Source organism: Herbaspirillum sp. WKF16 (assembly GCF_028993615.1).
GTDB lineage: Bacteria > Pseudomonadota > Gammaproteobacteria > Burkholderiales > Burkholderiaceae_D > Herbaspirillum.
Genome location: NZ_CP118632.1, coordinates 1,024,787 through 1,082,019, shown reverse-complemented (window position 1 = coordinate 1,082,019; position 57,233 = coordinate 1,024,787). Strand labels below are relative to the sequence as shown.

Here is a 57,233-nt window from a genome sequence, read left to right as displayed (position 1 = left end):
GGCGGCCTGGCCGGCCTCCTCGATGGCTTCCTTCATCACTTCGCGCGGGGCGTCGACGTTGCGCAGGCCGGCGGCCAGCACATGGCCCAGCGGCGAATTCTGTTCCAGCTTGTCGATCACGTCGTCGTTGACGCGGCCGCTCTGGTAGACCCGCACCACGTCGGCCAGCAGTTCCGGCGGCAGCACGCGGCTGCGACGCAGGTAGACCAGCCGTTCGATGATCAGCGCCAGGCCGATGATGGAAGCGATCAGCAAGGGCCAGATCGGCCAGCCGGCGGCGAGGATGATGGCGAGCAAAACGAACTCCTATATATAAAGGTGCGTGACGGGCCTGGGTGGCGATGGCCCGCCGGAATCTGGGTGCAGAATGTAGCCTGTTGCGCGCCGCGCGGCAAGCGCAACCGGCTTGGCTTTACAATGCCGGTCATTGTATCGTCCCTGGATCATCGCCGCCCCATGCCCGCAGACAAGTTTCCGCCCTTCCCCCAGGCCCGCCCGGCCCAGCCCGTTGCCGGCGGCGACGGCGGCCCGCCGGTGCTGACCGTGTCGGCGCTGAACCAGTCGGTGGCGCGCGTGCTGGAGCGCACCTTCCCGCTGATCTGGGTCAAGGGCGAGATCTCCAACTTCACCCGGGCCGCCTCGGGCCACTGGTACTTCAACCTCAAGGACGACGGCGCCCAGGTGCGCGCCGTGATGTTCAAGGGCCGCGCCCAGCATGCCGGCTTCACGCCGCGTGAGGGCGACAAGGTCGAGGTGCGCACCCTGGTCACCCTGTACGCCCCGCGCGGCGACTACCAGTTGAACGTCGAGGCGATCCGCCGCTCCGGCGTGGGCGACCTCTACGCCGCCTTCGTCCAGCTCAAGGAAAGACTGGAGCGCGAAGGCCTGTTCGACCGCGACGCCAAGCGCCCCCTGCCGGTCTTCCCGCGCCGCATCGGCATCGTCACCAGCCCGCAGGCGGCGGCGCTGCGCGATGTGCTGACCACGCTGCGCCGCCGCGCGCCGCATGTCGAAGTGATCCTCTACCCGACGCCGGTGCAGGGCGAAGGCTCGGCCCAGCGCATCGCTGCCGCCATCGAAACCGCCAGCGCGCGCGCCGAATGCGACGTGCTGCTGGTGGGTCGCGGCGGCGGCAGCATCGAAGACCTGTGGTCCTTCAACGAAGAAGTGGTGGCGCGCGCCATCGCCGGCTGCTCCATGCCGGTGATCTCGGGCGTGGGCCATGAAACCGATTTCACCATCGCCGACTTCGCCGCCGACCTGCGCGCGCCGACCCCGACCGCGGCCGCCGAAATGGCCGCCACCGCGCGCGCCGACTGGCTGGCCGGGGTGCGCGGCCATGCCGCCGACCTCACGCGCGCGCTGCGCCGCTCGCTCACGGAGAGGTCGCAGACGGTGGACTGGCTGTCGCGCCGGCTGGTCAATCCCGGCGCCTATATCCAGCACGAGCGGGTCAAGCTGCTGGCGCTGCAGACCCGGCTCTCGCACGCCACCCGCGTGCCGCTCACGCAGATGCGGCATCGCCTGCAGCAGCTCTCCACCCGCCTGGCGCACCAGTTGCCCGATACCGCCCATGCGCGACGCGATGTGTCCGACCTGGCGCGCCGGCTGCAGGGCGCGCTGGCCGCGCAGCAGCTGCGCCGGCGCCAGGCGCTGGCCGGCCTCAACAGCCAGCTCGAACTGCTCAACCCGCAGCGCACGCTGGAGCGCGGCTACGCCATCGTCACCGACCGCCACGGCCGCGTGCTGCACTCCCCGGCCGAGCTGGCCGCGCGCAGCGAGCTCACCATCCGCCTGGCGCAAGGCAGCGCCGAGGTCGGCATCGCCAGCGTCCAGCCGCGCTTGGACTGAGCGCCTTCCCAGACTTTTTTCTCATAAGCTTTTGTCGCGCCGGCGGGTACGCGCCGGCGCGCGAAAAACCGTGTGCGGCGCCAATTGTCCGGAACGTCCCGGCGCTGCGGGCGTCTACGGAATTCGCACGACACCGGCGACATCGATGAGTTAATGAGAACGATTATGATTCAATAAAAAACCAGCGCCGGCGCGGTTTCGCGGGCATTTGACCGAGTGCAAAGAATCGTCATCCGCTTTAGAATCGCAGGTTCCGAATAGAAGCTTCGTACCACACCAACAAGACTGAAAGGATTCATCATGGCACATACCCTTCCGGCACTGCCTTACGATCTGGACGCGCTGGCGCCCACCATCTCCAAGGAGACCCTGGAATATCACTACGGCAAGCACCACCAGACCTATGTGACCAACCTGAACAACCTGATCCCGGGCACCGAATTCGAAAACCTGTCCCTGGAAGAGATCATCAAGAAGTCTTCCGGCGGCATCTTCAACAACGCCGCCCAGGTGTGGAACCACACCTTCTACTGGAACGGCCTGACCCCCAAGGGCCAAGGCGCTCCGAGCGGCGCGCTGGCTGACGCCATCAACGCCAAGTGGGGCACCTTCGACGCCTTCAAGGCCGAGTTCACCAAGCAAGGCCTGGCCAACTTCGGCTCGGGCTGGACCTGGCTGGTCAAGAAGGCCGACGGTTCGCTCGACATCGTCAACACCACCGGCGCCGGCACCCCGCTGACCACCGACAGCAAGCCGCTGCTGACCGTGGACGTGTGGGAACACGCCTACTACATCGACTACCGCAACGCGCGCGCCAAGTACGTCGAGAGCTACTGGGGCATCATCAACTGGGACTTCGTCGCCAAGAACTTCGCTTGATCGACGGCCTTCCAGGCATGAAAAAGCCACGCTGATGCGTGGCTTTTTTTTTGGTCGCGCTCCGGACCTGCCCTTCGATACGCGGCATCGCCGCTACTCAGGGCGAACGGAGCCGAAGCCCAAGCGGCGGCTATGCCGCGTATCGGAAGCGCTCCCTTACTCCGACGGCCTGGTCGCGGTCAGCCCGGTCGGCGGCCCGTCGATCGCGGTCCAGCCGCCGTCCACCGAGAGCGAACTGCCGGAGATGTAGCTGGCCGCGTCGGACGCCAGGAAGGCCACCGCCGAACCGACCTCCGAAGGCTGGCCCCAGCGGTTGAGCACGGTATGGCCGGCATAGGTCTTGAAGATGTCGGCACGCTCCTTCAGAGGCGCGGTCAGGCGCGTCTCGATGATGCTGGGCATGACCGCGTTCACGCGCACGCCGTACGGTCCCATCTCGGCGGCGAAGGCCTTCACCAGCTGCGCGATGCCGGCCTTGGAGGCGGCATATACGCCCAGGCCCGGCTCGATGGTCACCGCCCGCATCGACGAGCAGGCGACGATGCTGCCGAAGCCCTGCTTCATCATCGGCCGGCCGAAGCTGCGGAAGAAATTGAACGTGCCCTTCATGTTCAGGTTCATGACGCGGTCGTACTCTTCCTCGGTGTAGTCGACGATCAGCTTGCGGATGTTCAGCGCCGGGGTGCTCACCGCGATGTCGATCCTGCCCAGCGCCTTCTGCGCATGCTGCGCCAGCGCCTCGATCTCGCCGCCGTCGGCGGCATTGATGCGGTAAGCCTCGGCCCGGCCGCCTGCGGCGACGATGCCGGCGGCGGCGGCTTCGGCGCCGGCCAGGTCGGCGTCGGCGCAGATCACCCGCGCGCCCAGGCTGCCGATGGCTTCGGCCGAGGCGCGGCCGATGCCCGAGCCGGCGCCGATCACCACGGCCGCCTTGCCGCTCAGGTCAAACAATTTTTTGTAGTCCAGCATAATCACTCCAGGGTTGAATCAGACATTCTTTACAGCATCCACGACAGCACCGGCGTCGATTGCAGGTACACCAGCACCGCCATCGCCAGCAGCAGGATCAGGCTCCAGCCCACCACTTTACGGAAGATCAGCCCTTCCTGCCCGATGATGCCCACCGCAGCCGCCCCCACCGCGAGGCTCTGCGGCGAGATCATCTTGCCCAGCACGCCGCCCGAGGCATTGGCCGCCGCCAGCAGCGCCGGCGACAGGCCGGTCTCATGCGCCGCCGCCACCTGCAGCGCGCCGAACAGCGCGTTGGCCGAGTTGTCCGAGCCGGTCACCGCCACGCCGATCCAGCCGATCACCGGCGACAGGAAGGCGAACGCCGACCCGGTGCCCGCCAGCCAGCGGCCCAGCGTGCCGGTCTGGCCCGAGTAGTTCATCACGAAGGCCAGCGCCATCACGCACAACACGGTCGGCACCGCCCAGCGCATCTGCACCAGCGTCTTGCCGTAGGTCTCGGCCGCCTGCGCCGCCGACACGCGCAGCATCATCGCCGTGATCACGCCGGCCACCAGCAGCAGCGAACCGGCCGCCGAGAGTGTATTAAGCGTAAACATGGTACCCACGGCCTTGCCGTCCTGGGCGGTGATCGCCAGGCCCGGCCAGGCGAACTTGAAGGTGCCTGCGGCCAGCCACTTCTGCACGAAGCCGAACTGCACGATGGTGAAGATCGCGATGATCAGCGCATACGGCGCATATGCCAGCATCAGCTGCTTGCGCGAATGTGTGATCGCCACATTCTCCGCCTTCCTGGTGACGTCGTTCTGGAAAGCGTCGGCCGGCAGCTTCTCCGGCTGCCAGAACTTCAGCAGCACCACCATCGCCGCGGCCGAGGCCAGCGCGCCCACCACGTCGGCCAGCACCACCGAGAAGAACCTGGCGCTGGCCCACTGCGCGATGCCGAAGGCCAGGCCGGCGGTCACCGCCGCCACCCAGGTCTGGCGCAGGCCGCGCTTGCCGTCCATGATCCACACCAGCACCAGCGGCACCAGCGCGGCGATCACCGGCGTCTGGTGGCCGACGTGATGGCCCAGCTCCTCGAAGGGAATGCCGGTCACCTGCGCCAGGGTGGTGATGGGCACCGACAGCGCGCCGAAGGCCACCGGCGCGGTATCGGCCACCAGCGCGATCACCGCCGCCTTCAACGGATGCAGGCCGATCGCCACCAGCATCGCGCCGGCGATGGCCACCGGCGTGCCGGCGCCGGCCAGCGCCTCGATCAGCGCACCGAAGCTGAACGCAATCAGGATGGCCTGGATGCGCGGGTCGTCGCTGATCAGCGCGAAGCTGTCGCGCAGCACCGCGAAGTGGCCGGACTTCACCGTCAGGTTGTACAGCCAGATCGCATTGACGATGATCCACAGCACGGTCAGCACCGAGAACACCGCGCCATAGGCGCCCACATTGAGCGCCACGCCCATGGGCATGTGATAGACGAAGGCCGCCACCAGCACGCAGATGGCCAGCGACACCAGCGCCGAGACGTGCGGCGAGATCTTCAGCCAGCCCAGCATCACGAACATCGACAGCAGCGGCAGCATCGCGAACAAGGCGGATGCGAACAGCGATCCGTTGACCGGATCGTAGATTTGTTGAAACATGGTTCTCCTCCAATGGATATGATTTTTTAAGCGTCATGCGCTGGCTTCTTGTGGCCGGTGATTGCAATCGGTGTTGGCTGCGCTTCCTGTTGCGACGTTAAAAATGGGCTTGCCGGAAGAGCCGGCAATCGTATGTGGATCGGTATTGCGGATGCGTCTTCAGGGCAGGCGCAGCGGCGCGAACTTGGCCGGCGTCATCAGCTGGTTTTCCTGCGAGACCAGGTAGCCGGCGTCGCCCGACAGCTTCAGGTAGGCGCTCCACTGCGGATCTGCCTGCAGCGCGGCGCGGCGCGCTTCGCGGTCGGCGGCGTCGCGGTATACCCAGATGTGGGTGTAGCTGTTGAGGCGGCCCGACTCGGCCACCAGGTAGGCCAGCGGTTCGCCGAGGTGACGGCGCTGGATATCGAAGCCGTTCTTCTCGTACAGCTCGAGGTGCTTCTTCAGCGTGCCCGGACGGGCGGTGTAGGTGCGGACATCCAGCAACATGTTTCGATTCCTTTTTTCAGGACGAGCGAGTCCGGCGAGCGCAGCGGCTGCGTTCGCGAATGACTTCCCGGATTGATTCAAGGGCGCCCGGAAACGCCGCATGCGGATGCGGCGGCTGGCGGCGCCCACTTCTTTTTCCGATGATGGGTTCAGCGTGGAACCGATGCTAACCATCGGCAACTGCGGCACGGTAGGACTTAATTCCGCTTCTATTGGATTTTTCCGCCGAATCGCCGATGCGCCGCAACACGACGCGCGGCGCGGCTTCCCTTTTGGCCGGGTGCTGGCTATGCTTGGCGAAAACGATTAAAACAATTTCGGCCGGCGCGTGGAAAGTTTCTTCCGCGGAATGGACAGAGACAGCCATAAAAGGACAGGGACGGCCGCCCCGACGCGGCCGCGCGAGACGATGAAATCAATCAATTTCCCGGACGACACGCCCAACTTCGAGGTATCCGACTTCGGCGGCGGCGCCGACAAGTTCGTGTTCGACCTGGTCAAGCTGGAAGGTCGCAACGAGATCCCGCGTCCCTTCCTGCATCGCCACAGCTACTACCACATCCTGTGGATGTCGCAGGCGCGCGGCAACCACGTGCTGGACTTCGACAACTACCCGATCCGCCCGCACTCGGTGTTCTTCATCTCGCCCGGGCAGATCCACGGCTGGACCTCGGAGATCGACGCCAGCGGCTACGCGATCAACTTCAGCCCCGAGTTCTTTCTGCAGGTCTTCCCGCGCATCGAGGAGCTGGCCGACTTCCCCTTTTTCCATATCGCCAACACCGACCCGGTGCTCTACCTTACGCCGGGCCAGCATGAGGAACTGTTTCCGCTGCTGATGGAAATCGAGAAGGAATACGCCGGCGACCAGCGCTGGCGCTACGACGTGGTACGCTCCTTCCTGCAGATCCTGCTGACCCGCATGCGCCGCCTGCACCGCCCGCACGGCGCCGACTCCGGCCTGCCGCGCAGCTACAGCCTGACCAAGCGATTCAAGCTGCTCATCGAGCAGCACTACCTCGAATTCGGCTCGGTACAGGACTACGCGCAGCGCCTGTTCGTCACCGACCGCAAGCTCAACGAGGCGGTCAAGAGCACCACCGGCAAGACCGCGACCCAACTGATCCACGAACGCATCCTGATGGAAGCCAAGCGCCTGCTGGCGCAGTCGGAACTGTCCATCGCCGAGATTTCCTACCGCCTCAACTTCGACGATTTCGCCTACTTCTGCCGCTTCTTCAAGAAGAACGTGCAGATGACGCCGGGCGAGTTCAAGAAGAAGTTCTCGGCGCCGCTGGCCTGAGCGCGACCGTCGCGCGCACTTTCACCGAGAAGTGCAGCAAATCCGCAGATAAGTCCTAACGAGGCGCCGCCGCCGCGGCCTATTCTTGTCCATCACCAACAACATCCGGCCCGCCCCGCGCGCGCCGGGCCACAGAGACAAGCATGTCAAAACTGAAAACCGGCGGCCAGCTCCTGGTCGACGCGCTGCTCGCCCAGGACGTGGACACCGCGTTCTGCGTGCCGGGCGAAAGCTACCTCGACGTCCTCAACGCGCTCTACGACCAGCAGCAATCGGTGCGCGTGATCTCCTGTCGCCACGAAGGCGCGGCCGCCTTCATGGCCGAAGCCTACGGCAAGCTCACCGGCCGCCCCGGCATCTGCTTCGTCACGCGCGGCCCCGGCGCCACCAACGCCAGCATCGGCGTGCATACCGCCTTCCAGGACTCGACCCCGATGGTGCTCTTCGTGGGCCAGGTCGGGCGCGACATGATGGAGCGCGAAGCCTTCCAGGAGATCGACTACCGCCGCATGTTCGGCCAGTTCACCAAGTGGGTGGCGCAGATCGACGACGTCTCGCGCGTGGGCGAATACGTCTCGCGCGCCTTCTCGGTGGCGATGTCGGGACGCCCCGGCCCGGTGGTGCTGGCGCTGCCGGAAGACATGCTGACCGAATCGACCTTCCCGCGCGAGATCGGCCGCGCCGAGGTGCCGCAGTCGCTGCCCGATCCGGACGCGCTGGAACGCATGCAGCAGCTGCTGCGCGAGGCCAGGAAGCCGCTGATGGTGCTGGGCGGTTCCGGCTGGGACCAGGACGGCGTGCGCGCCATCGCCCGCTTCGCGGTCCAGCAGAACCTGCCGGTGGCGGCCTCGTTCCGCCGCCAGGATTTGTTCGACAACCGTCATCCCAACTACGTGGGCGAGATCGGCATCGGCGCCAATCCTGCGCTGACGAAGATGGTGACGGAATCCGACCTGATCGTCTCGGTCGGATCGCGCCTGGGCGAGATGGTGACCGGCGGCTACACCCTGCTGGACATCCCGCGCCCGCGCCAGAAGCTGGTGCACGTGATGCCCGCGCCCGAGGAGCTGGGCCGCGTCTACCAGACCGACGTCAAGATCGCCGCCACGCTGAACGCCTTCGCGCGCGCCGCGGCGCAACTGGCGCCGGCCGGCGGCGAGGCCTGGCGCGAATGGCACAAGGAGGCGCGCGACAACTACCTGGCCTACATCGAGCCGGCCCCGCGCGCCACCGGCTTCGACGCCGGCATCGCCTTCAAGCAGATGCGCGGCATGCTCAACCAGGACGCCATCCTCACCAACGGCGCCGGCAACTACACCGCCTGGGCGCACCGCTACTACCAGTTCTCGCAGACCAGGAGCCAGCTCGCGCCCACCAGCGGCGCCATGGGCTACGGCGTGCCGGCCGCGATTGCGGCCAAGCTGGTATTCCCGCAGCGCCAGGTGATCTGCCTGGGCGGCGACGGCTGCTTCCTGATGACCTCGCAAGAGCTGGCGACAGCCGTGCGCCACCGCCTGGGCATCGTGTTCCTGGTGTTCAACAACGGCATGTACGCCACCATCCGCATGCACCAGGAAAAGAACTACCCCGGCCGCGTGATGGCGACCGACCTCAACAATCCCGACTTCGTCGCCTACGCCAAGTCCTTCGGCGCCGATGCCGTGGCCATCAACCGCACCGAGGACTTCGCGCCGGCGCTGGAGAAGGCCCTGGCCACCGCCGGCTCGACCTCGCTGCCCTACCTGATCGAACTGGTGCTGGACCAGGAAATGCTGACCCCGCGCGCCACCCTCTCGGGCCTGCGCAAGACCGCCCTGGCCGAGCGCGCCGAGAAGGCCTGAGGCTGCCGCTTCGCTTCGTTCCGGCAACCGCCGGGGCGAAGCGCGATGACGGCGGTCCGGCGCCGCATGTCCTGTATGATCTCTGCATCCGAGCGCTCCGCAAAAAACAAAAGCGCCGCCCCCGATCACACAGAGACAAACCCCATGAAAGACGAACGCTTGCTCGAGATGCAAGTCTTCAAGGCCGTGGCAGAGCATGGCGGCTTCACCGCCGCCGCCCATGCGCTGGACGCCAGCCAGCCCTTCGTCAGCCGCACCATGAACAGCCTGGAGAAACGCCTGGGCGTGGCGCTGCTGCGCCGCTCCACGCGCCACGTCAGCCTGACCGAGGAAGGCAAGATCTTCCTGGCCGCCTGCGGCAAGATCATCGGCGAGATCGAGCTGGCCGAAGGCCAGGTTTCCTCCACCGGCGCTTCCGCCTCGGGCGACCTGCGCATCACCGCCGCCACTTCCTTCGGCATGGACCAGGTGGTGCCGCTGCTGCCGGAGTTCATGGAGCAGTATCCCAACGTGCGCGTGCGCCTGGCGCTGTCCGATACCTTGGTCGACCTGATCGGCAGCGGCTTCGACGTCGCCATCCGCATGGGTCACCTGCAGGATTCCATGCTGCTCTCGCGCAAGCTGTGCCACCTGCAGCGCATCATCGTGGCCGCGCCGGCCTACATCGCCAGGCACGGCATGCCGCACGTCCCCGAGGACCTGCTGCGCCACAACTGCCTGCAGTGGGAACCGCCGATGGACCACCTCAACAACTGGCCCTTCATCGTCGAAGGCCGGCGCATGAGCCTGGACATCCGCGGCAACTTCCGCTTCAACAGCGGCATGTCCTCGGTGGAGATGGTGCTGGCCGGCGTGGGCATCACGCGCATGGCGGAGCACTTCGCGCTGCCGGCGATCCGCGCCGGCAAGCTGGTGCCGCTGCTGTCGGACTACCAGGCCCAGGACGAGACCGCCATCCACGCCGTCTACGCCAAGGAGCGCAACGTGCATCCGCGCGTACGCGCCTTCGTCAACTTCCTGGCCGACAAGTTCGCGACACCGCCCTGGGGCCGCTGAGCCCGGCCGGGCAAGCGCACATGAAAAAAAGGGCCGCCCGCAGGCAGCCCAAGACTTGCATGGCTTGATTGGTCCTACTTGTCCAGCCGTTTTGGCAGCATCATCGTCACGATCGCGCCGAACACCATGACCGCGCCGATGATGTACATGCCGATGTCGGTGCGGCCGGTGCTCACGTTGAGCCAGCCCACCAGGTAGGGCGAGACGAAGCCGGCGATGTTGCCGAACGAATTCACCACCGCCAGCACCGCGGCCACCGACGCGCCCACGAACATCGAGGTCGGCAGCGCCCAGAACAGGCTGATGCAGGAGTACACCCCGGCCGCCGCCAGCGAAAGGCAAGCCACCGTGACCACCGGCCCGCCGTCGATGATCATCGCCAGCGCCAGCCCGACGGCGCCGATGGTCAGCATGGAGGCGAAGTACAGGCGGCGCTTGCCGCTGATGTCGGCGCCGCGGCCCGAGAGGTACAGCGCGGCGGCGGCCACGATATTGGGCACCGCCGAGTACAGGCCGATATGGAACGGGTCGGCCACGCCGGCGCGCTTGATCAGCGAGGGCATCCAGAAGCCCACCGCGTACAGCCCCATGATCAGGCAGAAATAGATCAGCACGAACACCCACAGCTGGCGGTTGGCGAGGAATTCGCGCACGCTGCCGTGGTCGACCTTGCCGGCGTTCTCGGCGCTCAGGTCGGACGCGATCTTCTCCTTCTCCGCCGCTGACAGCCAGGAGACCTTGCGGAAATCGTCGGCCAGGAAGAAGAATACGACCGCGCCCAGCACCAGCGCCGGGATCGCCTCCACCAGGAACAGCCATTGCCAGGCCTGCAGCGGATGCACGTCGCGGAATACGTCCAGGATGTAGCCCGACAGCGGCCCGCCGACGATGAAGGCCATCGGCGCGCCCATCACGTAGATCGCCATCGCGCGGCCGCGCCGCCGCGCCGGGAACCACAGGGTCATAAGGTACATGATGCCGGGCGCGAAACCGGCCTCGGCCACGCCCAGCAGGAAGCGCGCGAGGTAGAACTGCATGGGCGTCTGCACCAGCAGCATGGCCGCCGAGATGACGCCCCAGGTGATCATGATGCGGGCGATCCACACGCGGGCGCCGACGCGGCGCAGGATCATGTTGCTGGGCACCTCGAAGATCAGGTAGCCGATGAAGAAGATGCCCGAGCCCAGCCCGTAGATGGCGTCGTCGAATTTCAGCGCGTCCAGCATCTGCAGCTTGGCGAAGCCGACGTTGACGCGGTCGAGGTAAGCCACCAGGTAGCAGGCGAGGATCAGCGGCAGCAGCCGCCAGTAAGCTTTCTTGTAGACGTCGGCGCCGTCGGCGTGCGCCAACGAGCCGCTGTTGTAGGCGGTGGTCATGTATTTGTCTCCTGGATGGCGGTTGGCTTTTTTTGCTTGTTCTTGGAACAGGTGGCAGCGGTGTCCCGGCCGCCGCCCCTGCCCGGCGAGGGCGCTCCGCCGAAACGGAAGCGCCCTGCCAATACGCTGCTTCGATTGTAGGTGAAGCCGGCGGCGTTCAGTCGAACAAGTCCGGCTGCCGGTGCGAGACCTCGGCGAACAAGGTCTGGAAATGCAGCCAGCCGATGAACTCGTTGCCCAGGTGCTCGCGCGAGTAGGCGGCGAACTTGGGATCGATTTCCTTGGGACGGATCTCCTTGACCGCTTCCATCATCAGCTGCATGCGGCAGCAATGGTCCAGCGCGATGAAGTGCCAGCAGGCGTCGTCGATGCTGTGGCGGCTGGCCACCAGCAGGCCGTGGTTCTGGTGGATGATGGCCTTGTTGGTCTCGAAGGCGCGCGCCACCGGATGGCCGGACTCCTGCGCCACCGGCACCTTGCCGGCGCCGTCGCCGAGCACCGCATGGTCGCCGTAGAACATGCAGGCGTCCTGCGTCACCGGCGAGAGCGGGCGGCCGAACGCGGCCCAGGCGCCGCCGTGCACGGTGTGCGCGTGGCAGGAAGCGATGATCTCGGGATTGTGCTCGTGGATCGCCGAGTGCAGCACGTAACCGGCCTGGTTGATGGCGTAGTCGCCCTCCACCACCTTGCCCTTGTGGTCGACCAGCACCAGCATCGAGGTCTTGACCATCGACCAGGGAACGGCCATGGGGTTGGTCCAGAACAGGTCGGGATGCTCCGGATCGCGCACCGTCAGGTGGCCGCCGAAACCGAACGAGAAGCCGTGCTTGTCGAACAGGCGGCAGGCCGCGGCCAGGCGCTCCTTGCGATGGCGGCGTTCTTCCGCGACGCTGGCAAATACCGGCTCCTGCGGGAAGATCAGGCCTTCCTGGGTGGGTTGGTAGACCGACTTGTTCCTGGTCGGGACTTGCTTGGCTTCCATCAGCATGGCTGTCTCCTGGGTAATCGAGCAGTCATTATAGGAAGCGCGTTGCACCGGATTAAGCGCTCCGGCTGCATAGGACTTATGCAGCCGCAAGCGTGAATCGGCGCGGCTTTGCGGCGGATCGACCGTGCTGCGGCGCGGCATTCCGATAATGATTTACGCATTTGCCCTTCACCGGGCGCGCCGGCGTCTGGCCGGCTGCTCCCCGCGATATGACACAATCCGTGTGACTCTTCACCATCCATCCCAACCAACCGGAGAACCCTCATGGCCCACGTCACCCTGCACAATGCCGCCGGCTACGCCCAGGAAATCAAGGCGCGCACACATCAACTGAAATCGGATGAACCGGAGAACAACGGCGGCCGCGACACCGGCCCCGCGCCCTATGAACTGCTGCTGGCGGCGCTGGCCTCATGCACCTCGCTGACGCTGCGCATGTATGCCGACCGCAAGGGCTGGGAACTGGGAAGCATCTCGGTGGATGCGCATTTCGGCCGCGACGACAGCGGCCTGGAAACCATCACGCGCAAGATCGCCTTTGGCGCCGCGCTGGCGCCGGAACAGCTGGCGCGCCTGGCGGAGATCTGCGAGAAGACCCCGGTCACCAAGACCATCCGCCAGGGCACGGCGATTCAGACGTCGATCGCGTAACCCGCTTCGCGCCAGGCGTCGATGCCGCCGGTGAGCGGGCGCACCTTCTGGTAACCGCGCCGCATCAGCTGGCGCGCCACCATGGCGGCCGAGGCCTCGTTGGGACAAGCGCAGTAGACCACCACCTCGCCTTCGACCGGGCCTTCGAAGACGAAGGTCTGGATCTCCTGGTTGGAGATCGCCACCGCGCCGGGAATGCGGCCGCCCTGTTGCGACAGCGGCGAACGCACGTCGATGATGGTGGGCGCGATGCCCTGCTCCAGCATGTTGTTCAATTCCTGCACCGAGATGCGCGCCATTTCCAGCGACTTGCGGAAACGGCGGCGCTGCCACCACTTGTTGGCGATGAAGGCCATCAGCGCCGCGCCGATGAGCAGCATGCCGTAATGGCCGAGCTGCGCCAGCACGTTGAGCAGGTCGTCCACGGCCGAGCTGAACAGCGTACCGAGGAAAATCCCCAGCCCTGCCCACAAGGCGCTGCCGGCCGCATCCCACAGCAGGAAGCTGAGCCGGCGCGTGCCCATGGTGCCCGAGAGCGCGCTGGCGATCGAGGCGAAGCCGGGGATGAACTTGGCCACCAGCAGGGAACGCGCGCCCCAGCGCAGGTAGATCGACTCGGTCTGGCGCACGCAGGAGTCGGGCGACAACGAGATGCGGCACAGCCGCGCCATGATGTGGCGCCCGTAGCGGCGGCCGGCCAGGTACCAGCTGTAGTCGGCGATCAGCGCCGCGACCACCGCCAGCAACAGCAGCACCGCCGGCGAGAACTGGCCGGACTGCGCCAGCGCGCCGGTGATGATCAGGGTCGGATAGGCCGGCACGGGCGCGCCCAGCTGCTCGACCAGCACGTTGACGAACACGAGGAGCAAGCCGTATTGCTCGATCAGGTGGTACAGAGTTTCCATTGCAAATCCGCCATCATTCTTGCCGCGTGACAATCCGGCCTTTGCCGGGGCCGGCCGACATGGCGGCCCACAGGACGCCATTATAGATTTGGCTTCAGGCCGCCGCTTGTCTGATATGAGGATGGGGCGCCAAAAATAAAATGCGCCCCGGCGCCCGTCCGGGGACGGGACGCGCGGGGCGCGAATGCGGAGTAGGCCGCGGAGAAAAACTTGCCGAGGATCAGCCCGCGTGGTTCAGCCGCGCCTTGGCGTCGCCGGCATCGGCCGGGCGCCCGCCGATGGAACCGCCGCCCTCCGGCGCCGGCCGGGTGCGCGCCAGGAACACCAGCGCGGCCGCCAGGATCGAGGCTGCCGAGAGCGCGTACAAGCCGCCCTGGATGGAGCCGGTCTTCTGCTCCAGGTAGCCGAAGGCGGCCGGCGCGAAGAAGCCGCCCAGGTTGCCCAGCGAGTTGATCAGCGCCAGCACGGCGGCGGCGATGCGCGCATCCAGGTATCCCTGGGGAATCGGCCAGAACAGCGAGGACGCCGCCTTGAATCCGATGCCGGCGAAACACACCGCCACGAAGCCCGACACCGGCCCGCTCTGCGCCGAGATGGCCATGCCCGCGGCCGAGATCACCAATGTCAGCGCCACCCAGAACTGCGGCTTCTTCCAGCGTCCGGCCAGCACCGCGAAGACGTACATCGCGACGATGGAAACGATCCATGGAATGGAGTTGAACAGGCCGACCTGGAAATCGTTGAAATGCCCCATCTTCTTGATGATGGTCGGCAGCCAGAAGGTGGCGCCGTAGATGGTCAGCTGGATGGCGAAGTAGATGAAGCAGAACAGCAGGATCTGCGGATCGCGCAGCAGCCTGAAGGCCGAGACCTGCGCCGGACGGCCGGCCGCGCGCTGCTCCTGCTCGGCGGCGATCACCGCGGCCACGGCGTCGCGCTCCTCGCCGGACAGCCACTTCGCGTCGCGCGGGGTCGAGTCCAGCAGGAACCAGACCACGAAGCACAGCGCCATCGAGAAGCCGCCCTCGATCAGGAACATCCATTGCCAGCCGTGCAGGCCGGCGCCCTCCACCATCAGCAAGGCGCCGGTGATCGGGCCGGAAAGGATGGAGGCGATCGCCGAGCCGGACAGGAACACCGCCATCGCGCGGCCGCGCTCGTGGTTGGGCAGCCATTGCGTGAAGTAGTACACCACGCCGGGGAAGAAGCCGGCCTCGGCCACGCCCAGCAGGAAGCGCATGAAGTAGAAGCTGGCCTCGTTCTGCACGAAGGCCATGCAGGCCGCCACCAGCCCCCAGGTGAACATGATGCGGGTCAGCCAGGCCTTGGCGCCGAAGCGCTGCAGCAGCATGTTGGACGGCACCTCGAACACGGCGTAGCCGACGAAGAACAGGCCCGCGCCCAGGCCGAAGGCGGCCGCGCCGATGCCCAGGTCGGCCGCCAGGTGGGTGCGCACGAAGCCGATGTTGACGCGGTCGATGTAGTTGACGATGAACATCACCACGAACAGCGGCAGGATGCGCCACTTGATCTTGCTCACCGCAGTGGTAAGCGTCATGTCTGCCGTGCCGCTGGAATTGCGCGGGGCCGGCGTTGCGGATGGATTCACGAGTTTGTCTCCTCTTCAGGACTCGGTGCTGCGCGTTGATGGAATGACCGCTGCCTCGGCGCGTGGACGCGCTCTTGTCGTTGATGTGGGTGCTCCCGCGTCCCGGCGCTCAGCGCACCAGGCAAGGCTTCTTGTTGTCGAACGTCCAGCCGGGGATCAGGTATTGCATGGCCACGGCGTCGTCGCGCGCGCCCAGGCCCATGTTGCGGTAGGTCTGGTGCGCCGCCTCGACCTGCGCCATGTCGATCTCGATGCCCAGGCCGGGCCGGGACGGCACTTTCACCTTGCCGCCCACGATCTGCAGCGGCTCGGTGGTCAGGCGCTGGCCGTCCTGCCAGATCCAATGGGTGTCGATGGCGGTGATCTTGCCGGGCGCGGCGGCGGCCACGTGGGTGAACATGGCCAGCGAGATGTCGAAGTGATTGTTGGAGTGCGAGCCCCAGGTGAGGCCCCATTCGTGGCACATCTGCGCCACCCGCACCGAACCCTGCATGGTCCAGAAATGCGGGTCGGCCAGCGGGATGTCGACCGACTGCAGCGAGATCGCGTGGCCCATCTGGCGCCAGTCGGTGGCGACCATGTTGGTGGCGGTCTGCAGGCCGGTGGCGCGGCGGAATTCGGCCATCACCTCGCGGCCGGAATAGCCGTCCTCGGCGCCGCACGGATCTTCGGCGTAGGCCAGCACGTGGCGCTGGTCGCGGCACAGGCGGATCGCATCCTTGAGCAGCCAGCCGCCATTGGGGTCGAGCGTGATGCGCGCCTGCGGGAAACGCTCGGCCAGCGCGGTGACGGCGGCGATCTCGTCCTCGCCGCGCATGACGCCGCCCTTGAGCTTGAAGTCGTTGAAGCCGTAGCGCCGATAGGCCGCCTCGGCCAGCCGGACGATCGCCTCCGGCGTGAGCGCCGCCTCGTGGCGCAGGCGCAGCCAGTCGTCGGCCTCGCCTTCGGCCGATGCGTACGGCAGGTCGGTCTTGCCGCGCTCGCCCACATAGAACAGGTAACCCAGCATCTCCACCTCGTCGCGCTGCTGGCCCTCGCCCAGCAGCGCGGCCACCGGCACCTCGAGGAACTTGCCCAGCAAATCCAGCAGCGCGGCTTCCAACGCGGTCACGGCGTGCACGGCGATGCGCAGGTCGAAGGTCTGCAGGCCGCGCCCGCCCGTATCGCGATCGGCGAAGGCGCTGCGCGCGCGGTTCAGGATCGCCTGCCAGTTGCCGACCTGCTGGCCGATTACCAGGCTGCGCGCGTCTTCCAGCGTGCGGCGGATACCCTCCCCGCCCGGCACCTCGCCCACGCCGGTGTTGCCGGCGCTGTCGGAGAGGATGACGATGTTGCGGGTGAAGTACGGGCCGTGCGCGCCGGACAGGTTGAGCAGCATGCTGTCATGGCCGGCGACCGGGATCACGCGCATCTCGGTGATCCGCGGGGCGCCCTTGGCGATCCGGGCGGAACCGGTGGTATCGGGGCTGCTCATTGCTTGACTCCTCTTTCTGGCCGCGGGGCGGCATGTGTCTCGATATCTTGATGAAATTTGGTAGCGGTACCAATTTAACTTTTCATGATGGTAGCGGTACCAAAATTGACTGTCAACTGTTGATTTCCGGCATCGGGGGCAAGGAGGAGAACTTGGGGAGAGAAAGACGCGCCGGCTCAGGCCAGCGCGTAAGCCGCCACTGCAGCGGCCGCCAGGTCGATGGCCAGCACCGCGACGCCGCCCAGGCGGCGCTGCATGAACGCGCCCAGCGCCCAGAAACCGGCCAGCAATGCGGCGCTGGCCAGCAGCAGGCGCAGGTAGGAATGCTCCTCGGCGATCCACAGCAAGGCGCAGGCGGCCACCAGCAGCACCAGGAACTGCAGCCCGGCCAGCGCGTCGGCGATGCGCGGGCGTTGCACGTCGTAGCGGCTGCGCGCCGCCTCCAGGTCGAACGGCGGATAGGGCGCCATGCCGGCCGGACGCCAGCCCGGCGGCTTGAACCAGATCTTCACACGGTCCTGCCAGCGCGGCATCTGCGCGGCGCTGTACGCCAGTTGCCAGTAGCCGGAGAACACGGCCCACACCGGATCCCAGCTGTTCAACGGCGTGCGGGTGCCGTAGACCACGGCTTCCTTTTCCTCGGCGAAGGTGCCGAACATGCGATCCCAGATCACCAGCATGCCGCCGTAGTTCTTGTCGAGATATTGCTCGTTGACGGCGTGGTGCACGCGGTGGTTGGAGGGCGAGGAGAACACGCGGTCGAACCAGCCCAGCTTGCCGATGTGCTCGGTGTGGATCCAGAACTGGTAGACCAGCACCACCAGCCCGGCGATGCCGAACTGCTCCGGCTCCACGCCCAGGATCGCCATCGGCAGGTAGAAGATCCAGCCAAGGAAGACCACCGTGCTTTCCTGGCGCAGCGCGGTGGTGAAGTTGAAGTCCTGGCTCTGGTGGTGCACCGAATGCGCGGCCCAGCCCAACGCGTTCTCATGGCCGAAGCGATGCAGCCAGTAATCGAAGAAATCGAACAGCACGATGGCCGCCACCCAGCCCAGGGCGCCCTGCCAGAAGCGCGCCGCCGGGAAGATCGCGAAGGCGCGGTAGGCCAGCGAATACAGGCCCACCTGGAACAGCTGCGTCACCAGCGCCACCAGCTGGCTGATCACGCCCTGCGACAGGCTGCCGATGGCGTCGGCCAGGCGATAGGTATTGCGCCGGCGCACGTATCCATAGGCGAATTCCGCCGCGATCAGCAGCAGGAAGACGGGGATGACGCAGACGATGATTTTTTCCATGACAGGCAGGCAGGTGCGGCGCGGCAATAAGCCGGATTGGGCATTATTCGAAATAATTCGACATTATGCCGCGACGCAGCAAACCCTGCCTGACAGCGCCCTGACGCCGATCACGGATGACAACAGCGGCGGAGCCGCGTCAGGCGCTCTCGCGCCGGATGATGGAGAAACCGATGTCGACGATGCGCTCGGCCACCTCGATACCGGCGGCGCGGTCGATGATGAAGCGCGCGGCGCGCTGGCCGATGCCGGTGCCGTCGATGCGCACCGTGGTCAGCTGCGGTTGCAGGTCGCGCGAGAACTCCAGGTCGCCGAAGCCGACCACCGCCAGTTGCTCGGGAATGCGGATGCCGCGGCTCTGCGCCTCGATCATCACACCCAGCGCCAGCAGGTCGGAGCTGCAGAAGATGGCGTCGATACCGGGCTGGCGCGCCAGCAGGTCGGCCAACCCGCGCCGGCCCTGGCCCAGCGTGGTGGGCGCGGTGACGTGGTGCATCGGCGCCGGCGCACCGGCCGCCGTCATGCCCAGCGCCGCCGCCTCCTGCGCGAAGGCGTCCATGCGGCGCCGGCTGCGCTCGTCGCGCCCGCCCACCACCGCCGCCGCGCGGCGGCCGGCGCCGTGCAGGTAGCGCGCGACCTCGCGGCCGATGTCTTCATGCGAGAAGCCGACCAGCATGTCGATCGGCGTGGGCGTCAGGTCCCAGGTTTCCACCACCGGGATGCCGCTGGCCAGCAGGCGGCGGCGCGCCTCCGCCGAGCGCATGATGCCGGTCAGCACCACGCCGTCGGGACGGCGCCCGATGATGGCTTCCAGCAGCGCATCCTCTCGCGAATTCTCATAGCCGCTCTGGCCCAGCATGACCTGGTAGCCGGCCGCGGCCAGCGTCTCGGTCAGGGTGTGGACGGTCTCCTGGAACACCGGCCCGATCACGGTGGGCACCACCACCGCCACCAGCCGGCTCTTGTTGGAAGCCAGGCCGCCGGCCAGCAGGTTGGGCACGTAGCCGGTGCGCTCGACCGCCTCCCTCACCTTTTGCAACACCTTGGGCGAGACCGCCGAGGGCGTATTCAACGCACGCGAGGCGGTGATCGGCGCCACGCCGGCCAGTTGCGCGACGTCGCGCAGCGTGATGCCGCCGGCGCTCTTGCGGCTGCCGCGGCGGCGCGGCCCGCCGGCGTCCTCGTCTCGGAGCTCGCGCTGGTCGGGGCTGGAAGGGGGTTGGATCGATGCCATGGGCGCATTCTAGCATCGCTGGTAGCGTTACCAAAAAGACAATCCGTATCCGCGCAGCCCGGCTGCGCGCGCCCTATTCTTGAATCGGGATCAAGAATGTTTTGCCCTTCACACGGTTTTTGCAAAGACCGGATTGCGCAATACTGCAAGCCTGTTTCCGCCACCGACCAAAAGGATATCCATGAACACCACCACCCTCCCCGCCTTCGGCCTGGGCACCTTCCGCCTGAAGGGCCAACAGGTCATCGACTCCGTCAGCGCCGGCCTGGAGCTGGGCTACCGCCACATCGACACGGCCCAGATCTACGACAACGAAGCCGACGTCGGCCAGGCCATCGCCGCCGGCGGCGTGGCGCGCGGGCAGCTGTTCGTCACCACCAAGGTGTGGACCGAGAACCTGGCGCGCGACAAGTTCATCCCCAGCCTCAAGGACAGCCTGAAGAAGCTGCGCATGGAACAGGTCGACCTGGCGTTGATCCACTGGCCCTCGCCCAACGACGAGTTGCCGGTGGCCGACTACATGCAGGCGCTGGCCGAAGCCAAGAAGCAGGGCCTGGCGCGCCTGATCGGCATTTCCAATTTCACCGTCGCGCACATGCAGCAAGCCATCGCCGCGGTGGGCGCGGCCGAGATCGCGACCAACCAGGTCGAGATCCATCCCTTCCTGCAGAACCGCAAGGTGGTCGAGTTCGCCCGCGCCAACGGCATCCACCTGACCGCCTACATGCCGCTGGCCTACGGCAAGGTGATGCAGGATGCGACGCTGCTGGAGATCGCCGCCAAGCACGGCGTATCGGCCGCGCAGGTGGCGCTGGCCTGGTCGCTGCAGCAAGGCTTCACGGTGATCCCGTCGTCGACCAGGCGCGAGAACCTGGCCGCCAACCTGGAAGCGGTGAAGATCACGCTGTCGGATGAAGAGATGAGCGCCATCGCCCGACTCGATCGCGGCGAGCGCCTGGCCGATCCGGACTTCTCGCCGAAGTGGGATTGATCGCGCAGACCTGAAGTCGCCAAGAAAAAGCCCGGCATGCGCCGGGCTTTTTTTTCATCCGGCCGCTTACGCCGCCGCAGGCACCGGCGTTCCCCGGTTGCCCTTGATGCGCAACACCAGCACCGCGCCGACCAGGCAGGCCACGCCCATCATGATCGACGACAGCGTGTAGTTGCCCAGCGTGGCGCGCATGTAGCCGGCCACGGTGGTGGCGGTGGCGGCGCCCAGCTGGTGGCCGGCGACGATCCAGCCGAACACGATGGGCGCGGCCAGGCGGCCGAACACGTCGTTGGCCAGGCGCACGGTGGGCGGCACGGTGGCGATCCAATCCAGGCCGTAGAAGACCGCGAAGATGGCCAGGCCGTAGTACTGCAGGCCGAAGGCGTAGGGCAGGAAGATCAGCGCGATGCCGCGCAGGCCGTAGTACCAGAACAGCAGCACGCGCGGGTTGTAGCGGTCCGACAGCCAGCCCGAGAGCGTGGTGCCGACCAGGTCCAGCATGCCCATCGCGGCCAGGATGGAGGCGCCGCCGACTTCGTTGATGCCGTAGTCGTTGCACATCGCGATGAACTGGGTGCCGATGTAGCCATTGGTCGACAGGCCGCACACGAAGAAGCTGGCGAACAGCAACCAGAAATCCGGCATGCGCACCGACGTACGCAGCGCATCGAAGGCGATGGCCAGCGGGTTGCGCTTGCTCAGTCCCTCATCCTTGATGTCGGCCGTCTGGCCGACCATCTTCTTGCCGATCGACGCCGGGCTCTCCGGCAGCAGCAGCCACACCAGCGGAATGGCCAGCAGCGCCACCGCGGACACCAGGAAGGCCACCGAACGCCAGCCGTAGGCGCCCACCATGGCCGCCATCAGCGGCAGGAACACCATCTGGCCGGTGGCCGCGCTGGCGGTCAGCAGGCCCATGGCCAGGCCGCGGCGCGTCTCGAACCAGCGGCTGACGATGGTGGCGCCCAGGGTATTGGCCGCCACGCCGGTGCCGGCGCCCACCAGCAAACCCCACGACAGCAGCATGTGCCAGGGCATGTGCATCAGCGTGGACAGCGCCGTGCCGCTGGCCAGCAAGGCCAGCGCCGCCAGCACCACGCGACGGATGCCGAAGCGCTGCATGGCAGCCGCCGAGAACGGGCCGATCAGGCCGTACAGCGCAATATTGACCGAGATGACCACCGAGATGGTCGAGCGGTTCCAGCCGAACTCCTGCTCCAGCGGCAGGATCATGACCGAAGGCGTGGCGCGGATGCCGGCCGAGCACAGCAGCACGAGGAAGATCACGCCGACCACGACCCACGCATAGTGGAAGCGCGGCGCGACAGTGTTGGCGAGCGATTGGGTGAGCTTGTTCATTGCTTTCCTGATGGAGAGATTGGGCGGGAGTCCGTCTTTGTTGTTGTGTATTGCGCGTGGCGCCGGCGTAGATGCGCGGGCGCCGCGGCGCCTATGCGTCCTGCAGGCGCGCGTAGGCGTCGTTGATCATGGCGGTCAGCTCGCGCGAGAGGCCGGCGCCAAGCTGGCGGTCGATCTCGTCCTGCGCGCGGCGCCAGTTGGGGCGCGCCCGATCCAGCTTCTTGCGCCCGGCCGCAGTCAGCTGCAGGGCGAAGGAACGCTTGTCCTGCAGCGAATCCTCGGGCAGGTCGACGGTCTCGATCCAGCCGGCGGCGATCAGCGGCTTCAGCGCGCGCGAAAGCGTGCTGCGGTCCATGCCCATGTCGACGGCCAGCTCGATGTTGGCCACCGGGCCGTTGCGGCCGATGCGGCTGATCAGCGAATACTGGGTGATGGTCAGCTCGTCGGCCAGCAGGTGCTGGTCATAGATGACCGTCATCCTGCGCGTGAGGCGACGCAGCGGCGAACAGGAGCAGATGTCGTTGCTCATGGGCATGTTCCGGGATAAGTGGAGAAATGTCTTGTTTACGTTTGCATCAGCATACTTGCATATGCATCGATGTGCACGCATATTATTCGGCGCACCTGCCGATGTCAAGCCTGCCGATGGCGCGGCCATGCGCGCGGCGAAACAGTGTCTTGCGCCGCGCATCGTTCCCAAGTCCGGCAGGCCGCTCCTACAATCCGCTCACCCTGACCCCGGCCACTTACCTCAAAGGAAACATCATGCCCACCTTCGCCATTCCAGGCAGCACCGTCGCCGCCGCCGTCCTGACCATTGCGGCCACCGCGCTGCTGGCCATCGCCGCCAGCGCCGCCTGAACGGATTTTTCACCATACAGCCCCGGTTCCCGGGATCATGAGGAGCGAGCAGTGAGCGACAACAGCCTTGACAACCAACCGCCCGGCTACCTGCCGGCCAGGGTGTGGCGCCCGAAGGCGTCTTATGCCGGCGCCTTCGGCAGCATCAACCGTCCCGACTCGGGCGCCCGCTTCGCGCGCGAACTGCCGGTGGGGAGACACCCGCTGCAGCTCTACTCGCAAGGCACCCCCAACGGCCAGAAGGTCACCATCCTGCTGGAGGAACTGCTCGCGGCGGGACATGCCGGCGCCGAGTACGACGCCTGGCTGATCGACATCTTCAAGGGCGACCAGTTTGGAAGCGGCTTCGTCGGCGTCAACCCGAATTCCAAGATCCCCGCTCTGGTCGACCATGCCACCGATCCCGTCACCCGGGTGTTCGAGAGCGGCTCCATCCTGGTCTACCTGGCCGAGCGCTTCGGCGCATTCCTGCCCACCGCTCCCCGGGCGCGCGCCGAGACCTTCAACTGGCTGATGTGGCAAATGGGCTCGGCGCCGTTCGTGGGCGGCGGCCTCGGCCACTTCTACGCCTATGCGCCGATCAAGATCGAGTACGCGATCGACCGCTACGCGATGGAAACCAAGCGACAGCTGCACGTGCTGGACACCCACCTGGCCTCGCACGAGTTTCTCGCCGGCGACCAGTACACGATCGCCGACATGGCGGTATGGCCGTGGTACCCGGGCAGCCTCTATGGGGTGTACGACGCGCATCGCTTCCTGGCCGTCGAGCAGTACACGCACCTGCTGCGCTGGTACACCGCGATCGCCGCGCGCCCGGCCGTGGCGCGCGGACGGATCGTCAACCGCACGTCCGGCGCGCCGGGAGAGTTCCTGCGCGAACGCCACGATGCGGCCGATTTCGACGCCTTGTCCTGATATGGCCGCATACGCATCCAGGCCCGCGCGGAGCAAGGTCCAGGCGGGCGCAGGCGAGCTTCATCGCCGCGCCTCGCCGGCGGCGTAGCGCGCCGTACCAGCCGCGCTAAGCGAGCTCGGGAAACGACGTCTTCAACCGGTATTGGCGCTGCCGGTAATTTCCTTCGAGGCCGCTGAGGCTGCAGTCGACGTCGCTGAACAGCCGGCAGATGCGGCTGAGCGTGGCGCGTTGCGCTTCGGTCTCGATGGCCACCAGGCGTCGTTTGCTGCGGGCGTAGTGGTCGCAGATGTCGACCACCAGGCAATGCCCGTAGTCGGCCTGCTTGACGTCGATCAGCAGCGCCTCCGGCTTGGAGAGGCCGAAAGTCGCCGCCAGTTCGACGCGCGCGCAGAGGAAGGGATTGACGTTGCGCATCTTGGCGTCGATGCCGGCCATCGCCGCGGCGGCCCAGGCATGCTGCCCGGCGCCGGCCGAGAACGGTTGCAGCGCGTCCTGCGCCTGCCGGTCGCCTTGCGCCGCGGCCTTCTGCCACCAGTACAGCGCGCGCACGTCGTTGATGCGGTCGTCGCGGCGGTTGCGCCACGAGATCTGGGCGAATTCCGTCTGCGCTTCCACCAGCCCCATGTCGGCGGCGCGCTCCAGGTACTGCATGGCGACGTGCAGGTTGCGTTGCGAGTAGATCGAGCGCGAGTAGATCCGGGCCATCGCGTGCCACGCAGCGGCCAGGCCGCCTTCGCCGGCCAGCTCCAGCCAATGCAGCGCCTTCTTGAAGTTGGCCAGGCCATGCTCCATGAAGACGCGCTCGCCCTGGCGATCCATCTTCGCGCACAGCAGGCCCAGCTCGAAGCGCGCCTCAGGGTTGCCGGCCAGCGCGGCCAGTTCCAGCATGTGGCCGGCCGCGCGCGGATCGGCTTGCGAAGCACGCAGGCGCTGTTGCGCCAGGCGCAGCAGCAGGACGGCCTCCTCTGCCGACACCACGATGCCGGCAGTGACGTCGGCATCCCTTTCCATCTGCGCCACGGCGGCGGCGTTGCGCGCCAGCAGGCGCTCCACCAGCGGCGCCGCATCGCGCTCGAAGGCGGCGTGGTCGGCGCTGTCCCAGGCCTTGTCCAGCAGCGCGTACTGCGCCTGCTCGATGCCGGCGTGGGCGGCCTCGGCGATCAGGTGCTCCTCCAGCCGCGTGCCGTCCGGCAGCAGGGAGCCGAATTCGGCGCGCACCTCGCCATGCTCGTCGCGGGCAAGGATCTGCATCTGCTGCGCCAGCAGCCATTGCGCCTGGTGGTCGTCGTGGCTGGCCAGGAAGGACAGGGCACCGATCGCGCGCGCATGGCTGGTGCGATCGAACTGCCCGGTGTTCTCCAGCACCAGCCGGGCGAAGGTCAGGCCGGCATGGGCGACGCCGGCGTCGAAGGCCTTCTCGTACCACACCGCCGCTTCGCTGGGCGAGGACAGTTCCTTGACCTGCTCGTAGGGGATGTTGCGGCCGATCATCATCCAGGCGTCGTCCACGCCTTGTTCGGCGGCGCGCTTGAGCCAGTAGAAGGCAGTGCCGTTGCTGCGCGGCAGGCCGCTGCCGCCGTACAGATAACGGCTGCCCAATGCCAGTTGCGCGCGTGACTCGCCTGCGCGGGCCGCCTTGATCACGGCCAGTTGTTCTCGTGTCGCCATATTGTTTGCCTGTCGGGTTCCTGAATGCGATGTAGGGACTGCCGACACGACGGAAGAAGCCTCAGGGCCGCGGCATGCGCGCGGCAATACCAAAGGACAATAGGAATCCCCGCCGGCGCAGATCCCTGCGTCGGAGTTCGGACTTCCGTGGTATCGACAAATGGGGAGTCGGCTCGCGCGACTCTTTCAGCTCGGCCGCGCCATTCCTCCCCGGAACCGCAATCGGCGACAGACTCGATGCATGAGCATTGTGGCACCGCGCCGCCCGGAAAATTCCCTTGCGACATGGACTATTACGAACGGCTTACCTTTGTTAAGAACCGCTCTGGCAAAGGCTCGCGTTCATTTTTCGCGCTTCCGCGAAAAGCGTTTTCAAGGCCGGCGCGAGGCGCGGTCGGCTGACGGAATGTCAGCTTCGGATTTGCTCGCAATGCGAACTTTTTTTTGCTCGCAATGCGATTTTCCTGGCCGTTCCCGACGCCAACGGCGGACCCGCGGTGCAATGAAAAAAGGCGCCGCATGCAATATGCGGCGCCCTTCTCTTTCTAGCTTCTTCAGCTGCTGACGGCGGTCGCGCCAGGCGCGACCGGTGCATCAGAACTTGTGGCGAATACCCACGGCCACGGCGGCCTGGTTGCCGTCGGTGCCGACGCTGTCGGCCACACCGGTGTTGACCATGTCAGTCGCCTTGGTGTACGCCAGGAAGGCATACAGGTCGGTGCGCTTGGACAGCCAGTAGTCGGTGCCGAGGTTGTACTGGGTCAGCTTGCCCTTGCCCGAGACGCCGTCAAACGTGGCGCGGGTGTGGTCCACCGCGGCCAACAGCTTGAGCGACGGGCTCAACGAATAGGCGGTGCCCAGTTCGAAGATGTCGGCCTTGTTGGCGAAGCCCAGCAGGCGGTTGTTCACCGCGCCCAGCGAACCGACGCCGGCGGCGGTCAGGTTGGCCTGGCTGTTCAGGTCTTGCTTGACGCGCGACCAGTTGCCGTACACGCGTGCCGGACCGAACTGGTACGACGCCACCAGGTTCCAGCCCTTGTAGGCGGTGTTGCCGATGTTGGCGGCCTGGGTGTTGACCGACGCGGTGGCGCTGGTGGCCGGGATCAGGCTGACGTCGGACGCGGCCGCAGTGCCGTTGGCCTTGGACTGGTAGTAGTTCGCGCCCAGGCCCAGGGGGCCGTTGTCGTACTTCAGGCCGGCGCCGAAGGATTGACCGGCGGAGGTCTTGCCCGCGGTTTCACCGAAGCCGTAGATCAGGTTGCCGGTGAAGCCGGCAATGTTGTTGGTGGTGTAGGACACCGAGTTGTTGGTGCGGGTGCCTTCCAGGCGATCCAGGTTGTGGCCGACGTTGCCGGTCCAGCCACCGAAGTCCTGCACCGAGGTGTAGGAGGAGATGGTGTCGGCGAAGTCGGTTTGACGACCCAGCAGCACGGTGCCGAAGCCGCCGGCCAGACCCACCACCGACTTGCGGCGGAACAGGTTGGAGCCGGTGGCGGCGTCGGAGCCTTGCAGTCCGCCGGTGTCGTTGGAGAAGCCGACCTCCAGGTTGAACAGCGCGGAGAGGCCGCCACCCAGATCTTCAGTACCCTTGAAGCCCAGGCGCGAACCCTGGATGACGCCCGAGTTCAGGCTGAACTTGCTACCCGTTCCGCCGCCTGCGACAGCGGCCTTGCTTTGGTAGACGACACCGGTGTCGACGATACCGTAGATGGTCACAGCGCTCTGTGCGTGAGCTGCGCCTGCGAATGCGCCCAGGACGGCGAGTGCCAGCAGTGATTTCTTCATTTGACATCCTTCTATAAAAAAGTCTTGAGGATCCGTACTTCCGTCGGATGGACAGACATTAAGGGTTCTGCTCCGCCGTGACTGCACCTTGGTTTATAGAAGTCATTTTTTAGATGGCGCCATGCTGTCGAAAAGGCATATGTTGTATTTTTTTATCGCAAAAAAAAACGCAGCCCGAAGGCTGCGTGTTCCCTGCGATCGGCGCGTGCGCGCGGATCAGGCGCGCCGGGCGGCCTTCGCCGCCGGCTTGGCCTTGACCTTGGCCGGCTTGTCCTGCCCGGCTTTCCCGGCCTTGATTTCGCTCACTTTCCTGGTCTTCCTGGGCTTGGCCTCAAGCTCATCGGCCTGTTCCAGCAGGCGCGCCTCGTTGGCGGCTTCGCGCAGGCGCGCCAGCGAATCCAGGCGCTCGCGGGTGAGCTCATCGGCTTGCGGGCCGGCGACGATGATGTGCTCGCGGCCATTGATTTCCTTGCCGGTGTTGCGATCTACCAGGCCCAGGTCGATCTGCTTGCCGCTGTCGCGGTCGACCAGCATCACACTCGGCCCTTCCGGCGCGAAATGCTTGTTGCCCCAGGAATTGAGCGCCACGATGATAGTGCGGAAATCGCGCCCAAGGTCGGTCAGCACGTACTCGAAGCGCGGCGGGCGATCGCTGTACTGGCGGCGCTCCAGCATGCCGGCGTCGACCAGCGTGGTGAGGCGGCGCGTGAGCATGTTGGGGGCGATGTCGAGGCTCTTCTGGAACTGGTCGAAGCGGGTCAGCCCCTGCAGCGCGTCGCGCAGGATCAGGATGCTCCACCATTCGCCCACGCGCTCCAGGGTACGCGCCACCGGGCACTGCATATTGCCAAAACTCTTGCGTTCCATATTCGCTCCTCGCCCATCCGGGCCCATCCTCATATCCCGCCGCCGGGCCTGTTTGCTGCCATACTCGGCGTTGGCCGATGGCCGGCTTTCGGTTACCATCGCCAAGTTACTATCATTTTGCAATGATATGTGCAGTATATACCAATCACAACTGGAGACGCCGTGAAAGAGCCGATGTTCCTGGAAGATTTTGAGGTCGGTCAAGTTTTCCGCCATCCCGGCGGAGTGGAGGTGACGGCCGATGCCATCAAGCAATTCGCCGGGCAGTTCGACCCGCAGCCCTTCCACCTGGACGAGGTCGCCGCGCAGCAGTCGTTCTTCCGCGGGCTGGCCGCCAGCGGCTGGCACACCGCCGGCCTGACCATGCGCATGCTGGTGGACACGCTGACAATCCACGGCGGCGTGATCGGCGCCGGCTTCGATGAGTTCCGCTGGCCGCGCCCGACGCGGCCGGGCGACCTGCTGCGGCTGGAGGTCGAGGTGCTGGGCCTGAAGTTCTCGCAATCCAAGCCGCAGCAGGGGTTCCTCAATCACCGCGTCACCACCTATAACCAGCACGACGAGCCGGTGCTGATCATGACCGGCAACCTGCTGGTGCCGCGCCGCCCGGCGGCCTGAGCCGCCAGGGACTCAGGCGGCGTCGGGCTGTTGCGCCGGATGCGCCGCCTGGAAGGCCGGCAAGGCGTTACAGGCATCCTCGATGGCGCGCAGCGTGGGATAGGGCGCCATGTCGAGCTCGAAGCGGCGCGCGTTGTAGATCTGCGGGACCAGGCAGCAGTCGGCCATGGTCGGTATGTCGCCCACGCAGAAATGGCCGCGCGCGGCGTCCGCCGCCAGCTGCTTTTCGAGCGCGCTGAAGCCGAGCTTGATCCAGTGGTGGATCCAGGCGTTCTTGGCCTCCTCGCCCACGCCCAGCTGGTGCTTGAGGTAGCGCAGCACGCGCAGGTTGTTCAGGGGATGGATCTCGCAGGCGACGGCCAGCGACAGCTCGCGGATGCGCGCGCGCTGCATGGCGTCGCCGGGCAGCAGCGAAGGCATCGGAAAGCGTTCCTCCAGGTATTCCAGCACCGCCAGCGACTGCCGCAGGTGGACGCCTTCGTGCGCCAGCACCGGCACCAGCGAGTGCGGGTTGAGCTCGGTGAAGGCCGGCTGGAACTGCTCGCCGCCCTGGTTCAACAGGTGCACCGGGACGGTGTCGTAGGCCTGCCCTTTCAGGTTCAGCGCGATGCGCACGCGATAGGAGGCCGAACTGCGGAAATAGCCGTATAGGGTTGTCATTCTCTTCCTTCCTCGGAAATGTGGGTCGGCCCTGCCCGGTTCATAGCGGCAGGCTGCGCGCCGGCAGCACGGTTCCGGCCGCTTCGCCGAAGCCGATCAGCGGCAGGCCGTCGCGCCGCGCCGCCGCGCGCATGACGATGGTATCGCCATCTTCGATGAAGAGGCGTTTTTCCCCATTGGGCAAGACCACGGCCTGCTTGCCGCCGCCGCTCAGCTCCAGCAGCGAGCCGGCCTCGTCGGGCCGGGGGCCGGACTGCGTGCCCGAGCCGAGGAAGTCGCCGGGGCGCAGGTTGCAGCCGTTGACGGTGTGGTGCGCCACCAGCTGCGACACGCTCCAGTAGGAATCGCGGAAGTTGGACATCGACAGGCGCTGCGGCGCCTGCCCCGCCTCGCGCATGGCGCTGGTCTGGATCAGCACTTCCAGCTGCAGGTCGAAGGCGCCGGTCTCGCGCAGCGTGGCTGAATCGAGATAGGGCAGCGGCTGCGGGTCGCCCCCTGCGCGCGTCCAGGCGCAGCGGTACGGCGCCAGCGCTTCCAGCGTGACGATCCATGGCGAGATGGTGGAGGCGAAGCTCTTCGAGAGGAACGGCCCCAGCGGCTGGTATTCCCATGACTGCACGTCGCGCGCGGACCAGTCGTTCAACAGGCACAGGCCGAACACCTTGTCCTCGGCCTGCGCCATCGCCACCGACTCGCCCAATGCGTTGCCGCCGCCGATGAAGATGCCCACTTCCAGTTCGTAGTCCAGCCGCCGGCAAGGGCCGAGCGACGGCGCCTGCGCGTCCGGCGCGCGGGTCTGGCCGAGCGGGCGGCGGAATTGCTGGCCGGAGACGGCGATCGACGAGGCCCTGCCGTGATAACCGATCGGCACCCATTTGTAGTTGGGCAGCAGCGGATTGTCGGGACGAAACAGCTTGCCCACGGCGGTAGCGTGATGGATCGATGTATAGAAATCGGTGTAGTCGCCGATGGCCGCCGGCAAGGCGTGTTCGACGCCGGCCTGCGGCACCAGGCAAGCCGCCAGCTCCGCCTGGTGCGCCGAACCGGTGCGCAGCACGCGCGACAGCGCCAGGCGCAGCGCCGACCAGGCCGGCGCGTCCAGCGCCATCAGCGCGTTGAGCGTGGCGCCCTGCGCGGCGGCGTGCACGGCCTGGCGCGCCGTCTCGTCGAAGCCCGAGAAGGCGCCGGCGGCTTGCGCGGCCTGCAGGTCGAGGATGCGGTCGCCGATGGCCACGCCGGCGCGCCAGGCCTCATCACTGCCGGCCCGGCGGAAGATGCCGTAGGGCAGGTTCTGGACCGGGAACGGGCACCCCTCGGCGTTGGCGCTGGCCACCCAGCTGCGCAGCTCGGGATCGTGGGTTTCGTTCAGTTTGACGCTTGGCAGGCTCATGCTCGCTCCGGATTGAAGTTCTTTTGGATGCCCAGCCAGCACGCCTGGTAGTCGCGCTGCAGCGTCGGCGACTCCAGCGCGTGGCGCGTGGGACGAATGATGTTGCGGGTCTCGATCATGAAGGCCATGGTGTGGTCGACCTTGTTCGGCTTGCTGGTGTCGATGCGGCTGGCCTTCTCGAAGGTCGCCGCGTCCGGCCCGTGGCCGCTCATGCAATTGTGCAGGCTGCCGCCGCCCGGCACGAAGCCGCCGCCCTCCTTGGCGTCGTAGGCGCCGGTGATCAGGCCCATGTATTCGCTGGCCACGTTGCGGTGGAACCAGGGCGGACGGAAGGTATCCTCGGCGGCCAGCCAGCGCGGCGGGAAGATCACGAAATCCACGGTGTCCACGCCCGGCGTATCGCTCTGCGACTGCAATACCAGGAAGATCGACGGATCGGGATGGTCGTAGCTGATCGAGCCGATGGTGTTGAAGTGGCGCAGGTCATATTTGTAGGGCGCGTAGTTGCCGTGCCAGGCCACCACGTCCAGCGGCGAATGGCCGATCCTGGCTTGCCACAGATGGCCGCCGAACTTGGCGACCAGTCGGAAGTCGCCCTCGCGGTCCTCGTACCAGGCGTGGGGGGTGAGGAAGTCGCGCGGATTGGCCAGGCCGTTCGAGCCCAGGGGCCCCAGGTCCGGCAGGCGCAGCAGCGCGCCGAAGTTCTCGCACACGTAACCGCGCGCTTCGCCATCCGGCAGGCGCACCTGGAAACGCACGCCGCGCGGGATCACGGCGATCTCCAGCGGCTCGATGTCGAGCGCGCCCATCTCGGTGAGCAGCTGCAGCCGCCCCGCCTGCGGCACGATCAGCAGCTCGCCGTCGGCCGAGTAGAAGAAGCGCTCCGTCATCGGGCGGTTGGCCGCGTAGAGATGGATGGCGCAGCCGGTCTGCGTTTCCGGCGAGCCATTGCCGGCCATGGTGACCAGGCCGTCGATGAAATCGGTGGGCGCCTCGGGCATGGGCTGCGGATCCCAGCGCAACTGGTTGGGCGGCGTCGGCGCCGCATCGAAGTGGCTCAGCAGCTTGCCGGCGTCGATGCGCTCGAACGGATGGTGCACCGCCGCCGGCCGGATGCGGTACAGCCAGGAGCGGCGGTTGTGCCCGCGCGGCGCGGTGAAGGCGGTGCCCGACACCTGCTCGGCGTACAGCCCGTAGGGCGCCTGCTGCGGCGAGTTGCGGTGCGCCGGCAAGGCGCCGGGCAGCGCCTCGGTGGCGAACTCGTTGCCGAAGCCTGACTGGTAGCCCCTGGCCGAGGCCTCCTGCTTGAGGCGGGATCCTGCAATGGCGTTCATGCGTTTGCTCCTTGATGAGATGGACTCACTGCGCGCGATGCAGGCGCGCGATGGTCAGCGCCGAAATCAGTGCCGGCACGGCGGCCGCCACGAACAACGAGGCATTGCTCCACTGCATGGCGATCAGCTGGCCGCCGATCACCGGCCCGAGCACCGAACCGATGCGCCCGATACCCAGCGCCCAGCCGATGCCGGTCGAGCGCAGCGAGGTCGGGTAGTAGGTGCCGGCCAGCGCGTTCACCGCCGGCTGGCCGCCGACGATGCAAAAGCCCGCCGCCACCACTGCGATGAACAGGAAGGCCGGCACCGCCGCAACCTTGCCGATCAGCGCGATGGCCACGCAGGCGATCACGAAACAGCTGCCCAGCACCCTGGTGAAGCCGTAGCGGTTGATGAAGCGGCCCAGCGTCAAGGTGCCGACCACGCCGCCGACCTGCAGCGAGGTGCCGATCAGCACCGCCATGCTGGTCGAATAGCCGGCGTCGCGGATCAGCGTTGGCAACCAGTTGGAGAGGAAATAGAGGTTGATCAGGTTCATGAAACTGATCAGCCACAGCAACAGCGTAATGCCGCCGCGTCCCTGGCGGAACAGCTCGGCCACCGGCATGCCGTCGGCCTTGGCTTCGTTGACCTCGATGCGGGTGGCGGCGTCGACGGCCAGCGCCGGGTCGAGCTTCTTCAGCCAGCGCACCGCCTGCTCGGGCGGACGGCGGCGCAGCACCAGGAACTGGATCGACTCCGGCAGCCAGATCAGCATCGCCACGCCCAGCAGCAGCGGCACCGCGCCGCCGACCCAGAATACCGCATGCCATCCGTAGGCCGGGATCAGCGCGGCGCTGACGAATCCGCCGGCGGCGGCGCCTACGGTAAAGCCGCAGGACACCAGCATCATCCGCGTCACGCGCGACGAGGAGGGACTGAACTCGCCCACCAGCGCCATCGCGTTGGGCATGATGCTGCCCAGGCCGAAGCCGGTGACGAAACGCAGCGCCAGCAACTGGTCGAGCGAACTCACCAGCGGCGTGACCAGCATGCACACGGCGAAGAACAGGGTGGAGGCGATCAGCACCGGACGGCGGCCATAGCGGTCCCCAACCGGCGTGAGCGCCAGCGAGCCCAGCAGCATGCCGAACAGGCCGGCGCCGAACACCGGCCCCAGGCTGGCCTTGTCGATGCCCCAGTCGCCGATGATGGCCGGCGCCACATAGCCCATGGCCTGGACGTCGAAGCCGTCGATGATCAGGCACAGGCCGCACAGCAGCAGCAAGCCGAGCTGGAACCTGCCGAACTTGCCCTGTTGCACCACCTGGTCGACGTTGATCGTGGACGCGGCGGCGCTCGCGTGGATGCTCATGTTGTCTCGCTCCTCTTGCTTGTCGTTGGATCCGCCGCCTTCGCCCCGCGCCGATTGGCTGGCGCCGCGGTAACAATCGCAGGAATTGCCGGCGGTCGGTCGTTGATTGTTCTTATTGCGTTGACACTCTAGTGCAATCGACTTTCTTTTACGATATAAATGCCGGAATGAAGCCCATTGATTTCATGAATATTGCAGGAATGACATTGCGACCATGATCGAACCGCGCGACCTCGACCTCAACCTGCTGGTGGTGTTCCAGGAAGTCTTCCAGGAACGCCAGATCTCGTCCGTGGCGCGCCGGCTCGGCCTCTCGCAGCCGGCGGTGAGCAACGCGCTGGCGCGGCTGCGGCGCAGCTTCGGCGACGAACTGTTCGTGCGCACCGCCCAGGGCATGCAACCCACGCCCTTCGCCGAGCAGCTGGCCGAACCGGTGGCCGCCGCGCTGCAGCAGGTGTCGCGCGCGCTGAACCTGCAGGACGGCTTCTCTCCGCACGCCAGCCAGCGCCATTTCACCATCGCCATGACCGACGTCGGCGAGGTCTATTTCATGCCGGCGCTGATCGAAACCTGCGGTCGCCTGGCGCCGGGCGTGCGCATCAGCACCGTGCGCGCCGGCGCCATCGATTTGAAGAGCGAGATGGAATCGGGCCGGGTGGACCTGGCCATCGGCGCCTTCGACAACGTCTCGGGCGCGCTCTACCAGCGCCGCCTGTTCCGCCAGAACTACGTCAGCATGTTCCGCGCGGGCCATGCGCTGGACCGCAAGGGAGACATCACGCTCAAGGAATTCCTGGCGGCCGAACATCTGCTGGTGTCCTCGCTGGAAAGCCCTTACGATCGCATCAACCAGAACCTGGAGAAAGCCGGCGTGCTGCCCCGCGTGCGCTTTCGCGTGCCGCATTTCACCGCGGTGCCGTATATCGTCAGCAGCACCGGGCTGGTGGTGACGGTGCCGCGCAAGCTGGCCGAAAGCGCCGCGGCGCCGTTCGGCCTGCGCTATGTCAAGCCGCCGCTGCGCCTGCCTTCGCTGCAGACCAATATTTTCTGGCATCGCCGTTACAATCAGGACGAAGGCAACCAATGGCTGCGGGGATTCATTTCGGAACATTTCGCCGAGTGAACCGGACCACACGAACAATGCAAAAGGAAACGGCATGAAGATCTACCGCGACTACACCCGTGAAGAGCTGGACCGGCAATACAACGCCCGCGCCGCCATCCCCGACTTCCAGGATTACTTCGACCGTTTCGCGCGCCAGGCGCAGGCTGCGCGCGAGGCCCATCCGCACCTGGCGGACGTGCCCTACGGCGAGGACGAATTGCAGGCCTTCGATTTCTTTCCGGCCGACAACAACGGCCGTCCCCTGCTGGTGTTCATCCACGGCGGCTACTGGCGCTCGCTGGACAAGAGCCAGTTCAGCCATCTCGCCGCGCCCTACCTGGCGGCCGGCATCAACGTGGCGCTGATCAACTACCGCCTGGCGCCGCTGGTGAAGCTGGGCGACATCGCCGCCGACTGCGGCCGCGCGCTGCGCCAGCTGCATGCCAAGGCCGGCGCGCTGGGCTTCGATCCCGCCGCGATCTGGCTGATGGGACATTCGGCCGGCGGCCACCTGGCCGCGCTGGTGGCCGCGCTGGGGGCGGTGCCGGTGCGCGGGGTGTGCGGCATCAGCGGCCTGTACGACCTGGAGCCGATCCGGCTGTCCTACCTCAACGAAGCGCTGCACCTGTCCCCGGGCGACGCCGCCCAGGCCAGCCCGCTGCGCCTGCCCCTGCCGGACCATGCGCGCGCCCTGCTGGTGACCGGCGCGCTCGAATCCGACGAGTTCCATCGCCAGCGCGACACCTATGCCGCCGGCCTGCGCCAGTCCGGCCATGACGTCGCGGTCGATACCGTGCCGCACGCGCACCACCTGGGCATCATCGATGCCGCCGCCGATGCCGGCAGCGCCTTGACCCGCGCCATGCTGAAGATGATCCTGGACTGAGCAAAAGATTGCATCGGCGGCAACATCGATGCAATTGCGCCACGCGCCGCCGGCCCCGGCGGCGCAAATAAATCCAAACGCCAATCATTATCATTTACTGCTGATCTATAATGGCGGGTTGCCTTCGGCCGCCCATTGCCCAGCTGCAAGGGCGCGCCGGGCTTCCCGCCCCATCGCCAACAACAAGACGCGGCACGGCCGCGCGCATCCACGCAGCGCACAGCATGTTCAAGAAGATCTGGTTCCAAATCCACTGGTTCATCGGCATCACCGCCGGGACCATCCTGATGACCATCGGCGTGGCCGGCGCCCTGCTCGCCTTCCGCGAGGAGATCATGGACGCCCTGAGCCCGGGCGTGATGCATGTGGCGGTGCGCGAGCAGGCGCCGCTCACGCCGCAGCAGCTGCTGGAGAAAATCCGCAGCGCCGAGCCGCAACGCCGCGTCACCTCGATGTCGATCACGCCGCTGCCGGGCGCCTCGGCGCGCGTGATCTTCGCGCCGCCGCCGGGCGTGCGTCGCGGCGAGACGCGCTACGTCGATCCCTACACCGGCGCGGTGCTGCCGCCGCCGACCGGCATGGAGTTCTTCGAAATCACCGAGCGCTTCCACCGCTGGCTGCTGCTGCCCACCGAGATCGGCAAGATCGCGCTCGGCACGCTGGGCCTGGCGCTGCTGACGCTGGCGCTCTCCGGCCTCTACCTGCGCTGGCCGCGCCGGCCGCTGTCGCTGCGCGCCTGGTTCCGGCTGGACTTCCAATTGCGCGGCCGCTCCTTCCTGTGGAACCTGCACTCCATCATCGGCACCTGGCTGCTGGTGACTTACGTGATCTTCTCGATCACCGGCACCTACTGGGCGCTGGACTGGTTCAAGCAAGGCCTCAACACGCTGGCCGGCGAAGGCCGGCCGCAGCAGGCGCAACGCGCGCCCGGAGGCAAGCCGGGCGGTGAGCACGCCCGCAAGGACAAGGAGAAGGATGAGGCGCTCCCGCCGCTGGAGCTGACGCTGGCCTGGAACGCCTTCCAGGCCAGGGTGCCGCATTTCGAGAACGCGCAGATGCGCCTGCCGGAAAAATCCAGCCAGCCGATCCAGATCCTCTTCCTCGGCGAAAACGCCCCGCACGAACGCGCGCGCAGCCGCATGGTGGTGCTGCCGCAGACCGGCGAGGTCAAACAGCTTGAGCTGTACGAGGACAAGAGCTTCGGCGGCAAGGCCATCGCCGCCATCTACCCGCTGCACATGGGCACCTTCTTCGGCATGCCGGGCCGCATCGTCATGGCGCTGGCCAGCCTGCTCATGCCGCTGTTCGGCATCACCGGCTGGATGCTGTACCTGGACCGCCGCCGCAAGAAGGCCGCGCTGCGCGAGGAACGCGCCGCGCTGGCCGGCGCTGCCCCGGCCGCGGCGAGCGCCGGTCAGGCAGCCGCGCGCGGCCCTATCCTGGTCGCCTACGCCTCGCAGGCCGGCCAGGCCGAGCGCGTGGCGCTGCACACCGCCGCGCTGCTGCGCCGGTCGGGCGCCGAGGTGACGCTGCAGTCGCTCTCGCGCATGACCCCGGAAAAGCTGCGCCACCATCCGCGCATCCTGTTCGTCGCCAGCACCTTCGGCGAGGGCGATGCGCCCGACAGCGCGCGCGCCTTCGAACGCCGCATGCGCGCGGCCTCGGGCGAATCGCTGGCGCATGTGGAATACGCGCTGCTGGCGCTGGGCGACCGCGGCTACGTGAAATTCTGCGGCTTCGGCCACGCGCTCGACCACTGGCTGCGCAACCGCGGCGCCAAGCCGCTGTTCCCGCTGGTGGAAGTAAACCGCATGGAGAGCGCCGCGCTGCGCAAGTGGGAATCGATGCTGGCCTCGCACGGCCTGGCCGATGCCGCCGCCGTAGCCGCAGCGGCGCAAGCCGATGCGCCGGCCGCGCAGCAGCAGGAATGGCAAGCCTGGTCGTTGTCCGAACGGCTGCAGCTGAACCCGGGCAGCCAGGGCGAGCCGATCTTCCATATCGAGCTGCGCCACGCGGCCAACGACACCGCCTGGCAAGCGGGCGCGCTGGCCGAGGTGCTGCCGCGCCATGCACCCGATCGCGTCGCGCTGCTGCTGCAACGCCTGCGCCTGGATGGCGCGGCCATGGTCGACCACCAGGGCGCGCGCGCCACCCTGCAAGACCTGCTGGCGCGCAGCGTGCTGCCGGCGACGCACGCCGCAGCCGATGCGCAGGCGCTGGCCGACAGCCTGCAGCCGCTGGCCGCGCGCAGCTACTCGGTGGCCTCGGTGCCGCAGGACGGCGCGCTGCACCTGCTGGTGCGCCAGGCGCGCCACGAGGACGGCCTGGGCCTGGCCTCGGGCTGGCTGACGGAATACGCCGAGGTCGGCGCGACCCTGCAGGTGCGCCTGGTCGAGAACGCCAACTTCGCGCCGGCCGAGGGCGATACGCCGGCCATCTTCATCGGCAACGGTTCCGGCATGGCCGGCCTGCGCGGCCACCTGCGCGCGCGCGTCAATGCCGGTCATGCGCGCAACTGGCTGCTGTTCGGCGAACGCAACCGCCGCCATGATTTCCTCTACCAGGAGGAAGTGGAGCAATGGCTGGCCGAGGACAAGCTGGCGCGCCTGGACCTGGCCTTCTCGCGCGACCAGAGCGAACGCGTCTACGTGCAGGATCGCCTGCGCGAAGCCGCAGACGAACTGCGCCGCTGGATCGCCGACGGCGCCGTGATCTATGTCTGCGGCAGCCTCGACGGCATGGCCGCCGGCGTCGAGGCCGCGCTGACCGAGGCGCTGGGCGAGCAGGCGCTGGAAGACCTGATCGAACAGAACCGCTATCGCCGCGACGTCTACTGACACCCGGCCGCACGGATGCGCCCGCCGCGGCGCATCCGCCTTCCTCCCTGCGCCGCGCCCGCGCGCTGGCGTCCCGGCAACACCCCCTGTAGGCAGCTCCCGCTTTCCCCTGTAGGAATTCGCCGCTTCCGCGCGATGGCGCGGCAGGCGCGAAAAATTGCGGCATATACTCGGGCGGACAGCGCCACAAAACAATCGGCTCGCCCCTGCATTTCATCGATCCGACGGCGCACAACCGGGATTGCTCATGAACACGTTCGCCTCAATAAAAAATACAAGCCGAACCCGCATGCATGCGGCGCTGCCAGCGCTGATGCTGCTCTGCTCGCTGCTGGCAGGCTGCGGCTCGCTGCCCACCATCGTGCCCGACATGGACACCCAGTCGGCGCGCACCATCGAAATGAAGGGCGGCCGCGGCGTGCTCTCCGAGCAGCAGACCAAGGCCGTGCTCGACAAGCTGCGCCAGCAGAACGGCGACAACACCATCCTCGACCGCCACCTGGCGGTGGAAGGCGCCGTCACCGGCTCGCCGCTGGTGACCGGCAACAAGGTCACCCTGCTCATCGACGGCCCCGCCACCTACGCCTCGATGACGCAGGCGATCCAGGCTGCGCGCCACCACATCAACATGGAAACCTACATCATGGAGGACGACGACGTCGGTCGCCAGTTCTCCGACATGCTGATCGCGATGCAGAAGAAAGGCGTACAGGTCAACCTGATGTACGACAGCGTGGGCGCCCTCAACACCCCGCGCGCCTTCTTCCAGCCGATGCTGGACGCCGGCGTCAAGGTGCTGGAATTCAACCCGCTCAACCCGGCCCAGACCCGCAAGGACTGGGCGGTGAACCAGCGCGACCACCGCAAGCTGCTGGTGGTGGACGGCAAGACCGCCTTCGTCGGCGGCATCAACATCAGCAGCGTCTATTCCAGCGGCTCGTTCGGCAAGCGCAAGAGAAAACCGCAGGTCGACGACGACGGCGACAAGATCCCCTGGCGCGACACCCAGGTGCGCATCGACGGCCCGGTGGCGCTGGAATTCCAGAAGCTGTTCGTGGACACCTGGAACAAGCAGCGCGGCCCCGACCTGGGCGAGCACGACTACTTCCCCAAGGTGGCGCCGGCCGGCGGCGAGATCGTGCGCGCCATCGGCAGCTCGCCGGACGATCCCTACAGCGTGATCTACGCCACCTTCATCTCGGCCATCCACCATGCCGAGTCGAGCATCTACCTGACCAACGCCTACTTCGTGCCCGACCCGCAGCTGCGCGAGGCATTGAAGGGCGCGGCCAAGCGCGGCGTCGACGTGCGCCTGATGCTGCCCTCCAAGAGCGACTCGTCGCTGGTGCTGTACGCCTCGCGCTCGTTCTACCAGGAGCTGCTGGAGGCCGGCATCCGCATCTATGAGCGGCAGGATGCGCTGCTGCATTCCAAGACCGCCATCATCGACGGGGTGTGGTCGACCGTCGGCTCGACCAACCTCGACTGGCGCAGCTTCGTGTTCAACCAGGAGATCAACGCCGTGGTGCTCAGCCCGCAATTCGGCGCGCAGATGAAAAACATGTTCGACCGGGATCTTGGCGCCTCGAAAGAAATCACACTGAAAGAATGGGAGCAGCGCCCGGTGAGCGAACGCATGAAGGAGTTCGGCGCCAGCGTATGGGCGCGCCTCTTGTGACGACCGTGACGACCGGATGCGAGGGAGAGTTTTTTGCGACTGCGTTTTACTTCATTTGCCGTTCAGCTTGCCGCATGGATCCTGCTGGCGCTGCCGGTCCTGCCGGCCGCGCGCGCTGACGCGCTGGCCGGCGCGGCCGGGCTCGAGAGCCAGTACCAGCAGTTGCAGGGCGAGCTGGCCGGCAACCAGTTCAAGCGGCCGCTCTACCTCAAGTCCAGCGAAGGCGCGGGCGCCGTCAAGGGAGACATCCACGCCGTGCTGGCCTATCCGTTCGCGCAGGTGCGCGAGGCACTGGCCTCGCCGGAGAACTGGTGCGACATCCTGATCCTGCACCTCAACACCAAGTACTGCCGCCTGTCCTCCGCGCAGGGCAAGACCGGGTTGCGCATGCACGTGGGCAAGAAGATCGAGCAGGACCTGTCCGACACCTACCGCGTGGACTTCACTTACCGCAGCGGCGCCGCCGACGGCAATTATTTCTCATCCTCGATGCAGGCCGACAAGGGGCCGCTGGACACCGGCGACTACCGCATCCAGATCGAGGCGATCCCGCTGCCCGATGGACGCTCCTTCCTGCACCTGAGCTATTCCTATTCCTACGGCATGGCCAGCAAGCTGGCGCTGCGCGCCTACCTGATGACGGTAGGCCGCGACAAGGTCGGCTTCACCGTCACCCGGCGCGACGCCGACGGCCAGCCGCATTACGTGGACGGCACGCGCGCCACGGTGGAGCGCAACACCATGCGCTACTACCTGGCCATCGACGCTTACCTGGCGGGCCTGTCGGCGCCGCCGGCCCAGCGCCTGGAGAAACGCCTGGACGCTTGGTTCGCCGCCACCGAACAATACCCGCGCCAGTTGCATGAAGTGGACCGCGAAGCCTATCTCTCCATGAAACGCAACGAGTACGCACGCCAGCAAAAACCGGCAGACTGAGATGCGCGCGATATCGGCGGCGCAAAAAAAAGGAGGAAACGCAATGCGCTTCCTCCACTCCTCATCGACCGGCGGCGCCGGGGCTCAATCGGCGCCGCGCTGCCGCACTGCAAGAAGCCCTCGGCTTACTTCAGGCTCAGCACCCACTTCACCAGCTCGCGCGCCTCGGCCTCGCTGACCTGGCCCTTGTTGGCCGGCATCGGCACCGCGCCCCACACGCCGCCGCCGCCGTTCAAGACCTTCTGGGTCAGCTTGGCTTCGGCGTCCTTCTGGCCGGCATACTTCTTGGCCACGTCCTTGAAGGCGGGACCCACGATCTTGGCCTCGACCGAGTGGCAGGCCATGCAGTTCTTGGACTTCGCCAGCTGCGGGTTGGCCAGGACTTCGGCGGAAATGGCCGATCCGGCGACCAGGGTGGCGATCAACAGCAGGTATTTCATGGGGGCTCCTCAGCATTCTGTGAACGACGGACGGCGCAGGAAAACGCTGCGCGCAGGTCCGCAGGCGGAGCCTATTCTACCTGCCTTGCCGCGGCGGTCATTATCTGCGCCTTCGTATATCTGTCATAGATCAAACCCCATGTAGAAAAAGCCGCGGCCGCCGCTCGAGGCCGCTCGCCTTGCAGGGTTGTGGGCGTCGAAGATATCATTCACCCCAGACTCATTCGCAACCGATATCAATCCATGCCTCCATCCCTGTCCGAGAGCCGCCTGGAGCTGCGCCAGCTGCGCTACTTCGCCGCCGTCGCCGAAGAGAAGCATTTCGGCCGCGCCGCCGCCCGCCTGCACATGACCCAGCCGCCGCTGTCGCAAGCCATCGCCGCGCTGGAAGAGATGCTGGGCACGCCGCTGTTCCTGCGCACCAAGCGCAGCGTGGCGCTGACCCCGGCCGGCCTGGCGCTGCTGCCCGAAGCCCAGCGCCTGCTGCAGCAGGCCGCGGCGCTGCCCGACCTGGCGCGGCGCGCAGCCAGCGGCGCCTCGGGCTTGCTGTCGCTGTCCTTCATCTCGACGGCCGACTACAGTATCCTGCCGCCGCTGCTGCAGCGCTTTCGCGTGCGCTTCCCGCAGGTGCGCATCGACCTGCGCGAAGCCACCACCGACATCCAGCTCGATGACCTGATGCAGGGCAAGATCGACGCCGGCCTGCTGCTGCCGCCGCTGCCGGAGAAGGCCGCTGCGGTGCTGGACTGCCGCCCGGTGCTGTCCGAACCGCTGATCGCCGCGCTGCCCGAAGGCGCCGCGCGCGGACGCGGGCCGGTGTCGCTCAAGAGCCTGCGCGAGCTGCCGCTGATCATCTTCCCGCGCCGCATCTCGCCGGCCTTCCACGACACCATCCTTTCCTGCTTTCGCGATGCCGGCGTGACGCCGCACATCGGCCAGGAAGCGATCCAGATGCAGACCATCGTCGGCCTGGTGTCGGCTGGCATGGGAATGGCGCTTGTGCCACAATCGGTGTCCAACCTGAAGCGGCCCGGCGTGGATTACCGGGCGCTGTCGGATCCCGCGCCGGAAATCCAGACCGGCCTGGCCTGGCGGCGCGACAGCCAGTCCACCGTGCTGCGCGCCTTCCTGGAACTGCTGGAACCCGCGTCCTGAAACGCTGAACACATCAATCCCCGATCCGCGGCGACGCCGAACTTGCCGGGCCGCGGATGCTCCAAACGCCACGAGCCCAACAACAGAAAGATCAAACTCATGCTGATCCACCCCATGCCCAACCCGATCGCGGTCGAGATCGGTCCGCTGGCCGTCCACTGGTACGGCCTGATGTACCTGTTGGCCTTCGCCCAGTTCATCCTGCTGGGCCGCCTGCGCATCAGGCAGCCGCACATCGCCGCCGCCGGCTGGAAGAAGGAAGACCTGGACGACATGCTGTTCTACGGCGTGCTGGGTGTGGTCATCGGCGGCCGCCTGGGCGAGATCCTGTTCTACAACCCGGCCTACTACTTCGCCAACCCGGCCGACATGATCGCGGTGTGGAAAGGCGGCATGTCCTTCCATGGCGGCTTCCTGGGCGTGATGCTGGCGATGTGGATCTGGGGCCGCAAGCGCGGGCACCAGTTGATGGATATCATGGACTTCATCGCTCCCATGGTGCCGCTGGGCTACGCCGCCGGCCGCCTGGGCAACTTCATCAACGCCGAGTTGCCGGGCCGCCCGGCCGATCCGTCGCTGCCCTGGGCCATGATCTGGCCCAACGTCGACAACATCCCGCGCCATCCCTCGCCGATCTACCAGATGCTGGTGGACGGCATCCTGCTGTTCATCATCCTGTGGTTCTTTGCGCGCCGCCCGCGTCCGCGCATGGCGGTGGCCGGCATGTTCTCGCTCTTGTACGGCTGCGCGCGCTTCTTCACCGAATACTTCCGCATGCCGGACTACGAGGTGCACTTCGCCGGCGTCACCATCTCGGCCGGGCAGATGCTGTCGGTGCCGATGATCGTGCTGGGCATCGTCCTGCTGGTGATCGCCTATCGCAATGCGCAGGCGGCCAAGCCGGCGGCGCCGGCCAGGTAGGCATTTTCCCAGCGCAGAAAAAACGGGCGGCGCCCTTCAAGGCGCCGCCCGTTTTTCGTTGGCCGGTGGTGTGTCTTCGATACGCCGCGAAGCGGCTACTCAGTCCGGACGGAAGTCATTTGGATCCGATAGAAATCCGTTCGGACTGAGTAGCTACAAAGCCGCGTATGAAGGCGCCCCCAAAAAATATCAAGCCTTCTTCAACGCGCTCGCCGCCTTCGCCAGCTCGGTGATCTTGTCCCAGTCGCCGGCTTCGATGGCCGCCTTCGGGGTCAGCCAGGAGCCGCCCACGCAGACCACATTCTTGCAGGCCAGGAACTGCGGCGCGGTCTCTTGCGAAATGCCGCCGGTGGGGCAGAAAGCGACGTCGCCCAGGGGGCCGGCGATGCCGTTCAACATGCCGATGCCGCCGGCCGGCACCGCCGGGAACAGCTTCAACTGGCGGAAGCCCGCTTCGCGCGCGGCCATCACCTCGGACGGCGTCATCACGCCCGGCAGCAGCGGCAGGCCGCTGCGCTTGGCGGCTTCGATCAGCGCCGGGGTCAGGCCGGGCGAGACGCCGAACACGGCGCCGGCGTCGCGCGAGGCGGCGAACTCTTCGGGCGCGGTCAGGGTGCCCACGCCGACGATGGCGTCAGGCACCGACTCGGCGATGGCGCGGATGGCCGGCAGGCCGTGCTCGGTGCGCAGCGTGATCTCCAGCACGCGGATACCGCCCGCCACCAGCGCGCGGGCCAGGGGAATGGCGTGTTCGAACTTGTCGATCGCGATCACCGGGATGACCGGCGAGGCGCGCATGATTTCCAGTGTCGTCTTCATACCGTTACTTTCTCTTTTTCCTTGATCGGAGGCAGGCCGAAGGTGGCGCCGCCCTCTTCCGCCGTACCGACGGTGTTACGGAACATGGCAAACAGCTCGCGGCCCATGCCATGCTGATTGTCGAACAAATCGCTCACGTCCTGCGAGCGCTTGTCCCATTCGTCCTGCGGCACCAGCGCTTCCAGCACACCGGCTTCGGCGTCCAGGCGGATCATGTCGCCGTCGCGCACGCGGCCCAGCGGACCGCCGCCCAGCACCTCGGGCGTGACGTGGATCGCGGCCGGCACTTTACCCGATGCGCCCGACATGCGTCCATCGGTGACCAGCGCGACGTGACGACCCTTGTCCTGCAGGATGCCCAGCGCCGGGGTCAGCGCGTGCAGCTCGGGCATGCCGTTGGCGCGCGGCCCCTGGAAGGTGATCACGGCAACGAAGTCGCGGTCCAGCTCGCCGGCCTTGAAGGCGGCCATGAAGGCTTCCTGCGAATGGAACACCACCGCCGGCGCCTGCACCGCGCGGTGCTCGTGCTTGACCGCCGAGATCTTGATCACGGCGCGGCCCAGGTTGCCTTGCAGCAGCTTGAGGCCGCCATCGGCCGAGAACGGCTTGGCGACGGTACCCAGCACGGTGTCGTCGCCGCTCTTCGCGGGCACGTCCTGCCAGACCACGGTGCCGGGACGGCCGTCGCGGCCTTCCGCTTCCAGCATCGGCTCCTTGCAGTGCTGGCGCAGGCCCTGGCCGAGGATGGTGGTGACGTCGTCGTGCATCAGGCCGGCATCGATCAGCTCGCGCAACACGAAGCCGGTGCCGCCGGCGGCGTGGAAGTGGTTCACGTCCGCGGTGCCGTTCGGGTAGATCCGGGTCACCAGCGGCACCACGGCCGAGAGCTTGTCGAAGTCGTCCCAGTCGATCACGATGCCGGCGGCCTTGGCGATGGCCACCAGGTGCAGCGTGTGGTTGGTGGAGCCGCCGGTGGCGTGCAGCGCGACGATGGCGTTGACGATGGCCTTCTCGTCGATCATGCGGCCCACCGGGGTGTACTGCGAACCGAGGTCGGTGATCTTCGCGGCCTGCTTGGCGGCGGCCGCGGTCAGGGCGTCGCGCATCGGCGTGTTGGGGGTGATGAAGGCGGCGCCCGGCAGGTGCAGGCCCATCGCTTCCATCAGCATCTGGTTGCTGTTGGCGGTGCCGTAGAAGGTGCAGGTGCCGGCGCCGTGGTAGGACTTGGACTCGGCCTCCAGCAGCTCGGCGCGGCCGATCTTGCCGGCGGTATAGAGCTGGCGGATCTTGACCTTGTCGCTGTTGCTCATGCCGCTGGTCATCGGGCCGGCCGGCACGAACACCGCCGGCAGGTGGCCGAAGTGCAGCGCACCGATCAGCAGGCCCGGCACGATCTTGTCGCACACGCCCAGGTACAGGGCGGCGTCGAACATGTTGTGCGACAGCGCGATGGCGGCGGCCATGGCGATGGCGTCGCGCGAGAACAGCGACATCTCCATGCCGGTCTGGCCCTGCGTGACGCCGTCGCACATGGCGGGGGTGCCGCCGGCGAACTGCGCCACCGCGCCGACTTCGCGCGCGGCCTCCTTGAGGATCTGCGGGAAGCGCTCGAACGGCTGGTGCGCCGAGAGCATGTCGTTGTAGGCGGAGACGATGGCCAGCGAGGGCGCCTTGTCTTCCTTGAGCTTCAACTTGTCGTTGGCCGGGAACGCGGCGAAGCCGTGCGCCAGATTGGTACAGGCCAGCGCGCCGCGCTGTGCGCCCTTGCGGCGGGCCGCTTCGAGTCGTTCGAGGTAGGCGGTCCGGTAGGGACGGCTACGTTCGGCGATGCGTCGGGTGACGCTGGCTAAGGTAGCGTTGAGAGGCATTGTCGGTTTCCTGTTAGCGTTAACAATGTAATTTTACTACACAATTTTCAATGAATGAAATCATACACTTAGATCATCGGGATATCCCGTGACGGCGCATTTTTTCATTGGCGCTTCAAAAACTGCTGAAAAGCCTTATCAGTCTGCATTACAGGGCGAATCGAGGATTCACTGCGACTTGTCATCCACGCGTCATAAACTGTAGTGAAATTACCGTTCGATTCGCAATTGATGTATAGTCTGGCCGTCAAACCATAGAATATCGCCATGCCGCCGCGGCCGGCGCGCGAATACTTTCGCGGGAAGCCGGGGCGCTGCGGCCGCCAACAGACCGAAGACACATGCACACCACCGCCCTGACCGACACGGCCGCCTTCAAGGCTCTGCAGCAGCATCATGCCAAGGCCGTCAGCTGGCACATGCGCGACCTGTTCGCGCAACAGCCCGACCGCTTCGAGCGCATGTCGGTGCGCGCCGCCGGGCTGCTGCTGGACTACTCCAAGAACCGCATCGAATCCGATACCCTGTCCCTGCTGATGAGCCTGGCGCGCGAGCGCGGCGTGGAAGCCCTGCGCGACGCCATGTTCAGCGGCGAGAAGATCAACTTTACCGAACATCGCGCGGTCTTGCACACCGCCCTGCGCGCGCCCGCCGGCGCCTGTACCGTGCAGGTGGATGGACAGCAGGTCGGCGCGGACGTTCAAGCCGTCCTGGCCCACATGCGCGCGTTCTCCGAACGCGTGCGCGGCGGCCAGTGGCGCGGCCATACCGGACGCGAGATCACCGACATCGTCAACATCGGCATCGGCGGCTCCTTCCTCGGCCCGCAGATGGTGTGCACGGCGCTGCGCCAGTACGCCCATGCGCGCCTGACCGCCCACTTCGTCTCCAACGTCGACGGCCACGACCTCGACGAGGTGCTGTCCAAAGTTGACCCCGAGACAACACTGTTCATCGTCGCCTCCAAGACCTTCACTACCCAGGAGACCATGTTGAACGCGCGTTCCGCGCGCGCCTGGTTCCTGCGCCACGGCCAACAGGCCGACCTGGCGCGGCATTTCGTCGCGGTGTCCACCAATGCGCAGGAGGTCGCCGCGTTCGGCATCGATCCCGACAACATGTTCCCCTTCTGGGACTGGGTCGGCGGCCGCTATTCGGTATGGTCGGCCATCGGCCTGCCGGTGGCGCTGCTGGTGGGATTCGACAACTTCGCCGGCTTCCTGGCCGGCGCCCACGAGATGGACCGCCATTTCCAGGAAGCGCCGCTGGAATCGAACATGCCGGTGATCCAGGCCCTGATCGGCATCTGGAACCGCAACTTCTTCAACAGCGAATCGCTGTCGGTGGCGCCCTATCACCAGTGGCTGCGCTATTTCCCGGCCTACCTCCAGCAGCTCGACATGGAGAGCAACGGCAAGCGCATCACGCGCGACGGCACGCCGGTGGGCGTGGCCACCTGCCCCTTCATCTGGGGCGACGTCGGCACCAACGGCCAGCACGCCTTCTTCCAGCTGCTGCACCAGGGCACCGACGTCACGCCCATCGAATTCATCGCCGTGCTGAAGCCCTCGCACGGCATCGCCGAGCACCACGACGTGCTGCTGGCCAACTGCTTCGCCCAGTCGGAAGCCTTCATGCGCGGCAAGGATGCCGGCGAAGTGCGCGCCGACCTCGACAGGCAAGGCGTGGCCGCCGCGGAACTGAATGCGCTTTTGCCGCACAAAACCTTCGACGGCAACCGCCCCAGCAACACCATCCTGCTGCCCGAGCTGACGCCGCAGAGCCTGGGCTCGCTGATCGCGCTGTACGAGCACAAGACCTTCGTGCAGGGCGCGGTCTGGGGCATCAACAGCTTCGACCAGTGGGGCGTGGAACTGGGCAAGGTGCTGGCCAGGACGATCCATGGCGAGCTCATGGCGCAATCCAACCCGGCGCTGCACGACGCCTCCACCAACGCCCTGATTGCACTGGCGAAACAGGCGCGGCTGGACGGCTGAGGCGCGCGGCAACCGACGAACCAAGCAAGGCAACGGCGCGCAGGCGCGCCCCCACCAACGTAGACGAACCGTTATCACACCATGGCTATTTCCGATTTCGATCTGGTTTTATTCGGCGGCACCGGCGACCTCTCGATGCGCAAGCTGCTGCCCGCGCTGTATGCGCGCGACCGCGCGCGCGACCTGCCGCCCGCGGCGCGCATCGTCTGCATCGGCCGCGACGACAAGAGCAAGGAAGAATTCCTGCAGATCGTGGAGAAGGATTCCAAACCGCACATCCCCGCCGCCAACCTCGACGCCGCGGTCTGGGAACGCTTCTGCTCCCGCCTGCAATATGCGTCGGTCAACGCCAAGGAAGGCGCCAGCTTCTCGCACCTGAAGGATGCGCTGCGCGACGCCGAAGGCCTGCCGCGCGTGTTCTACCTGGCCACCCCGCCCAGCCTGTTCGCCTCGATCTGCGAGAACCTCTCCAAGGCCGGGCTGGTGACGCCGGCCTCGCGCGTGGTGCTGGAAAAACCGCTGGGCCGCGACCTGGAATCGGCGCGCGACATCAACAAGCATGTCGGCCGCTACTTCGAGGAATCGCAGATCTTCCGCATCGACCACTACCTCGGCAAGGAGGCGGTGCAGAACCTGCTGGCGCTGCGCTTCGGCAACGTGCTGTTCGAGCCGCTGTGGCGCCGCGAGTGGATTTCCGACGTGCAGATCACCATCGCCGAAGAGCTCGGCGTGGGCGGCCGCTTCGACTACTACGACACCTCCGGCGCGCTGCGCGACATGCTGCAGAACCACCTGCTGCAGCTGCTGTGTATCGTCGCCATGGAACCGCCGGTCTCCAACTCGGCCGACGCCGTGCGCGACGAAAAGCTCAAGGTGCTGCGCTCGCTGAAGCGCTTCACGCCCACCACGCTGGCCATGAACGTGGTGCGCGGCCAGTACCGCGCCGGCCACGTCAACGGCGTGGCGGTGCCGGGCTACCGCAAGGAAGCCGACGCCAATCCCGACTCGCGTACCGAGACCTTCGTCGCGGTGAAAGCCGAGATCGACACCTGGCGCTGGGCCGGCGTGCCGTTCTACCTGCGCACCGGCAAGCGCATGGCCGACTCGCTGGCCGAGATCGTGGTGCGCTTCAAGAGTGTGCCGCACTCGATCTTCGCGCACCAGAACGACACCCCGAACTGCCTGGTGATCCGCCTGCAGCCCGATGAGGGCCTGCACATGAACCTGATGGCCAAGCAACCCGGCGACGGCATGCGCCTGCGCCCGGTCGAGCTGGAGCTGGACTTCCGCGAGAAATTCAAGACCCCGCGCATGGACGCCTACGAGCGACTGCTGCTGGACGTGCTGCGCGGCCACCTGACCCTGTTCATGCGCAGCGACGAGCTGGAAGCGGCGTGGGAATGGGTCGAGCCCATCCTCAACCACTGGGATCAGCAGGAAGCCGACCCCATCCCGTACAACGCCGGCACCTGGGGCCCCGCCGCCGCCAGCGCCCTGATCGGCCGCGACGGCCTGCAGTGGCGCGAAGAAGCGCTGCCCGAGGTCTGACGAAAAGCACCAGGCCGCGCCATGTCCATGCTGCTCGACTCCATCCGCACCCACATCAACTCCCTCTCCAAGTCGGAGAAGAAGGTGGCCGCGACCATCCTCGCCAACCCGCAGCTGGCATTGGCGGAGAACCTGACAGCGCTGGCCAAGAACGCGGAAGTCTCGGAGCCGACCGTGATCCGCTTCTGCCGCGCGATCGGCTACGAGGGCTGGCACGACTTCAAGCTCAAGCTGGCGCAGAGCCTGGCGCTGGCCCTGCCGGGCGCCGACGAGACGCTGGCCCAGGACGACCTGGCGGCCGACCTGGTCAACAAGATCTGCAGCCGCTCGATCAACACCCTGCTCGACCTGCGCAACCACCTCAATCCGGACGCCATCCAGCTGGCGCTGGAAGTGCTGGCGCGCGCCAACAAGATCGAGTTCTACGGCCAGGGCACCTCCGGCATCGTGGCCAACGACGCGCAGCACAAATTCTTCCGCTCCGGCGTGCCCACGGTGGCCTACTCCGACCCGCACATCCACAGCATCGCGGCCTCGCTGCTGAAGGCCGGCGACTGCGTGGTGGCGATCTCGCAGCGCGGCGGCAACGCGGCGCTGTTGCGCTCGATCCAGCTGGCCAGGAAGGGCGGCGCCGACATCATCGTGCTGGGTCCGTCCGGCACGCCGCTGGCCGAGCTGGCCACGGTGCTGGTGCCGATCGACCTGTCCTTCAACATCGACCCCTACACGCCGATCTCGGCGCGCCTGGCGCACCTGGTGGTGATCGACATCCTGGCGGTCGGCCTGGCGCTGCGGCGCGGCCCGGAATTCCGCAAGAAGATGCAGAACGCGCAAAAGTCGCTGCAGAAGTTCGACATGCAGTTCGACTCCTTCTTCCGCTGATCCGCCGACCCTGCGGCGCATCAAGGATCAGTCTTTCGCCGACAGACAGCGCGCGCCGATTGCGTACAATGCTGCTGTTGAGCCTTCCTTCCAACTTTGCAACCAGGATCTCCCATGAGCCAGCTTGAGCAGTTGAAGCAGTACACCACCATCGTCGCCGACACCGGCGACTTCCAGGCGATGAAGGCCATCGCGCCGCAGGATGCGACCACCAACCCGTCGCTGATCCTGAAGGCGGTGCAGAAGGACGAGTACAAGCCGCTGCTGGAAGGCGTGGTCAAGGCCAACGCCGGCAAGAGCACCGAGCAGATCATCGACCGCCTGCTGGTCGCCTTCGGCCTGGAGATCCTGAAGCTCATCCCCGGCCGCGTCTCCACCGAGACCGACGCGCGCCTGTCCTTCGACACCGAGGGCACCGTCGCCAAGGGCCGCGAGCTGATTCGTCTGTACGAGCAAGCCGGCATCCAGCGCGAGCGCGTGCTCATCAAGATCGCCTCCACCTGGGAAGGCATCCGCGCCGCCGAGATCCTGGAAAAGGAAGGCATCCGCTGCAACCTGACCCTGCTGTTCTCGCTGCCCCAGGCGATCGCCTGCGCCGAGGCGGGAGTACAACTGATCTCGCCCTTCGTCGGCCGCATCTACGACTGGTTCAAGAAGTCCACCGGCCAGGAATACGCCGGCGCCGACGATCCGGGCGTGCAGTCGGTCAAGGCGGTCTACAACTACTACCGCAAGTTCGGCTACGCCACCGAGGTGATGGGCGCGAGCTTCCGCAACACCTCGCAGATCGTCGAGCTGGCAGGCTGCGACCTCTTGACCATCAGCCCCGAGCTGCTGCAAAAGCTGGCCGACGCCGACGCCCCGGTCGAGCGCAAGCTCAGCCGCGAGGCCGCGCAGGCCGCCGAGATCGAGCGCGTGTCGCTGGACGAGAAGGCCTTCCGCCTGGCGCTGAACGGCGATGCGATGGCGACTGAAAAGCTGGCCGAGGGTATTCGCCTGTTCGCGGCGGATGCGGTGAAGCTGGACAAGATTGTTGACGCCCTGAAGTAAGGCGGCGGATGGCCCCGGCGTTTGCGGGGCATGACGAACGTCGCTGGGTCCCTGCTTTCGCAGGGACGACAGGTTTCCTTTCCCTCCACTTCCGTCGCTCCTGGGAAAGCAGGAGCCCAGCGTCGTTCAGCGGCACATCAAGGCATGACAAACGTCGCTGGTCCCTGCTTTCGCAGGGACGACAGGTTTCCTCTCCCCCCACCTCCGTCGCTCCTGCGAAAGCAGGAGCCCAGCGTCGTTCAGCGGCACATCAAGGCATGACAAACGTCGCTGGTCCCTGCTTTCGCAGGGACGACAGGTTTCCTCTCCCCCCACCTCCGTCGCTCCTGCGAAAGCAGGAGCCCAGCGTCGTTCAGCGGCACATCAAGGCATGACAAACGTCGCTGGGTCCCTGCTTTCGCAGGGACGACAGGTTTCCTCTCCCCCGCCTCCGTCGCTCCTGCGAAAGCAGGAGCCCAGCGTCGTTCAGCGGCGTATCCAAGAAAAAAATCCCGGCGCGCGGCCGGGATTTTTCATCAAGCAAGCAGCAAGGCGTCAAGCAAAACTGATCTGCACCTTCATCATCTTCGAGCGGTCGCCTGCGATCTCGAAGGCCTCCACCGATTTCTCGATCGGATAGGTCGCCGAGATCAGCGGCTTCACATCCACCAGCCGCTTGTTCATCAGCTCCACCGCCATCGCGAACTCCTCGTGGAAGCGGAAGGCGCCGCGCCAGTCCAGCTCCTTGCCCACCAGCAGGTTGGCCGGGAAGTTGATGTCGCCGCCCAGGCCGACCTGCACGATGATCGCCTGCGGGCGCAGCGCTTCCAGCGCGCCGACCAGCGCGCGCTCGTTGCCGCTGGCCTCGAACAGGACGTCGAAGGTGCCCTTGTCGGCGGCATAGGCCTTGAGCGCATCGGGCGTCTCGACCATGTTGACAGCGCGGTCGGCGCCGACCTTCAAGGCGGTCTCCAGCGGCATCTTCGCCACATCGGTGGCAACCACTTCCAGCGCCCCTGCGCGGCGGGCGGCGATCACCACCAGCGCGCCGATCGGGCCGCAGCCAGTGACCAGCACCCGCTTGCCGACCAAAGGCCCGGCGCGGCGCACCGCGTGCAGCGCCACCGACAGCGGCTCGGCCATGGCGGCCTCGCCGTCGCTGACGTGGTCCGCCACGACATGCGCCTGGGCGCGCTCGATGACGATCTCCTGGCGGAATGCGCCCTGCACGTGCGGGGTGCGCATGGCGCTGCCGTAGAAGCGCATGTCCAGGCAATGGTTCTGCTTGCCTTCCTGGCAGTACTTGCAGGCGCCGCAGGGACGGCTGGGAGAGATCGCGATGCGTGCACCGGGCGCGATGTCGGCAATGTCCGCGCCGACCTCGTCGACCTGGCCCGACACCTCATGGCCCAGCACCATCGGCTCCTTGATGCGCACCACGCCGAAGCCGCCGTGATGATAGTAGTGCAGGTCCGAACCGCAGATGCCGCCGGCCTTGACCTTGACCCGCAGCTGCCGCGGCTGCAGCGCGCCGGTTTCCAGTTCCTGGATGCGCAGGTCGTGCGGCGCATGGATGACGATGCCTTGTTGCATGAAAGTCTCCTTATGTTCTTACAGGGTGGCGGTGACGCCGCCATCCACGTACAAGATATGGCCGTTGACGAAGCGCGAGGCGTCGCTGCCGAGGAAGACGGCGGCGCCGACCAAATCCTCGACGTCGCCCCAGCGGCGCGAGGGCGTACGGCCGACCAGCCAGTCGGTGAACTTGGCGTCGTTGACCAGCGCCATGTTCATCTCGGTCTTGAAGTAGCCGGGGCCGAGGCCGTTGACCTGGATGCCGTACTTGCCCCAGTCGATCGCCATGCCCTTGGTGAACATCTTCACCGCGCCCTTGGTGGCGGCGTAGGGCGCAATACCCGGGCGGCCCAGCTCGCTCTGCACCGAGCAGATGTTGATGATCTTGCCGCGCCCGCGGGCAATCATGTGGCGCGCCACCGCCTGCGCGGCGTAGAACACGCTGTTCAGGTTGGTGTTGATGATGTCGTGCCAGTCGGATTCCTTGAAGTCTTCCAGCGGGTTGCGGCGCTGGATGCCGGCGTTGTTGACCAGGATGTCGATGGCGCCGATATCCGCCTCGATGGCCTGCACCGCAGCCTTGACGGCCTCGGAAGACGTGGCGTCGAAGCTGGACTCGTGGATGGTGTGACCTTCTTCGCGCAGCCGCTGCGCCACCTGGGCCAGCTTGCCTGCGTCGCGCCCGTTGAGCACGATGGCCGCGCCCGCCTGCGCCATGCCGCGCGCCAGCGCCAGGCCGATGCCGCCGGACGATCCGGTGATCAGGGCCAGCTTGCCCTCAAGCGAAAAATCCTTCAGGCCCGCCGGCAGCGCCGTGGTCTTTTCTGTCATGTCGTCTCCTGTTATCGGGTAGGTGCGTGTCAAGTCGGTTTCACCATCTCGCGCTGGAAAGCGGCGATGGCGTGGTATTCGTTTTCCAGCTTGGCCGGAATCGCGGCGAAGATGGGTTGCAGCCGGCCGTAGACCTTGACCGCGTCCGCCTCGGGCTTGTGGTGATGGCTGGAACCGACCATGCCGGAGATCGCCTCCAGCGAATCCACCAGCCCCAGCGCATAGGCGCCCAGCACGGCGGCGCCCAGGCAGGACGACTCCACGCTCTCGGGCACCATCACTTCGCGGTTGAAGATATCGGCCATCATCTGGCGCCACAGCGCCGAGCGGGCGAAGCCGCCGGTGGCCATCATGCGCCTGGTCGGGCCGACCAGGTCTTCCAGCGCCGGCAGAATGCTGTAGAGGTTGAAGATCACGCCTTCCAGCGCGGCGCGGATCATGTGGTGCTTGCCGTGGTGCAGGCCCAGGCCGAAGAAGGAACCGCGCAGGTCGGCATTCCACAGCGGGGCGCGCTCGCCGGCCAGGAAGGGATGGAACAGCAGCCCTTCGGCGCCGGGCGCGACCTTCTCGGCGATGCGGGTCAGCGCCTCATACGGATCGACGCCCTCCTCGCGCGCGGCCGCGGCTTCGGCCGTGGCCAGCTCGTCGCGCACCCAGCGGAAGATGTTGCCGCCATTGTTGACCGGACCGCCGACCACCCAGTGTTTCTCGGTCAGCGCGTAGCAGAACAGGCGTCCGTGGGGGTCGGTCAGCGGCTGGTCGATCACGGTGCGCATGGCGCCGGAGGTGCCGATGGTGACCGCCACGTGACCGGTCTCGATGGCGTTCACGCCCAGGTTGGACAGCACGCCGTCATTGGCGCCGATGATCAAGGGCGTATCGGTCGACAAGCCCAGGCGTTGCGCCATCTCCGCCGGCAGCGCCGGCAGCCGGTGGGTGGTCGGCACCGGCGTGGGCAACTGCGCAGCATCCACCTGCAGCAGCGCCAGCGCCTGCTTGTCCCAATCCAGCTCGCGCAGGTTGAACATGCCCGTGGCCGAGGCGATGGAGTGATCCACCACCCACTGGCCGAAGATGCGGAACAGCACGTACTCCTTGATGCCGACGAAGCGCGCGGCGCCCTTGAACACCTCCGGCTTCTCTTGACGCAGCCACATCAGCTTGCACAGCGGCGACATCGGATGGATGGGCGTGCCGGTGCGGCGGTAGATGGCGTTGCCGTCGAACTCCTGCTTGATGCGCTCGGCCCAGACCGAGGCGCGGATGTCGCCCCAGGTGATGCTGTTGGACAGCAGGCCGTTGTCCCGGTCCAGCGCGATCAGGCTGTGCATGGCGGCGCTGAAGGAAAGCAGCGCGATATCGCCGGGCGCCGCCTTGGCCGCCTTCACCGCGCCGGCAATCGAGCCCAGCGCGGCTTCATAAATCTGCAAGGGATCCTGCTCGGCCATGCCCGGCTCGGTACAGATCACCGGGTACTCCTCCGCGTGCTGCGCGACCACCCGGCCGTCGAGCGTGAAGACGACGGTCTTGGTGCTGGTGGTGCCGATATCGACGCCGAGCATGTAGCGGGGAGCAGTGGACATTTTGTTTCTTTCCTTTAAGGCAAAAGCCCGGCGCGAGGCCGGGCGTGCAGACGGTTACACGACCAGGTTGAGCAACATGATGAAGATGATAGCAACAACCGAAATCAGGGTTTCCATGAGCGTCCAGGTCTTGAAGGTTTCACCCACGCTCATGTTGAAGTATTCCTTGACCAGCCAGAAGCCCGCATCGTTCACGTGCGACAGGATCAGCGAGCCGGCGCCGGTGGCCAGCACCAGCAGTTCCTTGTTGGTGCCGGGGATCAGCGCCACCAGCGGCGCCACGATACCGGCGCCGGTGATGGTGGCCACGGTGGCCGAACCGGTCGCCACGCGGATCACGCCGGCCACGAGCCAGGCCAGCAGCAAGGGCGAAATTTCCGCGTGCACGGCCAGCTGGCCGATGGCGGTGCCCACGCCGGAATTCACCAGCATCTGCTTGAAGCCGCCGCCGGCGCCGATGATCAGCACGATGGCGGCGGTCGGCGCCAGGCTCTGGTCGACGAACTTCAGCACCTGGCCGCGGGTGAAGCCGCGGGCGATGCCGAAGGTGTACATCGCCAGCAGCAGCGCGGCCAGCAGCGCCACGATGGGATTGCCGATGAAGTCCATCAGGTCGCGCATGGCGTGGCCTTCCGGCAGCGTGACGTCGACCAGGGTCTTCAGCAGCATCAGGAACACCGGCGAGAGCACGGTGACCAGGGTGATGCCGAAGCCCGGCAGGTTCTTGGTATGCGGCTCGCGCGCCAGCTGCGCCATCAGCTCGTCGGAAGGCTTGATGTCGACGTACTTGGAAATGAAGGAACCGAACATCGGACCGGCGATGATGACGGTGGGCAGGCCGACGATCAGGCCGTAGAAGATGGTCTTGCCGATGTCGGCGCCGAAGATGCCGATCGCCAGCAGCGGCCCCGGGTGCGGCGGCACCAGGCCGTGCATCACCGACAGGCTGGCCAGCATCGGCATGCCGATCTTGAACAGCGGCACGCCCGAGCGGCGGGCGACGATGAACACCAGCGGGATCAGCAGCACGAAGCCGATCTCGAAGAACAGCGGGATGCCGACCAGGAAGGCGCCCATCATCATGGCCCAGTGCACGCGTTCGCGGCCGAAGGCGCGCACCAGCGTCTGCGAGATCTGGTCGGCGCCGCCCGACTCGGCCATCAGCTTGCCCAGCATGGTGCCCAGGCCCAGCACGATGCCGACGAAGCCCAGCACGCCGCCGAAGCCGTCCTGGAAGGACTTGACGATCTTGGGCAGCGGCATGCCGGCAATCAGGCCGAGGAAACCGGAGGTGATGGTCAGCGCGATGAAGGGGTGGATGCGCAGGCGCGTGATCATCAGGATCAGCGCGAGGATGGCGATGACTGCATTGAACAGCAATGTTGCTTCGTGGCTCATGCCCAGCATGGGATCTCCATATGCCGATAGCCGACGATGCGCCGCTGGCGGCCGCGCGACCGCGCGGCGACGCGCCCGGCTGCCGGCTGGCTTGGGGCGAACGTCTCCGGCGGCCGCGCGTGCGCGGGCGGCGTATTCGTCTGCACTATCTTCGTAGTGTTGTTGTGAACGGGCCCATGGGGTCAGGCATGAGCGCGTTGCTTCCTGAGTGCGGCATGTCTTCGCAGGCACCGCCGCCGTGTTCCCGGAGGTTCGGATGTTAGCGTTAACATGGGGCGCGATGATAACGCTAACATTTTGCGCGGGTCAAACACTTGTTGTGCTGCGCTGCGGCAGACGCCGGCCGCGCGGCCGGAAATAATTAACGGCGGGAAACGGT

48 protein-coding genes (1 of these 48 cut by a window edge) are annotated in these 57,233 nt (G+C 66.6%); 21 read left to right on the top strand and 27 right to left on the bottom strand.

Annotated elements, in window-relative coordinates; translation table 11 throughout:
- Positions 1 to 297, bottom strand: the 5' end (the start) of a protein-coding gene (locus tag Herbaro_RS04800) for a MotA/TolQ/ExbB proton channel family protein (RefSeq protein ID WP_275012700.1). Its footprint begins 309 nt before the window's first position; the window shows 297 of its 606 coding nt (coding positions 1–297); it begins with the start codon at positions 295 to 297; the stop codon falls past the left edge of the window.
- A 159-nt stretch (positions 298 to 456) separates the two neighbouring features.
- On the opposite strand from Herbaro_RS04800, the gene xseA reads away from it, so the two are divergent.
- Positions 457 to 1,851, top strand: coding sequence for an exodeoxyribonuclease VII large subunit (gene xseA / locus Herbaro_RS04795; RefSeq protein ID WP_275012699.1), 1,395 nt, complete (start codon positions 457 to 459; stop codon positions 1,849 to 1,851).
- A 300-nt stretch (positions 1,852 to 2,151) separates the two neighbouring features.
- Positions 2,152 to 2,730, top strand: a complete 579-nt coding sequence (gene sodB, locus Herbaro_RS04790) for a superoxide dismutase [Fe] (RefSeq protein ID WP_275012698.1) — start codon at positions 2,152 to 2,154, stop codon at positions 2,728 to 2,730.
- Between the two features lie 156 nt (positions 2,731 to 2,886).
- On the opposite strand, the gene Herbaro_RS04785 is transcribed toward sodB, so the two are convergent.
- From Herbaro_RS04785 to Herbaro_RS04775, 3 genes are all read right to left on the bottom strand, one after another.
- Positions 2,887 to 3,699, bottom strand: a complete 813-nt coding sequence (locus tag Herbaro_RS04785; RefSeq protein ID WP_275012697.1) for an SDR family NAD(P)-dependent oxidoreductase — start codon at positions 3,697 to 3,699, stop codon at positions 2,887 to 2,889.
- Positions 3,700 to 3,728: 29 nt separating this feature from the next.
- The gene (locus Herbaro_RS04780) at positions 3,729 to 5,342 is read right to left on the bottom strand and encodes an L-lactate permease (RefSeq protein ID WP_275012696.1); all 1,614 of its coding nucleotides are present in this window, start codon (positions 5,340 to 5,342) and stop codon (positions 3,729 to 3,731) included.
- A 159-nt stretch (positions 5,343 to 5,501) separates the two neighbouring features.
- Positions 5,502 to 5,828 (bottom strand): NIPSNAP family protein, encoded by a 327-nt coding sequence (locus tag Herbaro_RS04775; protein WP_275012695.1) that lies wholly within the window; start codon positions 5,826 to 5,828, stop codon positions 5,502 to 5,504.
- Positions 5,829 to 5,991: 163 nt separating this feature from the next.
- Between Herbaro_RS04775 and Herbaro_RS04770 the strand changes: the two genes are divergently transcribed.
- From Herbaro_RS04770 to Herbaro_RS04755, 4 genes are all read left to right on the top strand, one after another.
- Positions 5,992 to 6,138, top strand: a complete 147-nt coding sequence (locus Herbaro_RS04770; protein WP_275012694.1) for a hypothetical protein — start codon at positions 5,992 to 5,994, stop codon at positions 6,136 to 6,138.
- Positions 6,139 to 6,237: 99 nt separating this feature from the next.
- A complete protein-coding gene (locus Herbaro_RS04765) occupies positions 6,238 to 7,131 on the top strand; it encodes a helix-turn-helix domain-containing protein (protein ID WP_275012693.1) in 894 nt (297 codons plus the stop codon).
- A 143-nt stretch (positions 7,132 to 7,274) separates the two neighbouring features.
- Positions 7,275 to 8,972: a thiamine pyrophosphate-binding protein gene (locus Herbaro_RS04760; protein ID WP_275012692.1), complete on the top strand. Its 1,698-nt coding sequence runs from the start codon at positions 7,275 to 7,277 to the stop codon at positions 8,970 to 8,972.
- A 144-nt stretch (positions 8,973 to 9,116) separates the two neighbouring features.
- Positions 9,117 to 10,028, top strand: a complete 912-nt coding sequence (locus Herbaro_RS04755; RefSeq protein WP_275012691.1) for a LysR family transcriptional regulator — start codon at positions 9,117 to 9,119, stop codon at positions 10,026 to 10,028.
- 74 nt (positions 10,029 to 10,102) lie between these two features.
- Here Herbaro_RS04755 and Herbaro_RS04750 read toward each other — a convergent pair whose 3' ends face one another.
- Both Herbaro_RS04750 and Herbaro_RS04745 read right to left on the bottom strand, forming a co-directional pair.
- Entirely contained in the window at positions 10,103 to 11,404 is a 1,302-nt protein-coding gene (locus tag Herbaro_RS04750) for an MFS transporter (RefSeq protein WP_275012690.1), read from the bottom strand.
- 157 nt (positions 11,405 to 11,561) lie between these two features.
- Positions 11,562 to 12,392: a class II aldolase/adducin family protein gene (locus Herbaro_RS04745; RefSeq protein ID WP_275012689.1), complete on the bottom strand. Its 831-nt coding sequence runs from the start codon at positions 12,390 to 12,392 to the stop codon at positions 11,562 to 11,564.
- 264 nt (positions 12,393 to 12,656) lie between these two features.
- Between Herbaro_RS04745 and Herbaro_RS04740 the strand changes: the two genes are divergently transcribed.
- A complete protein-coding gene (locus Herbaro_RS04740; protein WP_275012688.1) occupies positions 12,657 to 13,043 on the top strand; it encodes an OsmC family protein in 387 nt (128 codons plus the stop codon).
- On the opposite strand, the gene Herbaro_RS04735 is transcribed toward Herbaro_RS04740, so the two are convergent.
- The 5 genes from Herbaro_RS04735 to Herbaro_RS04715 form a co-directional block, all read right to left on the bottom strand.
- Positions 13,025 to 13,948, bottom strand: a complete 924-nt coding sequence (locus Herbaro_RS04735; RefSeq protein ID WP_275012687.1) for a DedA family protein/thiosulfate sulfurtransferase GlpE — start codon at positions 13,946 to 13,948, stop codon at positions 13,025 to 13,027. The genes Herbaro_RS04740 and Herbaro_RS04735 overlap by 19 nt on opposite strands.
- Positions 13,949 to 14,168: 220 nt before the next feature.
- Entirely contained in the window at positions 14,169 to 15,506 is a 1,338-nt protein-coding gene (locus Herbaro_RS04730) for an MFS transporter (RefSeq protein ID WP_275013961.1), read from the bottom strand.
- A 160-nt stretch (positions 15,507 to 15,666) separates the two neighbouring features.
- The gene (gene gudD, locus Herbaro_RS04725) at positions 15,667 to 17,031 is read right to left on the bottom strand and encodes a glucarate dehydratase (protein ID WP_275012686.1); all 1,365 of its coding nucleotides are present in this window, start codon (positions 17,029 to 17,031) and stop codon (positions 15,667 to 15,669) included.
- 176 nt (positions 17,032 to 17,207) lie between these two features.
- The gene (locus Herbaro_RS04720; RefSeq protein ID WP_275012685.1) at positions 17,208 to 18,326 is read right to left on the bottom strand and encodes a sterol desaturase family protein; all 1,119 of its coding nucleotides are present in this window, start codon (positions 18,324 to 18,326) and stop codon (positions 17,208 to 17,210) included.
- 139 nt (positions 18,327 to 18,465) lie between these two features.
- Entirely contained in the window at positions 18,466 to 19,560 is a 1,095-nt protein-coding gene (locus Herbaro_RS04715) for a LacI family DNA-binding transcriptional regulator (protein ID WP_275012684.1), read from the bottom strand.
- Positions 19,561 to 19,741: 181 nt separating this feature from the next.
- Here Herbaro_RS04715 and dkgB point away from each other — a divergent pair, with 181 nt between their 5' ends.
- The gene (gene dkgB / locus Herbaro_RS04710) at positions 19,742 to 20,551 is read left to right on the top strand and encodes a 2,5-didehydrogluconate reductase DkgB (protein WP_275012683.1); all 810 of its coding nucleotides are present in this window, start codon (positions 19,742 to 19,744) and stop codon (positions 20,549 to 20,551) included.
- Positions 20,552 to 20,617: 66 nt separating this feature from the next.
- Here the strand turns inward: dkgB and Herbaro_RS04705 are convergent, their stop codons facing one another.
- Complete coding sequence (locus Herbaro_RS04705) at positions 20,618 to 21,910, bottom strand: MFS transporter (protein WP_275012682.1); 1,293 nt, start codon at positions 21,908 to 21,910, stop codon at positions 20,618 to 20,620.
- Positions 21,911 to 22,001: 91 nt separating this feature from the next.
- Entirely contained in the window at positions 22,002 to 22,439 is a 438-nt protein-coding gene (locus Herbaro_RS04700; protein ID WP_275012681.1) for a MarR family winged helix-turn-helix transcriptional regulator, read from the bottom strand.
- Between the two features lie 383 nt (positions 22,440 to 22,822).
- Between Herbaro_RS04700 and yghU the strand changes: the two genes are divergently transcribed.
- The gene (gene yghU / locus Herbaro_RS04695) at positions 22,823 to 23,689 is read left to right on the top strand and encodes a glutathione-dependent disulfide-bond oxidoreductase (RefSeq protein WP_446719306.1); all 867 of its coding nucleotides are present in this window, start codon (positions 22,823 to 22,825) and stop codon (positions 23,687 to 23,689) included.
- Positions 23,690 to 23,795: 106 nt separating this feature from the next.
- Here yghU and Herbaro_RS04690 read toward each other — a convergent pair whose 3' ends face one another.
- The 3 genes from Herbaro_RS04690 to Herbaro_RS04680 all read right to left on the bottom strand — a co-directional run bounded on the left by Herbaro_RS04690 (position 23,796) and on the right by Herbaro_RS04680 (position 28,010).
- On the bottom strand, positions 23,796 to 25,358 hold the full coding sequence (locus Herbaro_RS04690; RefSeq protein WP_275012680.1) for a tetratricopeptide repeat protein: 1,563 nt from the start codon (positions 25,356 to 25,358) through the stop codon (positions 23,796 to 23,798).
- Between the two features lie 594 nt (positions 25,359 to 25,952).
- Positions 25,953 to 27,143: a porin gene (locus Herbaro_RS04685; RefSeq protein ID WP_275012679.1), complete on the bottom strand. Its 1,191-nt coding sequence runs from the start codon at positions 27,141 to 27,143 to the stop codon at positions 25,953 to 25,955.
- A gap of 216 nt (positions 27,144 to 27,359) precedes the next feature.
- Positions 27,360 to 28,010, bottom strand: a complete 651-nt coding sequence (locus Herbaro_RS04680) for a winged helix-turn-helix transcriptional regulator (RefSeq protein ID WP_275012678.1) — start codon at positions 28,008 to 28,010, stop codon at positions 27,360 to 27,362.
- A gap of 174 nt (positions 28,011 to 28,184) precedes the next feature.
- Here Herbaro_RS04680 and Herbaro_RS04675 point away from each other — a divergent pair, with 174 nt between their 5' ends.
- Positions 28,185 to 28,628 (top strand): MaoC family dehydratase, encoded by a 444-nt coding sequence (locus tag Herbaro_RS04675; RefSeq protein WP_275013959.1) that lies wholly within the window; start codon positions 28,185 to 28,187, stop codon positions 28,626 to 28,628.
- 12 nt (positions 28,629 to 28,640) lie between these two features.
- Here the strand turns inward: Herbaro_RS04675 and maiA are convergent, their stop codons facing one another.
- From maiA to Herbaro_RS04655, 4 genes are read right to left on the bottom strand one after another with little or no spacing between them, the layout of a single operon-like run.
- Positions 28,641 to 29,288, bottom strand: coding sequence for a maleylacetoacetate isomerase (gene maiA / locus Herbaro_RS04670; protein WP_275012677.1), 648 nt, complete (start codon positions 29,286 to 29,288; stop codon positions 28,641 to 28,643).
- Between the two features lie 40 nt (positions 29,289 to 29,328).
- Positions 29,329 to 30,678 carry a fumarylacetoacetase gene (gene fahA, locus Herbaro_RS04665; protein ID WP_275012676.1) on the bottom strand — a complete coding sequence of 450 codons (1,350 nt, stop codon included), beginning with the start codon at positions 30,676 to 30,678 and terminating at the stop codon, positions 29,329 to 29,331.
- Positions 30,675 to 32,012 (bottom strand): homogentisate 1,2-dioxygenase, encoded by a 1,338-nt coding sequence (gene hmgA, locus Herbaro_RS04660; RefSeq protein ID WP_275012675.1) that lies wholly within the window; start codon positions 32,010 to 32,012, stop codon positions 30,675 to 30,677. The genes fahA and hmgA overlap by 4 nt, the downstream gene beginning before the upstream one ends.
- Before the next feature lie 25 nt (positions 32,013 to 32,037).
- Positions 32,038 to 33,366 carry an MFS transporter gene (locus Herbaro_RS04655; RefSeq protein ID WP_275012674.1) on the bottom strand — a complete coding sequence of 443 codons (1,329 nt, stop codon included), beginning with the start codon at positions 33,364 to 33,366 and terminating at the stop codon, positions 32,038 to 32,040.
- Positions 33,367 to 33,580: 214 nt separating this feature from the next.
- On the opposite strand from Herbaro_RS04655, the gene Herbaro_RS04650 reads away from it, so the two are divergent.
- The 5 genes from Herbaro_RS04650 (at position 33,581) to Herbaro_RS04630 (ending at position 40,808) form a co-directional block, all read left to right on the top strand.
- Positions 33,581 to 34,489, top strand: a complete 909-nt coding sequence (locus tag Herbaro_RS04650; protein WP_275012673.1) for a LysR family transcriptional regulator — start codon at positions 33,581 to 33,583, stop codon at positions 34,487 to 34,489.
- 34 nt (positions 34,490 to 34,523) lie between these two features.
- On the top strand, positions 34,524 to 35,357 hold the full coding sequence (locus Herbaro_RS04645; protein WP_275012672.1) for an alpha/beta hydrolase: 834 nt from the start codon (positions 34,524 to 34,526) through the stop codon (positions 35,355 to 35,357).
- A gap of 224 nt (positions 35,358 to 35,581) precedes the next feature.
- On the top strand, positions 35,582 to 38,194 hold the full coding sequence (locus Herbaro_RS04640) for a PepSY domain-containing protein (RefSeq protein ID WP_275012671.1): 2,613 nt from the start codon (positions 35,582 to 35,584) through the stop codon (positions 38,192 to 38,194).
- Positions 38,195 to 38,483: 289 nt separating this feature from the next.
- Entirely contained in the window at positions 38,484 to 39,872 is a 1,389-nt protein-coding gene (gene cls, locus Herbaro_RS04635) for a cardiolipin synthase (protein WP_275012670.1), read from the top strand.
- 33 nt (positions 39,873 to 39,905) lie between these two features.
- A complete protein-coding gene (locus Herbaro_RS04630; protein ID WP_275012669.1) occupies positions 39,906 to 40,808 on the top strand; it encodes a hypothetical protein in 903 nt (300 codons plus the stop codon).
- A gap of 125 nt (positions 40,809 to 40,933) precedes the next feature.
- Here the strand turns inward: Herbaro_RS04630 and Herbaro_RS04625 are convergent, their stop codons facing one another.
- Positions 40,934 to 41,248, bottom strand: a complete 315-nt coding sequence (locus Herbaro_RS04625; protein WP_275012668.1) for a c-type cytochrome — start codon at positions 41,246 to 41,248, stop codon at positions 40,934 to 40,936.
- Positions 41,249 to 41,491: 243 nt separating this feature from the next.
- Here Herbaro_RS04625 and Herbaro_RS04620 point away from each other — a divergent pair, with 243 nt between their 5' ends.
- Both Herbaro_RS04620 and lgt read left to right on the top strand, forming a co-directional pair.
- Positions 41,492 to 42,403 carry a LysR family transcriptional regulator gene (locus tag Herbaro_RS04620; RefSeq protein WP_275012667.1) on the top strand — a complete coding sequence of 304 codons (912 nt, stop codon included), beginning with the start codon at positions 41,492 to 41,494 and terminating at the stop codon, positions 42,401 to 42,403.
- A 99-nt stretch (positions 42,404 to 42,502) separates the two neighbouring features.
- Entirely contained in the window at positions 42,503 to 43,324 is an 822-nt protein-coding gene (gene lgt, locus Herbaro_RS04615) for a prolipoprotein diacylglyceryl transferase (RefSeq protein ID WP_275012666.1), read from the top strand.
- Positions 43,325 to 43,513: 189 nt separating this feature from the next.
- On the opposite strand, the gene Herbaro_RS04610 is transcribed toward lgt, so the two are convergent.
- Both Herbaro_RS04610 and edd read right to left on the bottom strand, forming a co-directional pair.
- On the bottom strand, positions 43,514 to 44,143 hold the full coding sequence (locus Herbaro_RS04610) for a bifunctional 4-hydroxy-2-oxoglutarate aldolase/2-dehydro-3-deoxy-phosphogluconate aldolase (protein WP_275012665.1): 630 nt from the start codon (positions 44,141 to 44,143) through the stop codon (positions 43,514 to 43,516).
- A complete protein-coding gene (edd, locus tag Herbaro_RS04605; RefSeq protein ID WP_275012664.1) occupies positions 44,140 to 46,011 on the bottom strand; it encodes a phosphogluconate dehydratase in 1,872 nt (623 codons plus the stop codon). Before edd ends, Herbaro_RS04610 begins: the two co-directional genes overlap by 4 nt.
- Before the next feature lie 341 nt (positions 46,012 to 46,352).
- Here edd and pgi point away from each other — a divergent pair, with 341 nt between their 5' ends.
- The 4 genes from pgi to tal all read left to right on the top strand — a co-directional run bounded on the left by pgi (position 46,353) and on the right by tal (position 51,488).
- Positions 46,353 to 48,008, top strand: coding sequence for a glucose-6-phosphate isomerase (gene pgi, locus Herbaro_RS04600; RefSeq protein ID WP_275012663.1), 1,656 nt, complete (start codon positions 46,353 to 46,355; stop codon positions 48,006 to 48,008).
- Between the two features lie 81 nt (positions 48,009 to 48,089).
- Positions 48,090 to 49,556: a glucose-6-phosphate dehydrogenase gene (gene zwf, locus Herbaro_RS04595; protein ID WP_275012662.1), complete on the top strand. Its 1,467-nt coding sequence runs from the start codon at positions 48,090 to 48,092 to the stop codon at positions 49,554 to 49,556.
- Positions 49,557 to 49,583: 27 nt separating this feature from the next.
- Positions 49,584 to 50,438, top strand: a complete 855-nt coding sequence (locus tag Herbaro_RS04590) for an SIS domain-containing protein (protein WP_275013958.1) — start codon at positions 49,584 to 49,586, stop codon at positions 50,436 to 50,438.
- A gap of 114 nt (positions 50,439 to 50,552) precedes the next feature.
- On the top strand, positions 50,553 to 51,488 hold the full coding sequence (gene tal / locus Herbaro_RS04585; RefSeq protein ID WP_275012661.1) for a transaldolase: 936 nt from the start codon (positions 50,553 to 50,555) through the stop codon (positions 51,486 to 51,488).
- Positions 51,489 to 52,022: 534 nt separating this feature from the next.
- Here the strand turns inward: tal and Herbaro_RS04580 are convergent.
- From Herbaro_RS04580 to Herbaro_RS04565, 4 genes are read right to left on the bottom strand one after another with little or no spacing between them, the layout of a single operon-like run.
- A complete protein-coding gene (locus tag Herbaro_RS04580; protein WP_275012660.1) occupies positions 52,023 to 53,060 on the bottom strand; it encodes an L-idonate 5-dehydrogenase in 1,038 nt (345 codons plus the stop codon).
- 18 nt (positions 53,061 to 53,078) lie between these two features.
- A complete protein-coding gene (locus Herbaro_RS04575) occupies positions 53,079 to 53,873 on the bottom strand; it encodes an SDR family NAD(P)-dependent oxidoreductase (protein ID WP_275012659.1) in 795 nt (264 codons plus the stop codon).
- Between the two features lie 29 nt (positions 53,874 to 53,902).
- A complete protein-coding gene (gene gntK / locus Herbaro_RS04570) occupies positions 53,903 to 55,456 on the bottom strand; it encodes a gluconokinase (RefSeq protein WP_275012658.1) in 1,554 nt (517 codons plus the stop codon).
- A 54-nt stretch (positions 55,457 to 55,510) separates the two neighbouring features.
- Positions 55,511 to 56,863: a GntP family permease gene (locus Herbaro_RS04565; RefSeq protein ID WP_275012657.1), complete on the bottom strand. Its 1,353-nt coding sequence runs from the start codon at positions 56,861 to 56,863 to the stop codon at positions 55,511 to 55,513.
- Positions 56,864 to 57,233 lie beyond the last annotated feature (370 nt).

Coding starts and splice junctions, on each gene's coding strand:
- Herbaro_RS04590 (WP_275013958.1), top strand. CDS start 49,584: ATGCTGCTCGACTCCATCCGCACCCACATCAACTCCCTCTCCAAGTCG.
- sodB (WP_275012698.1), top strand. CDS start 2,152: ATGGCACATACCCTTCCGGCACTGCCTTACGATCTGGACGCGCTGGCG.
- Herbaro_RS04735 (WP_275012687.1), bottom strand. CDS start 13,948: ATGGAAACTCTGTACCACCTGATCGAGCAATACGGCTTGCTCCTCGTG.
- Herbaro_RS04745 (WP_275012689.1), bottom strand. CDS start 12,392: ATGCTGATGGAAGCCAAGCAAGTCCCGACCAGGAACAAGTCGGTCTAC.
- Herbaro_RS04755 (WP_275012691.1), top strand. CDS start 9,117: ATGAAAGACGAACGCTTGCTCGAGATGCAAGTCTTCAAGGCCGTGGCA.
- Herbaro_RS04705 (WP_275012682.1), bottom strand. CDS start 21,910: ATGAACAAGCTCACCCAATCGCTCGCCAACACTGTCGCGCCGCGCTTC.
- maiA (WP_275012677.1), bottom strand. CDS start 29,288: ATGACAACCCTATACGGCTATTTCCGCAGTTCGGCCTCCTATCGCGTG.
- cls (WP_275012670.1), top strand. CDS start 38,484: ATGCATGCGGCGCTGCCAGCGCTGATGCTGCTCTGCTCGCTGCTGGCA.
- Herbaro_RS04690 (WP_275012680.1), bottom strand. CDS start 25,358: ATGGCGACACGAGAACAACTGGCCGTGATCAAGGCGGCCCGCGCAGGC.
- pgi (WP_275012663.1), top strand. CDS start 46,353: ATGCACACCACCGCCCTGACCGACACGGCCGCCTTCAAGGCTCTGCAG.
- Herbaro_RS04740 (WP_275012688.1), top strand. CDS start 12,657: ATGGCCCACGTCACCCTGCACAATGCCGCCGGCTACGCCCAGGAAATC.
- Herbaro_RS04620 (WP_275012667.1), top strand. CDS start 41,492: ATGCCTCCATCCCTGTCCGAGAGCCGCCTGGAGCTGCGCCAGCTGCGC.
- lgt (WP_275012666.1), top strand. CDS start 42,503: ATGCTGATCCACCCCATGCCCAACCCGATCGCGGTCGAGATCGGTCCG.
- Herbaro_RS04785 (WP_275012697.1), bottom strand. CDS start 3,699: ATGCTGGACTACAAAAAATTGTTTGACCTGAGCGGCAAGGCGGCCGTG.
- gntK (WP_275012658.1), bottom strand. CDS start 55,456: ATGTCCACTGCTCCCCGCTACATGCTCGGCGTCGATATCGGCACCACC.
- Herbaro_RS04575 (WP_275012659.1), bottom strand. CDS start 53,873: ATGACAGAAAAGACCACGGCGCTGCCGGCGGGCCTGAAGGATTTTTCG.
- fahA (WP_275012676.1), bottom strand. CDS start 30,678: ATGAGCCTGCCAAGCGTCAAACTGAACGAAACCCACGATCCCGAGCTG.
- Herbaro_RS04765 (WP_275012693.1), top strand. CDS start 6,238: ATGAAATCAATCAATTTCCCGGACGACACGCCCAACTTCGAGGTATCC.
- Herbaro_RS04685 (WP_275012679.1), bottom strand. CDS start 27,143: ATGAAGAAATCACTGCTGGCACTCGCCGTCCTGGGCGCATTCGCAGGC.
- Herbaro_RS04625 (WP_275012668.1), bottom strand. CDS start 41,248: ATGAAATACCTGCTGTTGATCGCCACCCTGGTCGCCGGATCGGCCATT.
- Herbaro_RS04730 (WP_275013961.1), bottom strand. CDS start 15,506: ATGACGCTTACCACTGCGGTGAGCAAGATCAAGTGGCGCATCCTGCCG.
- dkgB (WP_275012683.1), top strand. CDS start 19,742: ATGAACACCACCACCCTCCCCGCCTTCGGCCTGGGCACCTTCCGCCTG.
- Herbaro_RS04580 (WP_275012660.1), bottom strand. CDS start 53,060: ATGCAACAAGGCATCGTCATCCATGCGCCGCACGACCTGCGCATCCAG.
- zwf (WP_275012662.1), top strand. CDS start 48,090: ATGGCTATTTCCGATTTCGATCTGGTTTTATTCGGCGGCACCGGCGAC.
- Herbaro_RS04565 (WP_275012657.1), bottom strand. CDS start 56,863: ATGCTGGGCATGAGCCACGAAGCAACATTGCTGTTCAATGCAGTCATC.
- Herbaro_RS04700 (WP_275012681.1), bottom strand. CDS start 22,439: ATGAGCAACGACATCTGCTCCTGTTCGCCGCTGCGTCGCCTCACGCGC.
- tal (WP_275012661.1), top strand. CDS start 50,553: ATGAGCCAGCTTGAGCAGTTGAAGCAGTACACCACCATCGTCGCCGAC.
- Herbaro_RS04680 (WP_275012678.1), bottom strand. CDS start 28,010: ATGGAACGCAAGAGTTTTGGCAATATGCAGTGCCCGGTGGCGCGTACC.
- xseA (WP_275012699.1), top strand. CDS start 457: ATGCCCGCAGACAAGTTTCCGCCCTTCCCCCAGGCCCGCCCGGCCCAG.
- edd (WP_275012664.1), bottom strand. CDS start 46,011: ATGCCTCTCAACGCTACCTTAGCCAGCGTCACCCGACGCATCGCCGAA.
- Herbaro_RS04610 (WP_275012665.1), bottom strand. CDS start 44,143: ATGAAGACGACACTGGAAATCATGCGCGCCTCGCCGGTCATCCCGGTG.
- Herbaro_RS04715 (WP_275012684.1), bottom strand. CDS start 19,560: ATGGCATCGATCCAACCCCCTTCCAGCCCCGACCAGCGCGAGCTCCGA.
- Herbaro_RS04760 (WP_275012692.1), top strand. CDS start 7,275: ATGTCAAAACTGAAAACCGGCGGCCAGCTCCTGGTCGACGCGCTGCTC.
- Herbaro_RS04655 (WP_275012674.1), bottom strand. CDS start 33,366: ATGAGCATCCACGCGAGCGCCGCCGCGTCCACGATCAACGTCGACCAG.
- gudD (WP_275012686.1), bottom strand. CDS start 17,031: ATGAGCAGCCCCGATACCACCGGTTCCGCCCGGATCGCCAAGGGCGCC.
- Herbaro_RS04720 (WP_275012685.1), bottom strand. CDS start 18,326: ATGGAAAAAATCATCGTCTGCGTCATCCCCGTCTTCCTGCTGCTGATC.
- Herbaro_RS04780 (WP_275012696.1), bottom strand. CDS start 5,342: ATGTTTCAACAAATCTACGATCCGGTCAACGGATCGCTGTTCGCATCC.
- Herbaro_RS04770 (WP_275012694.1), top strand. CDS start 5,992: ATGCTAACCATCGGCAACTGCGGCACGGTAGGACTTAATTCCGCTTCT.
- Herbaro_RS04750 (WP_275012690.1), bottom strand. CDS start 11,404: ATGACCACCGCCTACAACAGCGGCTCGTTGGCGCACGCCGACGGCGCC.
- Herbaro_RS04650 (WP_275012673.1), top strand. CDS start 33,581: ATGATCGAACCGCGCGACCTCGACCTCAACCTGCTGGTGGTGTTCCAG.
- hmgA (WP_275012675.1), bottom strand. CDS start 32,012: ATGAACGCCATTGCAGGATCCCGCCTCAAGCAGGAGGCCTCGGCCAGG.
- Herbaro_RS04640 (WP_275012671.1), top strand. CDS start 35,582: ATGTTCAAGAAGATCTGGTTCCAAATCCACTGGTTCATCGGCATCACC.
- Herbaro_RS04675 (WP_275013959.1), top strand. CDS start 28,185: ATGTTCCTGGAAGATTTTGAGGTCGGTCAAGTTTTCCGCCATCCCGGC.
- Herbaro_RS04645 (WP_275012672.1), top strand. CDS start 34,524: ATGAAGATCTACCGCGACTACACCCGTGAAGAGCTGGACCGGCAATAC.
- Herbaro_RS04775 (WP_275012695.1), bottom strand. CDS start 5,828: ATGTTGCTGGATGTCCGCACCTACACCGCCCGTCCGGGCACGCTGAAG.